Source organism: Yersinia sp. IP36721, from assembly GCF_003634395.1.
GTDB lineage: Bacteria > Pseudomonadota > Gammaproteobacteria > Enterobacterales > Enterobacteriaceae > Yersinia > Yersinia entomophaga.
On the sequence record NZ_QCZL01000002.1, the window covers coordinates 173,015 to 230,685 of the forward strand.

The window sequence follows — 57,671 nt, forward strand, 5'->3', positions numbered from 1 at the left end:
TTACCGGCCGCCGCCGTGATTGCGGTTTTAGCGCTGCAACTGTCAGCGACCAAGCCTGCCCCCGTAGCTAAGCCTGCAGTCAGCCCGACCGTGACCAAACCGGCCACTAAACCGGTAGAACATCCTGCTTCAAAACATCCAGCTTCGGCAGCTAAACCCGCGCCTATCGTGGCCGCCGCCCAACCAGCGGCAGACAAACCTGCGGCAGAAGTCGAAAAACCCGCGCCGACAAAGACCTCAGAAGCGCGACTGCCAAACCCATTGCCGGTGACTCATGCGACAGTGATCGCTCCAGTCGTACCTGAGCCACCTGTGGCTGCCGCAGTAGAAACCGTTGCCGTGCCGATTCCGAAAGATGCGTTGGTATTGCCAGCGGACGCGGTAAAAATCGGCTCCACCAAGTTTCTGAATGGCCGCTGGCGTGTATTTGTGGATATCAAAGATCCACTGACGGGCAAACCACCGGTACTGAAATACCAGATAAATGATGGCAAAGGCACCGCCCGCATCACCTATGGTGACAACATCAGTTGCCGGGTCAATGTTAATGCCGGTCTGATGCAATCTGGCAATCTGGTGATCAATAGTCGTACCAAGGCCCGCTGTAGCGATGGTTCCCGTTACCAGGTTCCCGAACTGGTGTGCAAACAAGGCCTGACCGGCCCCGCTGAATGTACCGGCCGCTATGACGCTGAAACCCTTCTTCCAATGACGATGAAACGTGAGAGTAAATAAACACTATGCTGGCAACGATCACGGATTATAAACAACGAATTACGCTGATTCAGAACAGCGGGATTCAATTTTTGGACTTTGCCTTAACGCCCGTCGTGGATGCCGATTTGCCCCATGCCTTTGTGCGTAAAAGCGCCAATGGCCCATTATTGCGTTTGATGTTTAATCAAGAACGTGGCAAATACCTGTTACCGGTGGCGGGTTCAGCGCCTGAAGTGGTGAAACCTGAATTCAGTTTCCCGCTGGATCAGTCACTTAAGTTGCTGGAGAACATCTGGCTGCCTTTACCTTTCTTACGCTTTAATCCGCCGCGTAACTTTATCGGTGGCCCGGATAACTGGGCGCGGATGCAGATTTTAGCGTTGGAAACCCCGGATCAGGACGGCAATACTCACCGTGTCTGTTTGGCGTTTGATACCAAGGTTTATCCTGAAGGTCACGATAACGAATTCCTGGCGCCCACCGAGCATGATATTGATACCGGCACGCATTTTGCGCTGGCATATCAAAATGATGAATTAGGTGAATTTCTCGATCTGACCTGGGTAGACGGCTGGCTGCGGGAAACTTTTATTCAACAGGTTAGCCAGCAGGAACAACGTACCGAGCGCGAAATTAAGGCCTCGCTGCGGGAATTTGAATATCAGGCGCACTATCTCAACCTGCTGGATATGTTAGGTAAGCAATTAGGCATACCGGACATCAAAATGACCACCGCCACGCTGCAAGAGCCCGCGGTGAACGTGGATCTGATTCTGGACGTAGGGAATTCCCACACGTGCGGCGTTCTGGTGGAAGATCACGGCGACGGAATCAACGGGTTGCAGCAGTCTTACGAGCTACAACTGCGGGATCTCGGCCAGCCACATTTTTTGTATAATGAACTGTTTGAAAGCCGCGTCGAATTTTCTCAAGCGGCCTTCGGCAAGCAGAATTTCTCGGTGGAAAGTGGCCGGGACGACGCCTTTGTCTGGCCGTCGATCGCGCGCGTAGGCCGCGAAGCCAGCCGAATGGCGCTGCTGCGTCAGGGTACCGAAGGTGCAACCGGTATTTCCAGCCCGCGCCGCTACTTATGGGATGAAGAGAGTTTCACTCCTGGCTGGCGTTTTAGCCGTACCGCCACCAAATCTCACGGAGAAGCGCCGGCGATCGCCCTACCGTTGACCAATCTGATCAATGACGAAGGCCAGCCACTCTACGCTTTGCCGTTGGAAGAACGTCTACCGGTATTTTCCCCTCATTACAGTCGCAGCGCCTTGATGACTTTCATGTTGTCGGAACTGTTGGCGCAAGCGTTAATGCAAATTAACAGCCCAGCGCAGCGGCAGAAAATGAACCATGCCACCGCACCGCGCCAATTGCGTAATATTATTCTGACGCTGCCGTCGGCCATGCCGAAACCGGAGCGCGAAATATTCCGTCGCCGGATGCATGAAGCCATTGGGCTCATCTGGAAAGCGCTGGGCTGGCATCCGATGGACGATGATTTCACCCGCGCTGAAGATAAAGCCAAAAGCCGCGTACCTGTGCCAGACGTTCACATGGAATGGGATGAAGCCACCTGCGGACAGATGGTTTATCTGTATAACGAAACTCAGGTGAATTTCGGTGGCCGCACCGAAGCCTTCTTCGCCAGTATGGCGCGTCCGGATAAACAGCTCGCCGCAGATGAAACAGCAGGGAAAAGTCTGCGTATTGCGTCGATCGATATCGGCGGCGGCACCACCGATCTGGCGATTACTCAATACGTTTTAGATGATGGCGTTGGCAGCAACGTAAAAATCACCCCGCGCCTGCTGTTCCGAGAAGGATTTAAAGTCGCCGGCGACGATATTTTGCTGGATGTGATTCAGCTTTATGTCTTGCCAGCGGTGCAGGCCGCGCTGAAAAAATCCGGTGTGCCTGCTCCTGACCTGCTGATGACTAAATTATTCGGCAATGATGGCCGCGCCGATGGGCAATCGACACTGCGTCAGCAAGTGACTTTGCAGCTATTTATGCCGCTGGGCCGCGCCATTTTACAGGCATATGAAGGTTTCGATCCGTTAGACAGCAGCGCCGAGATCGACGCTAGCTTTAGCGAATTGCTGATTCAGGCTCCCACCGCGCGCGTGCTGGACTATCTGAATACCGAAGTGCAGCGTGAGCTGCGCGCCGATGCTGAGCCTTTTGATATTCTTCAGGTTGCGCTGATCGTTAAACTCAGCAAACTGCACGCCGAGTTTCTTTCCAACCGAATGAACCTGACCCAAAGCCTGCGTTCGCTGTGTGAAGTGGTGTCGCTATACGATTGCGACGTTTTGCTGCTGACCGGCCGTCCTTCCCGCTTCCCCGGTATCGCCGCGCTATTCCGCCATTTACAGCCGTTGCCAACGAACCGGATTTTGTCGCTGGATGGTTATCACACCAGTGAATGGTATCCGTTTAACAAACTGGGTCGCATTGATAATCCGAAATCCACTGCCGCCGTCGGTGCCATGCTGTGCCTATTGGCGCTGGATCTGCGTCTGCCGGGCTTCTATTTTAAAGCCGGTGATTTTCAGCCTTATTCCACCGTGCGTTATCTTGGTATGTTGGACAGCAATAACACCCTAAGTACGGATAATCTGTATTACAGCGATATCGATTTGGATTCACCGTCCTACCAGTTACCGGCGAAAGGCAGTTTCCCCGTGCGCGGCGCGCTGTGTCTGGGGTTCCGTCAGTTGGATAACGAACGCTGGCCCGCTTCGCCACTCTATACTCTGTCGATTACTGATACAGAATTAGCGCGAAAAGTGGCTGGCGACGGAGATCTGCGGGTAAGACTCGCGCTGGTGAAAGGTGTGCAGGATAACAGTCCGGAACGATTCGAAATTGCCGAAGCGTTACTCGGAGACGGCAGCCGCGTGCCGCTGCAACATTTACGACTGAAATTGAATACTCTGGCCGGTAATGGCACCGGCGAGACGCATTACTGGATCGACAGTGGGAGCGTATTTAAAAAATGAAATCTTTAACACCCGAACAGCTGTCGGCCACGCTCACCCATCAGTTACAGGCGGTTGTGCAAGGCATTGATCACAGTTTTGGCTGGATTGAAAGCTGTCGCCAGCAGGCTCCACGTCTGGATACCGAAGCTGAGCGGCTAAAAATCAAACTGCGCCGCCATAGGAGTGAGGCTCAGCGTTTGTCAGTTATTTCTTCTGAAGCAATGACCATCGGGTTTTTTGGTCAGTCTCAGCAGGGGAAATCCGCGTTGATTACCGCGCTGACCACTAACGGCGACAATAAGCTGGAAACCCGCTTAGGGGATAAAACCTATGATTATCTGATGCATATCAATCCGGATAATCAGGCTACCGCATTGGCAACCCGTTTCACCCGCCAGAATGTGCCAGAAGATCGCGCTTATCCGGTACGGCTCTCTTTGCTCAATGAAACCGATTTAGCCAAGATGACGGCCAACATCTTCCTGCATGATTTTTTACAGGAAAAGGCACTTTACCAGCCTGATGCCCACTCTATCACCGAACATCTCAACTTATTGGCGATGCATCGCCAAAGTCAGGCCGTGAGCGGTATCACGGAAGATGATGTGGTGACGCTGTGGGATTATTTGCTGCGTCAGGATAAAAACAGCCAGTCCCTACTGAATACGCATTTCTGGCCCACGGCTATCGAACTGGCGCCCTGCCTGAGCGTAGACGATCGCGCGCGTTTGTTCTCGCTGTTATGGGGCGAAATCCCAGCGTTAACGGCAGCTTATCGTCACTTTGCGCATACTTTACAGCATCTTAACGGCGCCACTGTGGTATTGGCACCTTTGAGCGTATTAGTTGATGACCTACAGTTACCGGCGAACGGCCTGATGAATATGACCACGCTGGCCAACCTGAATGCGCCGTCGGATATTTCGGTTCAGGTTAGGCCGCTCTGTCAGGGGGAAAAACAACGGGAAGTGACATTGTCACTATCTGAGCTCACGCTACTGAGCGCCGAGCTATGCATCCCGCTACACTCCGCCCCGCGCGATCCGGCTTTTGCCACCGTTGATATGCTAGATCTGCCCAACTGGGGAGCCCAGCTTGATACGCCTATGTTAAGCGAATCCGAAAATTTGCCGCGTTACCCGTTGGCACAGAATTTTTTGCGCGCCAAATGTGAATATTTGCTGGATCGCTATACCGACCATCAGGCTATTAACCTGCTGATGTTATGCAGTGCCGCGGGTCAACGTTCTGAGGTGAAAAAAGTCGCCAAGGCATTGGATTACTGGGTAAAAAAAACTCAGGGAGAAAGTGCGCAGGTGCGTGCACGTCGTCATCCGGGGCTAATTTGGGCGCTCACTCCTTTCGATCAACGCGTCACTCATGGCCAGCATTATGACGAAGCGGTACAGCGTCAGGTTGGCAATCCCGGTGATAGCTGGGGCTCGGTGCAAGCGCTGGATGAACGCGGTACCGAACGAATGGCGACCTATTTAATCGGAGAAATCGCCCGAAATATTAAAGGCGAGCGCCTGACGGAGCAACTGCATGAATTGCAACGGGAGTTGCAGGATAATCTGCTCGGCCACTGGTATCACTCCGAAGGTGTCAGCGATCCGCAGAAAAGACAGCGCATTGCCGAAACTTTGATTAAAACCCTGCAAACTCGTACCGGCGTTCACGGTGAACTGCTGGAGCGTTTATTACCTGCCAGAGAGGAACTGCTGCGGTTATTCCTGCAACAATCTCACGGGGTTACCAAACAACCGCGAGCCGATCAAAAGATAGCCCAAACCAGTAGCGAACCCTTCAGTGTGGGGATTGAAATCGATTTATTTAGCGAATTACAGGAAGATGTCGACACAAACCTCGACGTTACCCCATCATTCACGACAAATAACGACTTCAGCTATGCCAAAGAGGTATACCGCTATTGGATCAACCATCTGCGTAGTTTGCCAGAAAATGGCCCATTAGTGGCTCTGCTGGGCGTGTCGAAGCCGACGATTGAAATGCTGATGGAAGAACTGATTACCGCCAGTATTCGTCTGGATATGGAAGGTGCCCTACAGCGCAAACTGGCCGATCAGGAACTGCCAGGTACACCGCGGGAACAGTTGGCAGATCAACAAGTTTCGCGTGCGTTAACCGTGCTGGGTGATTTTGTCGCCTGGTTGGGATTCCTGCAAATTGAACCGGCGCAGCGTCCAGACAGCCGGATTAATCGCGGGCATAAGATTTTTGCTCAGCCAGAAAAACCGGTAGCAAACTGGGGCACATCCCAACGTTTGACTCGTTTGGCTCTAACGCCAACCAATACCACCGCGTTTTATATTTATGACTGGCTGGTTGGCCTCAATGAACTGATTATGCAAAACCTCGGTTACTCGGCCGGAAAAGAATTGAGCGTGGCGCAGCGCGATCGGTTGGGTGCGATATTGCAGTTGATTAAACCTATGGCACTGTAGCCAGAAAAAGGTGCCTGCGGGTTATTAACCGTCCGGTTATTTTTGTCTGCGCTTTCCCCCTTCCGCTTGCGGCCTTGAATATCAGTGGCCGCAGGCGGAATATCTGTCATCAACCGCCAACGGCTACCTTTTTTTCCTCAGGCTTTTTATCTCGCTGAATGCTGTTTTTTAATCAGCTTAAAGCCAGACAAACTTTCCAGCATATTTTCAATCTCCGGCCATTCCCCGTAGCCCGCCGCCGTATGAAAATGGCCACCGCCTGATTTTATCACCCTCTCACTGCCCCACTGACTGGCAAACTGCTGCGCGCGATCCAGCGAGAGATATTCGTCATTATCACTGCAAATCAGCGTGCTGGGGAACGGCAACGGTTTTGACGGAATGGGGCGCTGCACCTGAATAGCCGCCGGTGCCGTAATGGCATCCACATCGGCCGGAGCGACCAATAATGCGCCAATCACTTTGCCGGAATGGTAACGCTCTGCCCACTGAGTCACGGTAATGGCACCGCAACTGTGGCCTACCAGAAAAATATTACCGGGAATACCGTCGATAGCGCGAGCCAGCCTCTCCCGCCACGTGTCACGATCCGGATTATCCCACTCTTTCTGTTCAACTCGCACTGCATTGATATATTTGCGTTCGATAAATGACTGCCAGTGTTCGGGGCCGGAATTGGTATAACCGGGAACCAGCATAAAGGTACATTGAATCATGGGATATCCTGCAATCAGAAATAAAACAGATATTGAGTCTCGATTATAATGGAACAGTTTTTAGCAACGGCGAGTTCAGCATCGCTACCGGGGAAATTACCGGTGCGTCCAGCGGCACATTTTTGCCGTAGCGCTCTTTGATTTTTTGCTGCACGGCCGGTGCGGTCAGATTAAACTCTCTCACCTTTTGCAATTGACCAATTTCTAGCCCGGTGGCTCGTTGATACATTTTCCACACCAGTTCGGAACAATACATCCGTTCATTAGACCAATCAAAAGTCAGATCGTAAGGCTTGTTTTGGAAGGCTTTTCCTTGCTCATGCAGCTGCCTGACCTGCGCTGCGGTCAATGGCGTCTTTAACCGTTTCACCAGATACTGCCCGCGGGCACCGCGTTTGATCCAGCGATCCAGCGGTGTGTATCGCACCGTGGCAACCGCTTCATAAACATAGGGTTTTCCCTGCTTAAACAACACTATTCCCATATGGCTATAGCGGGAACCGGTAGCAAACTGAATGGCCTGACTTTGGGATGAAGTAGACGAATGGAAGATAATGTCGCCTTCCTGCGGCTGATAGGCAAAAGCCAGCGCGCTGAAAAAACAGCCCAATAGGACAAACGCCAACTTTATCATCGAGATATATCCCTATCAATGTCGCTATTAATCACAGCTGACATCCTAACATCCTTCCGTGGCAGATATATCCATGAATTTTTGGTAATAAAAAGGGAACTGACGTTATTTACAACAGGTCAGTTCCCTAACACAGCCATCATTTATAGACTAGGCAGCGTTAATTATGCCGCCGCCGCTGCTTCACTCACCAACTGCTGTAGCTGCGACCATAATGCTTCTACATGGCGGCGCTCAGTGCCCAAAGTGCCAATGGAAATTCTGACCATCCAACGCCCGCCTAAAGTTGCCGTAGTCACATAAGCATTGCCCGACTGATTCAAGGTTTCCGCCCAAGAACGGGTGTAGGCATCCAGCGCTTCTCCTTGTAAACCCTTCGGTTCATGCCGCACGCACAGCGTTTGCAAATTCAGCGGAGCCACAAGCTTCCAATCCTCATGTTCCGCCATTTGCTCTGCTAACCAGCGGGCATTATCGATATCGCGACGCAACCGCGCCTGTAGCCCTTCAACGCCCTGCTCACGGATTAAAAACCACAGTTTGAGCGCCCGGAAACGGCGTCCCAGCGGAATCCCCCAGTCACGATAATTACGTACTTGACCGTCAGCCGTCGACTGTAAGAAGCTCGGGTTGGTGCTCATAATACGAATCAAATGCTCCGAATCACGTACACAATAAACCGAACAATCAAAGGCAGCTCCGAGCCATTTATGCGGATTCAGCACCACCGAATCGGCTTTTTCGATCCCAAGCCATAAGTGACGGAATTCCGGCAAAATCATCGCGGAACCCGCCATTGCCGAATCAACATGCATCCACAGCCCGTACTTCTGGCTTATATCACCGATAGCATCCAGCGGATCCATCGCCGTGGCCGCCGTGGTTCCGGTGGTAGCAATCACGATACAAGGACGGTTTCCAGCGGCCAGATCCTGCTGTATCGCTTTATCCAGTGCGTGGGGAGACAGGGCGTTGTGCTCATCCGTGGCGACTAACCTGATGTTATTTAAGCCAAATCCCGCCAGCATCGCCGCTTTGTTCACGCCGCTATGGGCTTCCTGCGAGGTATACACAATAAGCGGCGCGGCGCTATTTTGCATGCCGTCCTGCATCAATGCGTAGTCGGAAGTCCGTTCCCGTGCGCTGATTAATGCCACCAATGTCGCAGTCGATGCGGAATCCTGAATGACGCCACTCCATGCATCACTCAGACCAATCATTTTTAGCAGCCAGTTGGTCGTGACTTCCTCAATTTCCGTCAATGCTGGGCTGGATTGCCAAGATAGGCCAATTACGCCTAGCCCGGTACTCAGGCAATCACCTAATACCGATGACAGCTCAACGTTGGAGGGGAAATAACCGAAAAAGTGAGGATGCTGCCAATGCAATAAACCGGGCATCACTAGCGATTCCACATCCGCCATAATGTGTTCAAAGGATTCGCCTTTCTCCGGCGCGGTCATTGGCAGATTGGCTTTAATCTCACCCGGCAGCGTATTCGGATGCACCGGCCGCTGCTCAATATTCTGGCGATAATCAGCAATTAAATCGATTATGGCGTGACCATGCCGACGAAATTCATCAGGAGTCATAATTTATTATCCTAAAAGGAAAAAGTTAATGCCGCTTAGCACCAGAAATAGAATGGTTCATTGGTGTTATAGCCGATAAATGACTGCATGCTGATGCGTTTGCCCGAATCAAACCCGCAAATTGCATGTGGTCGACGCGTATTAATAATCACCAGTTCATTCTTTTGCGGCTGAATTCGCAGCGGGAATTGCAGACGTTCCTCTGGTAATTGATCGCCCTCAAACAGTTCGACCTCATCAAATGAAAACGCCTCCGTGTCCCATACCATTAATTCTCCCCCGGACGGTGGAGTTTCAATATAAATATTGGCGCTAAACTGATGTTCTAATTCGGCTATGGAGAATGGTAGGCAATCCACGTGGGGAACCGTTTCGGATAGATGAGCCGTCTCCGGGAACATGGCGCGGATAATCCCGGCAAACATCGGTTTTCCCTCAAAAGATGCGGTAACCGCTCCGTCTGGCCAATGTTGTTGGAAATGGTCAATCAATGCCTGCACCGGTGGTTTTGCTGGCGCGCAAATATTATCGATCAGTTCACGCATCTTGGCTGCATCGGCATAATATTTCTCTTTGGCACCGTCGCCATCAGGCTTGCCGTAGGTCATATTGAACGGCGTCCCCCAGCGATGCACGCCGTAGAAATTCTGCACAACCTGACCATCTTCATAAGTTTCATGGGTGTACTGGTGCAGTTTTGCCGTTTTATCGATGTAATCATTCAGCGATGAGGCAGTTTCTTCCGTACAGTAGTTAGGGATTCTTATGGCAAGAATTTCGCCACTGATTAACTTTTCCAGACTGCGTTGGTCAAGTTGTTCTAAGGTCACAATTTTGGATTGGCTAGCCGTTGTGGTCTGGTTGGTGATGTCTTGTAGGTTAGACATGATGATGATACTACTCCGTTAGTTTATATTCACTCATCAAAACCCTTTAAATACAAAGGATTACATTATCATCACTGCATTTTTGAGAGGATGCGCCAACCTGAGGCAATGGCTTCATTCAGCGTTCCCTCGCTAATAACCAAAGATGATAATAGTTATCTTTACCAATAAATAATCGCCTGTATATAACAAAATTAATTTATTTTATGAATATTTTGATTTTTTTCGTATAAAGCTATTTGTCTATAGTCCTGACCTGATAAAAAACCAACAAATACTGATTATTTATCCACCTAAAGGCCCACTTGAGGGAAAAATCGGGGAGATTGAAACAGATGTTGAATGAAGTGGTTAAAAATAAAATCTATTAATTTCAATGATAAATAGATTTTTTATATGCGTATAGCCAATGATTTGATGACGAGATAGAGTGAACCTTGCCAAAATTGGCAACGCTCTACCCTATTGACTCTGCGGTTGTTTACAGATTAAAGACTTTAGGCGAGGAGTAAATGCTGCAACTCAGTTAAAGAACTGACCTGATAGCGCGGTTGAATTCCTTCTGGACGCGCATGCCCCTGAGTATTTAACCAGCAAGTATCAATACCTGCGTTAATTCCGCCCTGAATATCTGAATGCGGATTATCGCCTACCATCAAGATTTGCTCTTTGGGCGGATTTGCCATCAGATTGAACGCATACTCGAAAATTCCTACGTCCGGCTTGGCTACCCCTACTTCTTCGGAAATAACCAGCGGCGAGAACACGTTCTTCAAACCGGTGCGTTCCAAACGAACATTCTGTAAGTCAGTAAAGCCGTTGGTAATAATCCCCAATTGAGCTTTACCATGCAGCGCATTAATTAATTCCTGCGCGCCGGGAAGCAGAGCGCAAATATCCGCCATCGCGACCAGAAACTCACTGTTTAGCGTATGGGGCGATACGCCCAACCTGTTCGCCCACATTTCAAAACGAGTGCTTTGCAACTGTGCGGCATTAATTTTCCCGTTTTGATAATCCACCCACAATGGCTGATTAACCAATTGATAATGCTCATAATCCTGTAGCGTAAATTCAGTTTTGAAGCGGGAAAACATCAGTTTTAACCCTTGGTAAGCATCAAAATGAAATAGCGTTTCGTCCGCATCAAAAAGTATCCACTTGTACTTCATTCTTTCTACGACTCCTGCGGTTAATACGCCACTTGGGTTCCTGATTTTATCTTAGCCGGCTATTCTCCGGTAGTTTGTCTGTATGAGCAACCTTACAACGCCATACATCGTGCAAAATATCAGATCAATAAAAGCCTGATTCGGCTTTCTGACCGGATATTTACTCGGCTACGCCGCTAAAGAGCGCAGTATGGTACGGTTGATTTTTACTGGGCGATTGCCTTCGGTTAATGGCAAATTGAAAACCGAGTGCGTTTTTTCATTCAGCGTAGACAAGGCTTCATCCAATGGGAGTGCCATATCTTCCGCAATATCGATAAGTTCATCTCTGGACCACAGCAGCCGACCAATTAATAAACGTAATAGCGCCGAATGATCGGCATCTAATCCAAAAATTTCCACCGGTTTTACCCAGGTGGCCATGGGCTGAATAGGCTTAGATTTTTGTTCTACAGTAGCGGGAAACATCGTTGATAGCACTTTATACAGTTCGCGACTTTCCTGCTGCAATTGCGCCACTCTGGCATTATCGTTAATCATTTTAGCCGTGGTCTGAGTCACGCTAACCGGCGGTGATTGATGCAGGTCGGTATAGACCAATTTACTGTCCAGTGATAACCGCACATAAACCCGCTCCAGAAATTTCACTTCCTGCGGGGTAACTTTGCCATCGGCCTGAACCAGGTGGGCCAAAAACGCGGCAATAGCCCGTCGGGTTGTGACACTGAGCGGCTCCATTTTTTTACGTAACGCGCCCAAGGTGCTGGTTTTCTTTATTCCCGGCTGTAAATACGCTTTTAAGCGCATACGTTGACCGGGGCTGATATGCCCCCAGGCATCGACATGTTGGCTGAGCATCATTAATTCTGGCTCAGAAATCCCGCCGTCTACCATTACCGCCGCGCAGGCCAGATCGAGCGTTACCACCGTTACCCGATAAGCCGGGAGCGTTTCTGATTCCGTTGCTAGCACCGTGATAGGAAACAGTGCAATCGTATCCTGTGCCGACGGAGTAATATTATCGGATAAAATATCAGGTTCGACCCCAAGCTGTATTTTCTCCATAGCTCGGACTAACGCCATGACTTTATTACGCGTCACCTCTCCGGGGCTATTTAAGCGGGTAAATAGTTCGTTGTAGGTCATGAGCAGTAACCCGTATCCCACCCGCTCTTTGATATTGTCCAATTCTTGCTTTAACGCTTCTGGCCACAGCGTCATTGGCAGTAGCAAAATAGCTTCCAGATCGTTAATTTTATCGGGATTGAGCGCAATAAACTGGCTGTAACCGGCTAACTCGGTGTAACAATCCTCCAGAATCAGCCTTAGTTTCTCTCTGCTATCTTTAGCCACGACCACATCAGGCAAATCATGAATACGCCGGGTAAACTGTTGATCCATCAGCCCTGCGGAAGCCGAACGGTAGCAAATCTGTAGTTTGGTTTTATTCATAGGCAGTATGAAACCTTGCGGGAAATACTGTCTATATCGCTGTTGGAACAGCTGCGAGAAAACGCCAAAATTGCGCGTAGCGGCAATATTATGCGGCAAGTTAGGATCAGATAATGCCCAGGCTACGGCCCAATCCGCCGGTAATGGATGCTGGTCAACGGCTAACTGCCCTAAACCGATTCGTAAACCTAATGGTAAATCTGTCCCGTAGCTGCCAATCGGCGGCGAAGAAAGATAAGTTTTTTCCGTGGGATCGAGAGGTGTGAGATAAACCAATAAGTTACGTGCACAACGTTCGAATTCACGATGCTCGCCATAAATTCCGAGTAAACGGATAATTTCCGCTTTTAACGCCGGTTGCTCATTTTTGGCTGCAACGTCTACGTTTGCGTCAATCAATAAGCGATGTTCTAATCCATAGAAGAACAGGAAAACGTAGCCAATATAAGCTTCAGGAGCCTGACGCCCTTCTGCCAGCCATTGCAAATAAGCGCGGCGAGCCTCTGGCGATATCATGGAGTAGTTAGGACGTTCATCAGTCAGCGGCAAAGACATATCAACATGATCGGCGGCCACTTTCAGCGTTGGGTTAATAAACGCAGGCTCTGCGCCACTGCGATTACTTTTCAATTTATTCCCGATGTAGATCATGCCATCCGGTAAATTAATTCCGGCCACCACGGCCAGTTCCCCAGGAGGCAGCCAAGAGGCTCGCGATAGTGAGCCTTGAGGTAGCACTGAAGCCTGATAATTTTGTTTATTCAGCTCATCTGCCAGCCTGAAAATATAAAACTCATCGTCCGATTGCAGCGGGAGCGTCGCCGAGATGTCCCTCTCGTCGGAAGGTATATCGGAAAGCAAAGGCGAAGGTTCAGTTGCCAGTTCGAGCTTCGGCTTAGAGACACGCTTTGCGGCTTTCAAATAATGCCAAAAGAAGAAAATGCATAATAGTGCAGCACCAACGGCTATTGATGTTTCTTTTGGCAGCAGTGATAGCAAAGCCAAAAGAATCATTAACAGTATGACCCAGCCAGTTGTGGCAGATTTTATCTTAGTCACGATGGTTTATAAGCCCCTATCTTGAAATAATAATTTTTATGCTGCCCTTAAGGGCAATTTCTTAATAATAATTCTATTTTTATAAAGTACGCATTGCAGATAGCCGAAATCCCCCCGAGTTAATACAGGTGAAATCAACTCAGCAGATTATCAATATAAGTAATTTATAATAAAGCCTCCCGATAGCGGGAAAAACAATTATGCCAGCAGACGCTAGTTTGAGCACGCTGTTTGTAAGGAATAATGCCAGGGCGCTAACAATATAAGTGGCTCAAAAGTAGGTAGCAGTTGCCAGAACAGCCTGAGTGTATCCCTATCACACATAAAATGCTGAATGATTGCTATTTTCAAACAGAAGAATCTCGGTTAATCTCTCGGAATTAACTTTCTGTTTTAACGGATATTTTATTCTGATGGGAAAAATCTCATCTCAATGAATAAATGCCCTGCAAACATACTGGTTGCAATACAAGGATGACGGTGACAAACAGAATTAACTGGCTTGATACGCCCTCGCGTTTTGGTTTAATCAGTCGGACACTTCATTGGTTGATGGCTTTGTTATTTTTATGGCAATTTTTCAGCGTGATTGTCTGGCATACTTTCGGACGCACCGCATTTACCTTGTGGATGGATAAACAGGGTTCCCACGCAACCGTAGGCTTTTTGCTATTTATCCTGGTAATAATACGTGCTTTATGGCGTGGGTTTAATAGACACCGTTACCCGCTTTCGAGGCCAAATAAAGCGAACAAGATCGCCATTGTTGGGCATATTACGCTTTATTTATTGATGTTTGTGATTCCCTTTTTGGCCCTTCTCCGCTGTTATGCTGATGGCAAAGGCGTGGTTGTCATGGGCATCCCTGTGTTGCCAGCCACGGGGATTGAAATCAAAGGGATTACCGTTTGGATCGATATGATGCATGGGCCACTAGCATGGCTGCTGCTCTTTTGCATTGGCGGTCATATCCTGATGGCAATAATTCACAGTTTTATACGTCGGGATGCTAATCTCCGCCCCATGATTTAAGTAGAGGCATCGATTCAGGATCAGGGTGGAGCTTTTCTATTACACCCTCAGCAATGTGGCAGAATAACATTTGAACAAGGAACCGAACGACATGATACCTAAGACGAAATTGAGGAAAAACCTTCCCTACGTTTTGATCGGACTCAATTTACTTTTTACGGCGCAGGTTCATGCTGAAATTGACGATCGGCGCGTGATTGCCGACTGCAAAAAAATTCCTTCTTACGCTAATGCAGGAAATACCGCCTATCAAAAAGGTGATTACGTTACAGCGCAAAAGCATTTTATGAATCAGGTTGCCTGGACAGAAGCCTGCCACTTCTCTGACGAGGTAAAAGTAGATAGCGGCGCCCGAGCTACGGCTTATAACAATATGGCGCTAACCTATATTCGTCAGGGAGATCTGCTTAAAGCAAAAGCCTGGTTAATGATTGCTCCAGAAGATAAAAAATCGCAATATAACCTGAAGCTTATCGCTGATAAAATAGCCGCATTACCTAAACCGACAACTTATGCTGGTGAATATTGGCAATATTCAGGACTGGGTAATTGGAACTCCATTGAAGTCACGCCAAAAGGTAATAAATTCACCATAGATTACAATGGTTACTATTTTGGTATTATGGGCATCTACTATGGCCCTAATATGGGGCAATTCTCTTTTGTTAGCAGTATTCCAGCTGATGGCAAGGTAGAATACGACCAGAGTAAAGCAGATAAAGAAACTGATTATTCCGGTGACTGCAAAGTTAATATGCAATTTACTCATGCGGATGTGACTGTAGAAACTGCGGGTGACTGCGGATTTGGTCATAACGTCAGCGCTGATGGCAATTATATTCGCGTCAGATAATCACTGTTTATTAGATCAGGCAATCGGTATGGTTGCCTGCATTATTCTATTCTCATTCCTCTATTCCCCAGCAACACCTCATCTTATAACGTAATGACCGAGTAAATGTAGGTATTTATAACGAAAGCTGGCCTATTTACCTATGAACTAAATAAATTTAATATACTTAATTTTTTTAAAGCAAAAATAAGCAACATAATTATTTATTTAATACTAAATAATTAACAATTAATTTAAAATAGTGATCTTGATCACGTTTTATTTGATAAATATAGATAGTATGAATTTTGAGCACATCAGTGCTTGTCTATTTAAACTGCAAAGGAGTGTTAATATGGGATATATGGTTTCGTTTAATGCTAATCCAGTAAATGCGTCAGAAGAGAGCCATTCACCTCAGGAAGTTCATTTGACTCACTCTGAGACCGAAGCTCTTAAGGATGACGAGTAAATATAAGTAGTCATTAACATACTGACAACTAAGTTATTTGTCTCTTATTTTAATGACTAAAAACATTAAGCGCCGATAGTGGCCTCATCGGCGCTTAAATAACTCCCTTTCCATTAATAGTATCATTTAACCGAAAATTCCCCACATGACTGCTTGCTATTCCAGGGAGGAATTCCTATGCGTCCTATTGAGCGCGATTTCACATTATCCGATGCAAAAGATCGCGTTATCAAAGAAATTGATAATCTGGGTTTGATGTGGCGTAAAGAAGTTTACGGAAAGAATATTCTGACGATTGTTGTTACGTTAAAACATCCAAAGAATAACAATCAAACGATGGGCGTAGGTAAAGGAGATTATGGCAATGCTTTTGTTGGGGCATTATTTGAAGCACTGGAGCATTATATTGAGGATTTTTCCTCTCCTCTAGCCACAGTACGGCCTGCAAAGACTCTGATGCGTAAGGGAATACTAGCTAGTGACGATGTGCTGGATATGATTAGCACTCAACCTGATAGTCATCTGGCTACGCGCCGCTTCGCCTCTACCGCGGGAGATTTTTATTATCCATTAGCGCTTTGCGATCCCAATTATTCCCGTAAACCTCTTGCCGATGATAATTTTGACTATCGTTATCTCGCTCGCTATGGAAGCAATAGCGGCATTGCTATTGGCGCAAACCGAAACGAAGCTTTATTACATGGCATAAATGAATGTATAGAAAGGGATGCATTATCTTTGTTTCTTATCCAGGGTTTATACAGCCGAAGCCCATGTACAATATATGAAATTGATAAGCAGAGTTTACCGGAAGACGTCGCACGCAGCTGGCAAAATTCAGAAGAGGAAATTCAACAAAGGATACGAGTACTGGATATTACTCAGGGACTGAAATGTCGTACTTATCTGGCGTTAGCTGAAAAATCAAAACTAATAAAATATCCAATAGGCTGCGGAACATCGCTACATCCGCACCACGCACTGCAGCGAGCGTTAAGTGAATTGGTACAAATCAATGCGGTATTTAATCATAGCCAAGAGATTCAACGAGAGAACGAAGTATTGCATCAGCGGTTATTAAGATACAAAAAATTAGAGCGTTGTTTTTGCATGCGAACCGCGGATATTTTTAACACCAATGAAGTCTTACTGTGTCGCCTGCCAGTTTCAGACCACGCAGACAGTCGCCCCGCCGAAGATCTTGTCGAGATAGAACAGGATTTAATTGAACAAGGGTTTGTTATCGGGAAGAGTATTCTCTATGAAACTTCTCAGGTGTGTCTAACCAATGTTTTAATTCCTAGCTTTGAACGCTTTTATATTATTACCAGCGGGAATATTGTTTTACCTCTGTTAAGAGGAAGGAGGTCTCTTGAAAAAAAAACTATCTAAAGATGATTTTGCCGTCAGGTGGTTAATCAGAGAACATCAATATATTAAACACCAGAAACAGATAGGGGATATTCCCGAAGGCAATATAGTGACCTTAACCGAAGAGGTTGACCTTAGCATGGGGAGTTATTTCCTGGCACATGCGGAAGAGGAATCCTGGCTGGGGCGAAAATTTATATGTGAAAATGAATTAGGTCGACAAAGCTGGCCCAGCGTATTAAGCGATATTAATTTATTAGGTCCGTTCAATTCTGCCAGACGGGAAGGAAACCATGTCACGTTCAGTTATATTGCCCCCTCTTCTCGCCGGCGCTCTAGTTTTTTCCAAAGCCTATTAACCGACCCTATGGGCGAAATTGATTTTTGTTTTATTCGCGATTTTGACGGCGCACTTCCCTCTGGCGATAAATTTTGGCAAGTTGACCACCTTTCTGCTGAGAGAATGGCTAGGGAAGAACGCCATTTTCAGATGCACACAGAACTCAGCCTTAAGGTGTTAAAAACCCAGGGTGTTATTTACGATCCCGCCTGTTCTACCGGTGATTTTCTGGCATCCCTGGCTAATAAACTTCCTGAGTTTAATTATATTGGTTCAGATATTTCTCCTCAGATGATCGAATTTGCTCGTGAGAGACATAAGGAACGGCCTATTTCTTTTTCCGTTGGCGACGCCATGTCTTCCCGGCAACGCTGCGATATTCTTATTCTGCGCTTTCTGAATGATGAAGTGATGCAAATAGGTAGCGCGGCGCTCGCTTTTAATCATTTGATCGGCCTATTGAATCCCGGCGGGATAGCATTTGTTTTTGGTCATACTCCCGTATTGGTTCCCATCACAGACCTGGCCTCGGCGCTTGGATTTGAGGTAATAAAGAATACGGCCAGCTCACTGGATCAGTGCCACATATTTCAGTTTTATATGTTGAGAAAATACCCATGACGCAAGTGCGTAGCTCAGGTTTCTTCCCGGTTGATGATCTGCACTCCATATATTGGGAGCGGCATGGAAATCCGCAGGGCGAACCTTGGATCGTTCTCCACGGAGGGCCTGCGGGGCAAAGTCATCTTATTCATACGGCATTTTTTGATTTGTCACTGTGCGACGTTTTAATTTTTGATCAACGAGGTTGCGGCCAATCTCTTCCTTACGGCGAGCGAAGAATCAATACCATCAACCATCTGGTGGAAGATATTGAGAGGCTTCGATGTTTTTTAAAAATGCCGCGCGCCAATATTTTAGGTCTCTCCTGGGGCTGTTGGTTAGGCATTTTATACAAAATTCGCTATGGCATGAGCGGTTTGAAACTGGTAATCGGTTGCCCTTTTATTCCTATTGCGACTGTGCAGGAGCTGCATTGGTTTTATTTCCATCAGCAGATCTGCCAGACGCATAGGCTAAAACCTTTTATTTTTGCTGAAAACCAACCTAAATCGGCCACCTACTATCGCTGTTTACAGATTTTGGCCACGGGCCTAGCCAGTCAGAAGAGATCTATTGCTCAACTTTGGGTGAATACCGATGAAATCGCGACAAATGCGCACCAGGATTTCCATCAGACAATCACGTTAACCGATGAATTTTTCAATCCGCGAACTTATTCCGCCATCATGCTAGAAATTCATTACCATGCCGCCGGATTTTTTATTACCAACGATATATTGCGACAAGTTGCGCAAATGGACGCTCAGGGTGTCACTCTCGTTTGTGGTGAAAAAGACCGAATGGGAATGGTTGCAACCAACTGGTTAGCCGAACGGGTTAACGTTGAGGTAATACTCGTGCGGGATATCGCTCATCAGGCGCTTCATACAGAAATGATTAAACAACTCCGGCATCTTATTGCCCGATAGACATCGCGCTATAGGCAGAGCGTCAATGATAAAAATCCCCGCAGCCAACGCAAACGGGGAGTATATTATTTCCAATAAAATCAATTATTACTTCAACGCCATTACTTCAACGCCATTGCATCACGCATGGTAAAGAACAGGTCGGTTTGGTCAGTTAGACCCACGACGTTAGCCGCGTGAGGGCCATAGGCAGCAATGCGTAGCTGCGTGCCGGTATGACCTTGAGAGTCATCTTCGGAATTCCCATAACTGATCGCCATCACCGCGCCATCTTTGGTCATTAATGCCTGCGTCAACCCCGGCGCCTTGGCATCGGCCTCGACGATCTGGCTGGAATGAGCATGGTCGGCGGTCACAATCACCAGCGTGTTGCCGTCGGCTTTTGCGAACTCGAGCGCTTTTTGTACCGCTTCATCCAAATCAACAGTTTCACCGAACTGACCACAAGGGTTCGCGGCATGATCCTGTTTATCAATTGACGCCCCTTCTACCTGTAGGAAGAAACCTTTTTCATTGGTTTTCAACACTTCTATGGCTTTTTCTGTCATGGCGGCCAACGTTGGAATATCCGCAGTGCGTTCCGGATTCACCTCGCAGGTGACTGGAGATTTATCGATATTACCGTGGTATGACGCCTTCGGGCCTAACCAACGCACTGGCATATTACCCGCCGAGAATAGGCCAAGAACGGGTTTATCCTGATTTGCCTGAGTTACCCCATTGAGATCATTCAGACTCTCAACAATCAGATAACCGCGGGCAATAGCCTGGTCGCGCAAGGATTTATCCTTCCACTCGCCGGCCTTAGCCAGTTGCTCAAAAGATTTTGCTCCGCCGCCTAGCGTGATATCTGCCCGGGCTTGGATCATTTGCTCGGTTATCGAACCTCTTCCGCCGTTTTCCAGCGCATTGGTCGCGCATTTTTCGCTAGTTTCTTCAGGGCCATAGCATTTGCGACCGGTAACGTGAGCAAACTGAGCGGCAGGCGTGGCATCTTGCAACTCTGCGGTAGAAACGTTGCCAGTGGCTTTCCCTGCCGCTTTCGCCAGTTCCAGAATGGTGATGTGATCTTTGCCTGTAAAATCCACACCCAACGCGCCGTTATAAGTTTTAACGCCGCTTGACCATGCGGTGGCTGACGCAGCGGAATCAGTTACATAATTCGGTTTTTGCGTCTTTTTGTCTAAAGAGTAATGCGTGTATTGACCCGTCAGTGGCAAGGCATCAATGCCTTTGAAGAAACCGCCGGCACCCGCCGCATAGTTACGCGCCGAGGTGATTTCAGAATCGCCCATTCCATCGCCAATCAGCAAAATGACATTTTTTACGGTTTTATCCGATAAAGAGTCGCGTAAAGCCTGCGTCTGGTCACTATCTAATCGACGAGCTCCGCCGAACTGAGTGATGTCGCCTTTCGCGGAACGGTCATATAAGCCCGTTTCTGCGGCACTGGCGTTAGGCATCAGTAATGTGCAACTGGTAGACAGCAACAGCGTTGATAATGCGACTCGGGAAGCGGTAGAAATGCGCTTTGACATCGGTAGAGTTCCTTTTGTAACACACTAATACAGTTTGTATTTATTGGTTACATTGGATACTAGAGCAGCCGGATGACGTTTTTATGACGGCTTATGTTAATTATTTCACCCTCATTTTTAATCAAACTACTTTAAAAAACATCGGCTCAATTTTACTAACAGAAAGCGGCATTTTGCCGCTCTGGCATGCTTTCCCATGTTCCCTATTTACCGACATCCCTGCCTCACTGAAACATCACCATATTTATCAAAAAGTTAAACCAGTAAGGGCAGAATTTAGCGAGTAGGAAAGTATTCACTCCGCGGAGTACGAGTTACTCGGTGTCCATCGGTCTCACTGACTGATAGATATCAATATCGAAATAACCGTCGGCCATTCCGTCATTCAAATAGACCTCAAAACACGCACCTTCTGCCGGGAGGTAGCCACTGGCGGGTAAATGCAGGTTATACAACTCTCCCCATGCCTTGGCATAATCCCCATCGGTCACCCGCGCACGATAAACCGCATAAGTCCCACCAGGTATTATTTGTAAAAGCACACCACTGCTGGCATGCGCGGGCAAGACAAAATCATCGGCCACAGAAAAAGCCACATCAGCCCGCAGATCGGCGGGTGGCGTGGTTTCAGGGTTATCCCAATAAAGCGCTAGCCAGGATTCATAGGGTAACGGGTGCTGCTGCTGCCAGGATGATAACTGTTTGAAACCAAGAGGAATGGTTTCGGCGTAAGGGCCAATCACCCGAATACTGACAACTTGCTGCGGCTGTTTTTCAATAATGCGAAATGTCATCGTAGCGGCCTCTCAAGATAAGATTTAGGAAGATCTCTCTTCTCACGAACGGTTTCAAATACAATACTGAGCCTGATTGAACGTGAGTAAATATCAATGCGTCGTGGCACTGTATAAATAAACAGTGCCACGATATTATCTGACTATTGCTCATTTATACAGCGTTAATTGCGCTATTTTTGTTCTATTTCGCGCCAATTGACTCATCAGGCAAGCGCTCGCCAGCACGTTGTTGGTTGGCGGTTGTTTATTTTGGACAGATTTCACCCAATTGACTCTTCCTTAATTCGCGACCAACTCGCCGCACAATCAGCAACGGTCACTAAATTGTTGCCACAGTTGCGTTAGAATACGCGACAATTTTTCTGCCCATTGCTGTTGTCCAAAGGATTGAGTGATCAAATCCTGACGAATCTCAATGCCTACATAAGGTAAATATCGCCTTTCAGCGTGGAACGGCAAGGTGTAATCCGTCGCATCAGTCATGGCATAAGGTTCGTTGACCCCGACCTGTAAATCGCCTTCTGCACGTAATAATTCAACCAGCAATAAAGCCCATTCCGGATTGCGGTTAAACAGCGTACCGATCTGCCAAGGTCTGGCCACACCTTTAAAAGTTGGCGTAAAACTATGCATAGAAATGATAACGCTAGGTTGCCCTTGGGCTGCGCGTCGATCCAGCGTTTGGCGAATAAGATCGTGGTAAGGCTGGAAAATTTCGGTTCTGCGGGCTTCTGCCTGCGCGGGGGTGACACTTTGATTGCCTGGAATCGTGGTTTGCTCGGAAATTTCAGGGATAGAACTGGCGATACCGGGAGTACGGTTACAGTCGATGACCAGGCGAGAATAGCGCTGATGGATTAAGGTGGCGTCCAGCAGCTCACTGAGCCGTTGAGCTACGGGTAAAGAGCCGATATCCCAGCCAATATGTCGATCTATTTCGCCGGGCGGTAGGCCTAAATCACCTAATCGCGAGGGGATAGTTTGCCCGGCATGGTCAGCCAGGAAAATGAAAGGAGAGACTGCACAAGCGCGTTCTAGCACGGCCGGCGAGCAATCCTCAGCGGTTAATAAGGGCTGCGGGCGGTCAACTGACATCTTTCTGACTCCGATAGATTAGGCAAAACCTCATCCTAGTCGCTATTTAAGGCTATGCCCAGTCACGGCTGATAACCTGGCATAATCAGTTTGAAGGATAAAGACTAACGCTTTGTAGTTAATCAGTGCGAACCACTTCGCATTGTCAATGATAGGCGGCATAAAACTGACAGAGGCTATTCAAAAACGCCGGTTTTTCGTGCCATACTGCTGTTGATAAAACCAGTAGATAACCCCCACGGAGCCTTATGGAAACCTTTTACATTGACCGTACTGACACCCCAGCAGGTGAACTGGTCATTATTGGCGATAGCGAACATAACCTGCGCGCCATTGATTGGGTCGATCACTATGAAAGACTGCTGAAATTACTGACGTCTCACTATGGGCCAAATACTTTTACGCTGACTGAAAAGATTAATCCTGGCGGTTTAACCGAGAAAATGCAGCGTTACTTTGCCGGTGAGCTGGATATTATCGATGGCCTGCCGGTAAAAACTGCGGGGACGGCGTTTCAACGGCAAGTGTGGCAAGAGTTGCGCAACATTCCCTGCGGGAAAACCATATCCTACGGCGAATTGGCTCAACGAATTGGTCGCCCTACTGCTTCCCGCGCCGTGGGCATGGCTAATGGCCTGAACCCAGTCTCCATTGTGGTGCCCTGTCATCGCGTCATCGGCGCGTCCGGCTCGCTGACCGGCTACGCCGGTGGCGTAGAGCGGAAACGTTGGTTATTGGCTCATGAAGGTTATCTTTTAGCGCGCTAAGCATTGTTACTCTTATCAGACGCCTTAAAAGATGTTAAAATTGACAAATATCAATATTAATGGGAATACCCTCATGATCCCGGAAAAACGTGTTATCCGACGTATCCAGTCAGGTGGTTGCGCAATTCATTGTCAGGATTGCAGCATCAGCCAACTCTGTATTCCTTTTACCTTAAATGAGCACGAGCTGGATCAGCTCGACAACATCATTGAAAGGAAAAAGCCTATTCAGAAAGGACAGGCGTTGTTCAAAGCTGGCGATGAGCTGAAGTCTTTGTATGCTATTCGTTCCGGGACCATTAAGAGCTATACCATTACCGAAGAAGGCGATGAGCAAATTACCGGTTTCCATCTGGCTGGTGATTTGGTTGGTTTCGATGCGATCAGCAATTTACAACACCCGAGTTTTGCTCAGGCGCTGGAAACTTCGATGGTCTGTGAGATTCCGTTCGATACGCTTGATGATTTATCCGGCAAAATGCCTAACCTGCGTCAGCAGATGATGCGTTTGATGAGCGGTGAAATCAAAGGCGATCAGGATATGATTCTGTTGCTATCGAAGAAAAACGCGGAAGAGCGTCTGGCCGCCTTTATCTATAACCTGTCGCGCCGTTTTGCCCAACGTGGTTTCTCACCTCGTGAGTTCCGCCTGACGATGACGCGTGGCGATATCGGTAATTATCTGGGGCTAACGGTTGAAACCATTAGCCGCTTGCTGGGCCGCTTCCAGAAAAGTGGAATCCTCAGCGTAAAAGGCAAATACATTACCATTGAAAATACCGAAGCGCTGGCACAGCTCGCGGGTAACCCAAAACCGGTGTGCTAATCTGACCTAATGCCAGATCAATAATTTGCATATTTATTGGTCTGGCTCTCTATCCCCCCTGTTCTGTTTTTCCATCATGGTTTACTCTGTAAGTAACACACTGTTAATAGTGATTCGCAGTTGTAAGGAGACCCTATGGCAAAGTATCAGAATATTCTGGTGGCTATTGACCCCAATCAGGACGATCAACCGGCATTGCGCCGAGCTGTTTATCTGGTGCAGCGTAACGGCGGGCAAATCACAGCCTTCCTCGCTATCTACGATCTTTCTTATGATATGACCACCCTGCTTTCGCCAGATGAACGAACGGCGATGCGTAAAGGCGTGATCAGTCAACGCGCAGCCTGGATTGCCGAACAGTGTCGTTTCTACGTTGAAGCGGGCATTCCCATTGATATTAAAGTGGTTTGGCACAACCGACCCTATGAAGCCATAATTCAGGAAGTCCTGAGTGCGAAGCATGATTTGCTGTTAAAAATGGCTCATCAGCACGATCGGCTGGAATCTATTATTTTTACCCCAACAGATTGGCACTTATTGCGTAAATGCCCCTGCCCTGTGTGGATGGTGAAAGATCAACCTTGGCCTGAAGACGGTACGGCTTTGGTGGCGGTTAACCTGTCCAGCGAAGATCCACTTCACGATCCGCTCAACCTCAAACTGGTACAAGAAACCAAAGAGCTGGCCGAGCATGTTAACCAAACGGCGGTGCATCTCATTAGCGCCTATCCGGTGACGCCAATCAATATTGCCATTGAACTGCCTGATTTTGATCCGAGCGTATATAACGATGCTATTCGCGGCCAGCATTTGATAGCCATGAAAGCGTTGCGGCAAAAATTTGGTTTGGACGAGAAATACACCCATGTGGAAAAAGGTCTACCGGAAGAAGTGATTCCGGATCTGGCTGAGCACCTACGCGCTGGCGTGGTCGTACTGGGCACATTGGGGCGAACCGGTCTTTCCGCCGCTTTTATCGGTAATACAACCGAACATGTGATCGACCATCTGAAATGTGATTTGCTGGCAATCAAGCCGGATGGATTTACCTGCCCAGTGGAGTGTAATGAGGATGGTGACGGTCTGTCATCCAACGGATAACGACCACTAAGCTTAGCGGCGATAAATTTAGCGATAACCTCTTCAATACCAAAGCCAGTCTGTGAAAACGGACTGGCTTTTGCTTAGTGAGCTAACTCAAAACGATATCAAAACGATAGGTTGTCTGCTCCGCACCGGTGCCGATAAATCAGGCACATCCGGTGCGTTCCCTACCCTTGAAAATTCCCTTACAGCAGTGTAATAGCAGGTTTTTAGCCTTAGCCTTTGGCTGATAAAAAGGACGCCAGTCGCTCCAGCGCCTGCTTGCATCGAGTATTCATTCAGCTACAGGAAGGCTTTGTATGGCAGCTCTGGCTCATCGATAAAGATATCGTGGAAGCCTCGGTTATGCTGATAATGCATTTTATGCTTGTCCGTTGGATAGGTGTACTTTCCGCCGACTTGCCAGAAGAACGGCGCAAATTTGTAGTCCAATCGATCTTTTTTCATTTTCCACAGTACCTCGATTTCACGAGTGTCACTTTGGAAGTTAGCCCAGATATCGTGATGGAACGGCACCACTACCTGCGCATTCAGAGATTCAGCGGCGCGCAGAATATCTGATGAAGTCATTTTATCCGTTACACCGCGCGGGTTTTCACCGTAGGACAACAGCGCGACGTCAATATCGTAATCGTTACCGTGTTTAGCGTAATAATTTGAGTAGTGAGAGTCGCCAGAATGGTAGATCGTGCCACCGCTGGTTTTTATCAGGTAGTTCACCGCACGCTCATCCATGGTATCCAGCAGAGCCTTATCCTTGGAGGATGTGCCTTTTGGTAATGTAATCAGTGCAGTACGGTCAAAAGAGTCCAACACGGTGATTTGAATATCGCCAATATCAATCACCGATCCAACTTTTGCCACGATGCAGCGTTCTTCCGGGACGCCCCAGCCAAGCCACAGATTAACGCAGGCCTGCGGGCCGATAAATTTCACATGATCGTCGCAGTTTTGCAGCACCGCGGCAGCGACGTTGACGTCGATATGATCGGCGTGATCGTGAGTAGCCAGCACGGCATCAATTTTCTTGATGGCAAAAGGGTCTAATACAAAAGGCGAAGTCCGAAGATTTGGCTGTAATGCCCGCACGCCGCCCATACGCATCATTTGATGTTGAGCATTCATATAAGGATTAGACTGCGTTCTTTTCCCAGTGCCACACCAAAAATCGATAGAAATGTTGGTATCACCGGCGGATTTAAGCCAGATACCGGTACATCCTAACCACCACATGGCGAAAGTATTGGGTTGAACCTCGGTTTTTTCGATTTCTTCATTTAACCAGGTTCCCCACTCAGGGAAAGTGTTCAAAATCCATGACTCACGGGTAATCTCGTTTACTTTGCTCATAATCAGACCTTTAGGATAAAGAAATTAGACCAAAATGACGTCTACCCCCTGCGCTTTCAGGCTGCTGATAACCTCTGGATTTGCATCCTTGCCGGTAATCAGAATATCGATTTTACTGGCTGGGCAAAACAGTAATCCCGTGCGCTGCCCCACTTTGGAGCTATCAACGACCACCACCAGTTTGCTGATTTTGTTCAGCATCTGCTGTTCCGAAACTGCGGTTAACATATCGGTTTTATACAGCCCGGTTTCATTGAGCGCCTTGCCACTTGTAAACATCCATTTGCCTGCATAAGCATCAAAAGTTGTCGAGGTAGGGTTAAGAATAATATTTTGCGTTTTGTTGTATTGACCTCCAATAATGATCACGCACTCGTGGTCGTTCTCAATCAGATAACAAGCCAGCGGGAAGTAATTCGTCACGATTTGTACGTCGCGCCCGCACAAAGTTTGTCCCAGTAAAAATGCGGTGGAACCGCAGTTAAGCACTATGCTGTCACCGTCCTGACATAGTTCCGATGCCTTGGCGGCAATGCGTGATTTTTCTTCATAGTTATCGGCGTTATTAATGTTCAGCGGCGACCAGGCCTGCTTCTTTTTATCCACGATGCACTCCGCACCGTTGCGTACCTTTCTTAACTGTTTCAATGCATCCAGCTTGGCGATGTCACGTCGTGCCGTCGCGGGTGAAATATCAAAACGCTCAATAAGATCGTTAATAGTGAGAGACCGCTTCGCATTTACCCAAGCCACGATTTCATGGTGACGTTGCATTTCATTCATTTCAGTCATCCTACGATAACCGCTCACATGCTGATTACATGGTGATTGGTTTTGATTTAAATTGATCATATACGTGAGAAAAATAACTGTCAATGTCATAATATTCAACAATTGAATGGCTACTCTCTCGGTATACCCTTAATTTCTTTATGCAAGAAAGGTCATTTATTACTTATCACAATCTATTTATATGTTTATTTTCAATACCTTAAATTAATTACATAACCACAAAGCCCTTATTAGTGTGAGTAAAATCAAATTAATCACATTGAATCATTGAATGATCACCTTTGATTATATAGCTTGTTGTTGTGTCATGTATTATCCGAGAAATGGATCTCTACAGGGCGGTGGCAAAGATTCCGTCCAACCATATTAGTGTCAGGGGGTGGTATGGAGTATCTGTATGATGTGTTTTATATCTTCTACAGCCAGGTCATGACCAAAGCGCCGTTGCTGCTTGGTCTGGTGACTTGTATCGGCTATAGCCTGCTACGTCGTGATATCACAACCATTATTAAAGGAACAATCAAGACTATTGTCGGTTTTATGCTGGTACAAGTCGGCGCAACAACGCTGGTATCCAGCTTTAAACCGGTCATCGAAAAAATGGCCGAATTCCACGGTCTGACAGGATCGGTTATCGATCCCTATACGTCAATGATGACAACCATGGAAACCATGGGCGACGATTATTCCTGGGTCGGGTACGTGGTATTACTGGCGCTGGCAATCAATATTCTGCTGGTGGTGCTGCGTCGCTACACCGGGATTCGCACCATTATGCTAACCGGCCACATTATGTTCCAACAGGCTGGGTTGATCGCGGTTTTCTACTTTGTGATGGCGGTTCCTATGTGGGAAACCGTGATTTACTCATCGATTCTCCTCGCCCTTTATTGGGGTATTTTCTCCAATATTATGTTTAAACCGACGGAAGCTGTGACCGGCGGCGCAGGTTTCTCTATCGGGCACCAACAGCAGGCCGCCTCCTGGATTGCGGTAAAAGTTGCACCTAAACTTGGCGATCCGAAAGATAACGTAGATAATCTGAAGCTGCCGAAGTGGCTGCATATATTCCATGACAGCATTGCCGCCACTGCTATCGTTATGACGCTGTTTTTCGGCGTAATTTTACTCTCTTTCGGCATGGATAACTTGCGTTCGATGGCGGGCAGCACTCACTGGGCCATCTATATCCTGGAGACCGGCCTGAAATTCGCCGTAGCAATTCAGATTATTGTGACCGGTGTGCGTATGTTCGTGGCCGAGCTGTCTGAGGCTTTTAAAGGCATCTCTGAACGCGTTATTCCCAATGCGGTACTGGCGATTGACTGCGCCGCGATCTACGCCTTCTCCCCTAACGCGATGGTATTTGGTTTTATCTGGGGCGCTTTAGGGCAGTTCACTGCCGTATTGGTGATGCTGGCCTTCAATACATCCATCATGATTATTCCCGGTTTTATTCCGATGTTCTTCTCCAACGCCACTATCGGCGTGTTTGCCAACCACTTCGGCGGCTGGCGTGCGGTCATGAAAATCTGCTTTGTAATGGGAATTATCGAAGTATTAGGATCTGCCTGGGCTATTGATCTGTTTATGCAGAATGGCACTACCTTCAATAGCTGGATGGGTATGGCCGACTGGTCTCTGCTATTCCCTCCTATCATGCAAGGTTTATCTGCTTCATCCTTAACTTTCTACCTGTTGATCGCACTGGCGCTGGTTTATATGTTCTTTGCCTCCCGCACTTTACGGGCTGAAGAAGATGCAGCTAAAGCGCTGACGGCACTCCCCCCTGCGGTAGATGAAAATCCGGCCGAAGAGGCAAAACCCGAACATTCTACCGATGCGCCCAGCGTCGAAGGCGCTAAACCGGTTCGGATTCTCGCCGTCTGCGGCAACGGGCAAGGTTCTTCTATGATGATGAAAATGAAGATCGGCAGCTATCTAGAGAAAAAAGGCATTCCCCATCACATGGATTCCTGCGCGGTTTCTGACTACAAATCCAAACTGGCTAATACCGACATTATTGTTTCGTCAAAACACTTGTCGAGTGAAATGGAAGTTGGAGAAGGTAAATTTATTCTTGGGGTACAAAATATGCTGAACCCACATTCTTTTGGCGAACAGTTGCTTGCTCTGATTGAGCAAGTTAACCAACAAAAATAACCTAAATTTTAATTTTGATGACACACCAGAGCTAACCGGGGAGATATCACTATGACCACCTCATCACTGAAAAGCTCGTTGATAGAAAACCGCTCCATCATGTTACAGGCGCAGGCCGAAGACTGGCGCGCGGCCATCAAGCTGGGAACCGATATGCTGATTGCCTCAGGTGCTGTGACGCCGGCCTACCATCAGGCCATTATCAACAGCGTTGAAAAGCTCGGCCCTTATATCGTTATTGCACCAAATTTTGCTCTGCCTCACGCCCGACCGGAAGACGGCGTAAATCGCACGGCGTTTGCGTTAGTGACTTTAAGCGAACCTATTTATTTCGACGGAGAAGACGACGCGGTGGATGTGCTGATCACCCTCGCAGGCAGCAGTTCGGATGAGCATATGGCGGGATTAATGGAGGTTACTCAGGTTCTGGATGATGAAAACAGCGAAACCGGAGTCGATCTCGACAAACTGCGCCGCTGCCGTAGCACCGAAGATGTTTATGCGGTGATTGATGCGGCGCTGCGGGTGTGACAAGGAGAATAAATTATGTATCAAGCTTTGAAACATCGGGTGCTGGAAGCCAACTTGCTGTTGCCTCGCTACGGTTTAGTGACCTTTACTTGGGGCAATGCTTCCGAGATTGATCGAAAGCATGGCGTCATGGCCATTAAGCCCTCCGGCGTGGAATATGACCAGATGAAAGCCGAGGATATCGTGGTGCTGGATCTGGAGGGCAAGGTGATCGAGGGCGATTTAAATCCCTCGAGCGATACCCCGACTCATCTTGAGTTATATCGTCTCTTTCCGGCGCTGGGTGGCATCGTACATACTCACTCGCGCTACGCCACTATTTGGGCGCAGGCGGGGAAAGATCTTCCGGCGTTGGGAACGACTCATGCTGACTATTTTTACGGTGATATTCCCTGCACTCGTCCACTAAAAGACAGTGAAATCAATCAGAATTATGAAAGAAACAGCGGGCTGGTGATTGATGAAACCTTCAGAATGCGCGGAATCGATCCGGTAGCCGTACCCGGCGTATTGCTCTATGGGCACGCCCCCTTTACCTGGGGAAAAAATGCGCTTGAAGCGGTACATAACGCGGTGGTTTTAGAGGAAGTCGCCGCCATGGCGCTGGCGACACGCTCGCTCAATGCACATATTCACCTGCAGAATGCTTTGTCAGATAAACATTATCGACGTAAACACGGCAGCAACGCCTACTACGGGCAGCGCTAGCCGCACCACGCTCCTGCTTCGCTATCACATCGGCATCTGGTTAACGGATGCCATTGACTGAAAAGGACTATCACTATGGCCAAACCTATGCTTCAAATCGCCCTGGACCAAACCGATCTGGCCAGCGCCGTGACTCTGGCAAAAAGCGTCGCGGGTTACGTCGATATTATCGAAGTCGGTACTATTCTGGCCTTCGCCGCCGGAATGGAGGCGGTGACGACGTTACGCCAAAACCATCCGAATCACCTATTAGTCTGCGATTTAAAAACCACCGACGGCGGCGCGATTTTATCGCGAATGGCTTTCGAAGCTGGCGCAGATTGGCTGACGGTTTCCGCCGCCGCGCACATTGCCACTATTGAAGCCTGCAAAAAAGTAGCCGATGAGTTGGGCAGAGAAATTCAAATCGAAATCTACGGTAACTGGACGCTCGATGATGCCAAAGCCTGGCGCGCTCTGGGCATTAAACAGGCCATTTATCATCGTTCCAGAGACGCAGAATTGGCCGGCGTGGGCTGGAGCGATGATGACCTACTTCGCATGCGCGCTTTGTCTGATTTAGGACTGGAACTCTCTATAACCGGCGGCATAGTACCGCAGGATATCCGCCTGTTCGAAGGCATTCGAGCCAAAGCTTTTATTGCCGGGCGGGCGTTAACCGGCGAAAAAGGTCAGTCCAACGCGCAGGCATTACGCGCTGAAATCGATAAATACTGGTCGTAACCGATATGGCCCGGGAGGCTGATAATGTATACAAACAGGGTAAACCAGATTGTCGGGATCTATGAGAAAGCTCTCCCCAACGCCATGCCGTGGGAAGAAAAACTTAGAGTGGCCAAATCTCTGGGCTTTGATTTCATGGAAATATCGATAGATGAATCTGATGAACGACGCGTGCGACTGGATTGGTCAGACGAGCAAATCTATGGCCTGCGTCGCCTGTGTGAACAGTATCAAATTCCGTTACATTCCATGTGTCTCAGCGCTCACCGCAAGTATCCCTTTGGTTCCGCAGATAAAGTTATTCGCGAACAGGCTAAAATCCATATGGAAAAAGCGATTGATTTTGCTTACAAGCTGGGGATTCGCGTGATCCAACTGGCAGGCTATGACGTTTACTACGAAAGTTCTAACGAACATACTCACCAGCGTTTTATTGATGGGATGAAATGGTGTGCCAAACAAGCCGAGCGCGCAGGCGTGATGCTGGCGGTTGAGATTATGGATACCGACTATCTGAATTCATTGAGTAAATTCGAAATTCTCAAGCGGGAAATTCCCTCCCCTTATTTTATGGCCTACCCTGACGTGGGCAATATTAACGGCTGGAATTACGATACGGTAACGGAGCTGAGGCTAAGTCGCAACCATATAGTCCAGATTCACCTGAAAGACACCCTTAAGGTCAGAGAAAATGCACCGGGCCAGTTCCGCGATTTGGTTATTGGTGAAGGCGAAGTGGATTTCACCGCCATTTTCCGCGCGCTTCGAGATATGAATAGCCGTGTTCCATTGGTTATTGAAATGTGGGCGCAGGATGAAAACTGGCGCGAAAACATTCTCACCGCGCAAAAACAGTTGAATCAGGCCGCCGAACGTGCCAACTTCCCGCTGTATTTATCCCCGTTATCTCACTGATTTATTGATATAAAAAATCCGGAGACAGTTGCGCTCCGGATTTTTGTTTTGTTGCTTGGAATTCGTTTTTACCGTTCAATTCAAGGAGCCGAATCTTCTTCCCGCTCCTTTTCTTAACGATTACAACGCGCGCAGAATGGCTTCCACACTAGCTTTAGCATCGCCAAACAGCATTTGCGTGTTGTCCTTGAAGAACAACGGGTTCTGAACGCCAGCATAACCGGTATTCATTGAACGTTTGAACGCAATAACATTCTGCGCTTTCCACACTTCCAGCACCGGCATTCCGGCAATAGGACTGCGCGGATCTTCCAACGCCGCCGGGTTAACCGTATCGTTGGCACCGATGACCAGCACGGTTTCGGTCTCCGGGAAGTCTTGATTGATTTCGTCCATTTCCAGTACCACATCGTACGGTACCTTGGCTTCCGCCAGCAGCACGTTCATATGACCCGGTAAACGGCCGGCAACCGGATGAATACCGAAACGAACTTTGATACCGCGCGCCTGCAGTTTGGCGGTGATTTCTGCCACCGGATACTGCGCCTGCGCTACCGCCATGCCATAGCCCGGAGTGATAATGACCGAGCTGGAGTTTTTCAGCATTTCGGCCACGTCTTCCGCCGTCGTTTCACGGTATTCGCCCATTTCTTCCGCATCACCGACGGACGAACCGTCAGTACCGAAGCCACCGGCAATAACGCTGATAAACGAGCGGTTCATTGCCTTACACATAATGTAAGACAGAATCGCACCGGAAGAACCCACCAAAGCGCCGGTGACGATCAGCAGGTCGTTGCTGAGCATAAAGCCCGCCGCCGCAGCAGCCCAACCGGAGTAGGAGTTCAGCATGGAAACCACAACCGGCATATCCGCCCCGCCAATGGAGGCCACCAGATGCCAGCCGAAAGCCAGCGCTATGGCGGTCATCAGGAACAGACAAATGCCCTGCATCGCTACGCTGTCGGTTTTCACAAACAGCACCATCAACAGGAATGACACCACCAACGCCGCCAGATTCAGCTTATGGCGATGAGGCAAAGTCAGCGGTTTAGAAGAGATAATCCCGCGTAATTTACCAAAGGCCACAATAGAACCGGTGAAGGTTACTGCACCGATAAAGATGCCAAGGAACACTTCGGTCAGATGAATGTTCTGCATCACCGGCTCCATTGGTGCGCCGTGATCCAGATAACTGTTGAAACCAACCAGTACCGCGGCCAGACCCACGAAGCTATGCAGCACCGCAACCAGCTCTGGCATTTCGGTCATTTCGACTTTTTTCGCCAGATAAATACCGATGGAGCCACCGATAACCATAGCGACAATAATCCAGCCAACGTTGCCGGAATCCGGCCCCATAATGGTGGCGATCAGTGCAATGGCCATACCGGTAATACCAAAAGTATTACCCTGCTTGGAGGTTTCGTGGCGGGATAAACCGGCCAGACTGAAAATAAATAAAATCGCGGCAACTATGTATGCAGCTGTTACGAGACCACTAGACATCAGTTACCCCTTAGTGTTTACGGAACATTTTCAGCATGCGCTGAGTCACGGTGAAACCACCGAAAATGTTGATGCTGGCAATCAGTACGGCAATAAAGGATAAGAAACTTACCCAGCCGCCGTGGCCAATCTGCAACAACGCCCCTACCACAATGATGCCCGAAATAGCGTTAGTGACCGACATCAGCGGCGTATGCAGCGCATGGCTGACGTTCCACACCACGTAGTAACCCACTACGCAAGCCAGAGCAAACACGGTGAAGTGTGACAAAAACTCTTTCGGCGCCACGTTGGCCAGCCAGCCAAACAGCACGATGGCGATCGCCATAAAGATATATTTGGTCCAGGGAGACGAAGGTTTAGCCTGAGGTTTTTCAATCGGAGCCGCCGCTTTTGCCGCCTGAGGCTGAGCAGAAACCTGAATTGGCGGCGCAGGCCAGGTAATTTCACCGGTTTTCACCACGGTAACGCCGCGAATCACGGTATCCTCGAAATCGATATCAATTTCGCCGTTCTTCTCTTTGCACAGCAGTTTCAGCAAGTTAACCAGGTTAGTACCGTAAAGCTGGGAAGACTGGGTTGGCAAACGACTTGGTAAATCGGTGTAACCAATAATTTTAACGCCATTATCAGTCACGGTGATTTTGTCTGCGACGGTTAGTTCGCAGTTACCGCCGGTTTGTGCCGCCAGATCGACCACCACGCTGCCCGGTTTCATCGAGGCAACCATTTCTTTGGTGATCAGCAACGGAGCAGGTTTGCCCGGAATCAGCGCGGTAGTGACGATAATATCCACTTCCGCCGCCTGCGCCGCAAACAGTTCCATCTCTGCCTTGATGAAAGCTTCGGACATCACTTTGGCGTAGCCATCGCCGCTGCCCGCTTCTTCTTCAAAGTCCAGCTCGAGGAATTCGGCCCCCATACTCTGAACCTGTTCTTTCACTTCCGGACGCGTATCGAAGGCGCGAACGATAGCTCCAAGGCTGCCCGCGGCGCCAATGGCTGCCAGACCGGCAACGCCAGCACCGATAATCATCACTTTTGCCGGAGGCACTTTACCTGCGGCCGTAATCTGCCCAGTGAAGAAACGGCCGAATTCATGAGCGGCTTCCACAATGGCGCGGTAACCCGCGATGTTGGCCATGGAGCTTAAGGCATCCATCGACTGCGCCCGTGAGATACGCGGCACAGAATCCATCGCCAGCACCGTCACTTGACGTTCTGCCAGTTTTTTCAGCAGTTCTGGATTTTGCGCAGGCCAGATAAAACTGACCAGCGTGCTGCCCTCACGCATTAAGGCAATTTCATCCTCAAGGGGCGCGTTAACTTTTAGGATCAGATCCGATTGCCACACATTCGCCGTATCCGTAATTGTGGCGCCAGCTGACTGATAAGCCGCATCGTCAAAACTGGCCAGTCGCCCGGCATCTGCCTCTATGGCGACGGTAAAGCCCAACTTCAGCAGTTGTTCCACCGTTTTCGGCGTTGCTGCAACCCGGGCTTCATTGGCCAACCGCTCTCTTGGTACACCAATACGCATAATGTTCCCTTTTAGTTCTCTTCGATGATGAGTGTGTCGTCATCCTGCCTATAGTTGTGATTTCGTTACGCCGAATCTTCGCGCCGCCGAAACCTGCTTGCTACAGCTTCCTATAACCTACTGAAAATGTGACTGATGATCCATATTTGTCTGCATCACATTAACGCTTTTTGCATAAAAACTGATAGCCAATGGGAAGATTGTATAAATGACTATCAATATTATATTTACCAGAGTCTTATCCTGCCATTTATGGTTAGATTAAATTTATTCCATCCATTCTATGAATCCAGTAAATACGTGGCCTGAGGTTAGCAAAATGTAAATAAATCGAGCTTATGTCGTTAATTGTATTATTATCAAAACTTATCTGTATTAGCGGGAAAGAACGCCATTGATTGCCGGTAGTAAATAGTCACACTGTGCGGCATAAATTGCTGAGACACCTGCCATTATTACATGTAATAATCATCGGCTATTCTGTTACACATCAATAGTTCTGCTCGTATAACGTTAATGCGCAAGGCGAAAGGATTTTTTATGAAGCTGAAATACACGATCATCGCGTCAGCATTGCTATCACTGACTGCATTTTCTGCTGCACAAGCCGCGCAAGAATTAGCGCCGGAAAAAGCAGCCTCCATTAAACCGTTCCAACGTATAACAATTACCGGTCGGTTTAACGCAATCAATGAAGCAGCCGCTGCGGTGTCACGTCGCGCTGACGCATTGGGCGCAGACGCTTTCTATATTCAGGATACTAACAGCAATAATAACGGCGGTAACTGGCGTGTAACGGCCGATCTGTACCACAAAGATGCGGAAAAAGTGAGTCAAGAGACTCAATACCGCACCTTCAACGGCGTAAAAGAGCTGCCGAAGAACGAAGCTTATCTGCTGGAGCCTTTTGATACCGTGTCTGTCAGCGGCTTCTTCCGCAGCCAACCGGATATTAACGACGCAATCTCTAAAGAAGCGAAAAGAAAAAATGCCAGCTTCTTCTTCATCGTGCGTCAAGTCGATGCCAACGGCGGCGGTAACCAGTTTATCACCGCTTACGTATATAAAGCTGATGCGCCAAAACGTAAGGTGCAAAGCCCGGACGTCATCCCTGCTGATTCCGACGCAGGCCGTGCCGCACTGGCAGCGGGCGGTGCCGAAGCGGCTAAAGTTGAACTGCCGGGCGTTGCCTCTTCTGGTACGCCAAGCAATGCCGTGGGTCGCTTCTTCGAAACTCAGTCTTCAACCGGGAAGCGTTACACTGTAACTCTGTCCGACGGTACGCAAATTCAGGAACTGAATAACACCACTGCGGCACAAATGGTGCCCTTTGATTCAGTTACCTTTACCGGTCACTTCAACAGTATGACCGATGTTTCGCAAGAAGTGGCTAAACGTGCCGCAGCGAAAGGAGCCAAGTACTACCACGTGACTCGTCAGTGGCAAAACAAAAGCGGCGGCAACCTGACCGTTAGCGCTGATTTGTTCAAATAATCTTTGCGGGGCCGCCTAAGGTTGCCCCGTTTTACTTTTGTTTCCGCCATTCTTTACCCTCTTCCCGCCCAACGGCCTTTCTGGTTGCGCAAATCCTGAACGACTGAATAACTTTTTATCCTAATCGCATAACCAATCATTGCATCCACACCCCGCACTCCGTAAAATCTTGGCACTTTTTAGGGCTATTATCTTTCAGCTATCGGTGCCGACTCCCCATATCCTGCTAGTTGATAGCTGACATCCATAGATTAATTCTTTAAATACCAGGACTGCTAGCATTGGAAAAAAAACTCGGCCTAACCGCGCTAACCGCACTTGTTCTCAGCTCCATGCTAGGCGCCGGCGTCTTTAGCCTACCGCAGAACATGGCTGAAGTTGCCAGTCCAGCGGCGTTACTTATCGGTTGGAGTATTACCGGCGTAGGGATTATCTTCCTCGCCTTTGCCATGCTGTTGTTGACTCGCCTCAGGCCGGATCTGGATGGCGGTATCTTTACCTATGCTAAAGAAGGCTTTGGCGATCTGGTCGGCTTTTTCTCCGCCTGGGGTTACTGGCTGTGCGCGGTGATCGCTAACGTGTCTTATCTGGTTATTGTGTTTGCCGCGCTGAGCTTTTTCACCGATACGCCAGATCACATCGTTTTTGGTGAAGGGAATACCTGGCAAGCATTGATCGGTGCCTCTTTCCTGCTGTGGGTGGTGCACGCCTTGGTATTACGCGGCGTACAGACTGCGGCCAGCATCAATTTGGTGGCGACGCTGGCGAAACTGTTACCCTTAGGCGGTTTTATTATTCTGGCGGCGATCGCCTTTAATCTCGAGACCTTTACGCTGGATTTCAGCGGCATCGCTTTGGGTACGCCGGTGTGGGAGCAGGTTAAAAGCACCATGCTTATCACTCTGTGGGTGTTTATCGGTGTGGAAGGTGCAGTAGTGGTTTCGGCGCGGGCGCGAAATAAAAAGGACGTTGGTCGGGCAACCATGCTGGCGGTGTTATCTGCACTGAGCGTGTATTTGCTGATCACCTTACTGTCGCTAGGCGTAGTACCACGCGCCGAGCTGGCAGAGATGCGCAACCCATCGATGGCCGGTTTGATGGTTGAGCTGATGGGGCCACTGGGTGAAATCGTTATCGCCACGGGTCTGATTATTTCAGTCTGCGGCGCTTACTTGAGCTGGACCATTATGGCCGCCGAGGTGCCGTTGCATGCGGCTAAACATGGCGCTTTCCCGAAAGCGTTTTGTCAGCAAAATAAGAATAATGCGCCATCCCAATCGCTGTGGTTTACCAACGGCGCGGTGCAGATTGCGTTGGTACTGATTTGGATTACCGGAAGTAACTATAATACGCTGCTAACTATCGCTTCTGAAATGATTTTAGTGCCGTATTTCTTGGTGGGCGCATTTCTGTTTAAGGTTGCGCTAAAACGTCAGGATTGGCGCTTGATTGTGGCGGCCAGCGGTGCCTGCTTATACGGTTTATGGCTGATTTACGCCGCCGGTATGCTGCATTTGCTGCTGTCGGTATTATTGTATGCGCCGGGATTATTGGTGTTTATTTATGCTCGGAAAAGTCACCATGATATGCGCATCTTAAATAAAATGGAGCGCGTGGCCATTTGTCTGGTAATGGTCGCTACCCTGCCCGCGACCTGGTTAATTATGCATTAATTTCTAATATGTTCAGCTATCTACATATGTTAGTAAAAATAAAATGTCAGTAAAAATAAAGTAGATGCTGAACAGCCTTTTGTAGCAGAAATGCATGAATCAAAATTGATATTGAGGTGGCAAGAAGCCCATCGATTAATAGAAAATTTGGAGAGAATCACAGTTGGAGGCAGTTTCGAGGAAGCAGTAAAGCTAATAAGGCTGCTTTTCATGGAACCAAGGCATTGATAAAAACAATCCAAGCATCGAAAAAATCTCATTACCCAAGGGTATCAACACCATCCGACTAACAATGAGACGTTACAGGATAGCAACGATAGACTAGATGATATTGAGCAACGCATAAATAACGGAAAAGAAACCGAGCATCAAATTCAAATTATCAGTGAGCAAAGCCGAACTTTTGCTGAATTTCTGAGTGATAGAATATAAAGATAAAATGGCCAAGAGCGACGCTTGCTCGCCATGAACAGCATATTTAAGGCTGAATGACGGGCAAATTAACCAGCAACCGCTCGCCGTTTAACGTCAAAGCAACCTGCGGTGAGCACTGACGTGAAATAGCCGCCAATTGACCGATATCCAAACCATAGGGTAATTGGACTTCCAGAGATTGAATCCCCTGTTGGCGTGCCAACCGAATTAACCGAATCATATTGGTTTCATCGCTCACCTGTGTAGATAGCACCTGCAAAGCTAAGGCGGTTAACTGCTCTTGTGGGTTCTTTTCTGATTCAGTTTGAGATTTTTTTACCACCATGCCGAAGATAGGCATTACACCATAAATCGCATCGACAAAACTCCAGCGTTTTTTGCAGGAAGCCGATAGAAATTTCATGTAATCAAAGCAGATGGTTTCGCGCTGTATCCGCTCACTACTCATCCCCTAATCCTCTCTTAATTCAAAATAGTGTTGGACTACGGCTAAATAGAGACGACGTGACAGTCAGTGTCACCAATATAATGACATAATTCCCTTACTGTTTACCAGACGGAGCCGACGCTTTAATCATACGAATGAATAATTGCGCGATACAGCTCAAGATTAGACACCAAATCCTCATGGCATTGCCCTCTTCGGCGCGCTATGCTGAATTCCGTCACTTTTATCGCAGATTCTTATAGACCGGGAAACATGACTAAAATTGTTTTTGTCGAAGACGACCCAGAAGTCGGAAAGTTGATTGCCGCCTATTTAGGCAAACATGATATTGACGTTCTGATTGAGCCGCGAGGCGACACCGCGCAGGACTTTATTACCGAGCAACAGCCGGATTTAGTGCTGTTGGATATTATGTTGCCGGGTAAAGACGGTATGACGCTTTGCCGGGATCTGCGTCCTCATTATGATGGCCCGATAGTCCTGCTGACCTCATTGGATAGTGATATGAACCATATCCTATCGCTGGAAATGGGTGCGAATGATTATATTCTGAAAACTACGCCACCTGCCGTTTTGCTGGCGCGGCTGCGTTTACATTTACGCCAACGGCAAAGCCAGAGCAAAGAGCCACAGGTAGCCACGCTGACCAATCAAAACGCGATTCGCTTCGGCCTGCTCTGTATCGATCCAGTTAATCGTCAGGTCAATCTGGGTCAGGAGGAAATTACGCTTTCCACGTCAGACTTCGATTTACTTTGGGAACTGGCCACCCACGCCGGTATTATTATGGATCGGGAAATCTTATTAAAAAGTCTGCGCGGCGTCAGCTATGACGGAATGGATCGCAGTATCGACGTGGCAATCTCTCGTTTACGTCGCAAACTTTACGATAATACGCTGGAGCCATTCCGCATTAAAACCGTGCGTAATAAAGGTTACCTGTTTGCTCCTAACGCCTGGGAATCCGTCCAACAATGAGAAAACTATTCATACAGTTTTTCTTATTGCTGTTTGTCTGCTTTATGGTGATGGCGATGCTGGTCGGGCTGGTTTATAAAGTCACCGCCGAACGCGCTGGGCGCCAGTCTTTAGACGACTTGATGAAAAGCTCGCTGTCATTGATGCGCAGTGAACTGAGAGAAATCCCCCTGCGTGACTGGAATAAAACCATCGAAACGCTGGATTTGAATCTTTCGTTTGAACTGCATATTGAACCGCTGGATAAACGAGATTTAGGGCCACGCCTGAATAAACGACTGCGGGCAGGAGAGATCATCGCTTTAGACGATGAATACTCATTCTTGCAGCGAATTCCGCGCAGTCATTATGTATTGGTGGTCGGACCGGTTCCGTATTTATTCTATTTACATCAAATGCGGCTGTTGGATCTGGCTCTGCTGATTTTAATCGGTATGTCGCTGGCGTTGCCGGTTTTCCTGTGGATGCGCCCGCACTGGAAAGATCTGCTACAGCTAGAAAACGCTGCCCAGCGGCTGGGTTCCGGACATTTAGATGAACGGACGCACTTTGATCCGACTTCCAGTCTGAATCGTCTCGGCGTCGCTTTTAATCAGATGGCGGATAACATCAGCACTCTGATTGCCAGTAAAAAACTGCTGATTGACGGCATAGCCCACGAGTTGCGCACCCCGTTGGTTCGTTTGCGCTACCGTTTAGCCATGAGTGAAAATCTGAGCGAAACAGAGCAACTGGCATTAAACCGGGATATCGGTCAGTTGGAATCATTGATAGACGAACTATTGACTTATGCTCGTCTGGATCGCCCTCAGGTTTCTCTTAATCTGGAGCCAATAGATTTACCGACCTGGCTGCAAACTAAAGTCGAAGATATGCGCCTGATTCACCGCGAGCGAGAAATCGCGCTGGATATTCCGCACAGTGGCGATTTTGGTGCGGTGGATTTACGCCTAATGGAACGAGTGCTGGATAATTTGGTGAATAACGCCCTGCGCTACTCCAATCAGCGTTTGCGCATCGGCCTGTGGTTCGACGGCGATGAAGCTTGTCTGCAGGTTGAAGACGATGGTCCCGGCATTCCGCCGGATGAACGCACCAAAGTGTTTGAGCCTTTTGTCCGCTTAGATCCAAGTCGCGATCGCGCGACCGGCGGCTGCGGTTTAGGCCTGGCAATCGTTCACTCCATCGCGCAGGCTTATCAGGGACGCGTTTTTGTAGAAAGCAGTTCTTTGGGCGGCGCGAGCTTCCGTTTCTGCTGGCCAGTCAAAGATTACTACAGTTTATCCGTAGATTCAGACGCAGTATCAGATAAAAAATAAATAGCAAAAAAACGTTGATTATCATCGGTTAACTAATGGAGTGCCCTATGATCACAGCCTATCATCAGCTGCGCAGCACCTTCACTCGCCTGTCTCGTTTTGAACATCTCTCGGCTATTGCCGGCTGGGACATGCAAACCATGATGCCCCCTAAAGGCAATTTGGCTCGCTCAGAGGCCTTGGCCGAGCTAAACGTGCTGCATCACCAAATTCTGACCGCGCCACAGGTCGGCCAATAGCTTGAGCAGGCGGAACAGGAAACTCTGAACGATATTGAGAAAGCGAATCTGCGCGAAATGCGTCGCCACTACGATAACGCGGTACTGGTGCCAGAAAGTTTGGTTGAAGCGAAATCGCTGGCAGGCGCGCGTTGTGAACATGCCTGGCGTCAGCAACGCATCAATAATGATTGGGCGGGCTTTGCAGAAAATCTGCGAGAAGTGGTGAAACTTAGTCGTCAGGAGGCCGAGATCCGTGCGCAGGCTGCCGGCACATCTCGCTACGATGCGTTATTAAACCTGTATGAGCCGGGTTTACGCAGCAGCGATTTGGATCGTATTTTTGGTGATTTAAAGCAATGGTTACCAGATTTGCTGCAAAAAGCGATCGTCAAGCAGGCTAAACAACCACATTTAACACCAGTCGGCCCATTTGATTTAGAGAAACAGCGCCAGCTTAGCCTGAGTGTCATGGCGCTACTTGGTTTTGATTTTGACGGTGGCCGGGTTGATGTTAGCGTACATCCTTTCTGCGGCGGTGTTCCGCAAGATGTACGTATCACTACACGTTATAACGAGAAAGAATTCACTAGCGCCCTGATGGGGATCGTTCACGAAACGGGGCACGCCCGCTATGAACAGAATTTACCGCGCGAATGGTTAGGCCAACCTATTTCTCATGCTCGCTCCACGGCGATACATGAATCTCAAAGCTTGCTATTTGAGATGCAATTGGCACGTAGCGACGAGTTTCTAAAGCTTTTGCTCCCCCTTGCTATCAAGCACTTTGGCGAACAAGCGGCGTTAACCGAGGACAACTTTATTGCGCTTAATCAGCGTGTTGAAGCCGGTTTTATTCGGGTGGATGCCGATGAGGTTAGCTATCCGGCTCATGTGATTTTGCGTTACGAAATCGAAAAAGCGCTGATCGAAGGCGAAATTGAGGTTGAGGACATTCCGGCACAGTGGAATGAAAAAATGCAGCGTTATTTGGGGCTAAATACCGAGGGCAACTATCGCAACGGCTGCATGCAAGATATTCACTGGACCGACGGGGCTTTTGGCTATTTCCCAACTTATACCTTGGGCGCAATGTATGCCGCTCAATTATTCCAAACGGCTCGTGAAGCGATTCCAAATCTGGATCAACAAATTGGTAATGGCGATCTCAGCGCCTTATTCGCTTGGTTGCAGCAAAATATCTGGCAGCACGGTAGCCGTTATCTCACCGACGAGTTGATAATTAAAGCCACGGGCGAAACTCTTAATCCGCGTTTCTTCCGTCAGCACTTAGAGCGCCGTTATCTCTAAATCTTGCCTCAGGCCGCCTGAAAATGGCGGCCATGCTTTGCCCCTGGCATTCATAAATTATTTAATAACAACCACTCACACTAATTTTTAATGCTAATCGCACAGCCGAACGTCTAATACAAACAAGATTTAAACAAAATCCCGTTTCCCCTGTGAAATCCCCTAAACCCCTAAATTGGATATTTACACACCAAGACAGAACGCCATATTGAGCAGCTTGGGGGCTACCTAACTGCCCTGCTACTATCTGCAGGACTTTTAGGCGTTGTTATATTCCCCGATTATTTGTTAATCGCAAAAGCTTCAGATGGCATTATTTGAACTAAAGCACGCTGTATGTTGTAACTAAAATGAGATTCGAAGTGATGAAGTTATGCTTTAGCATCATCAACTCTTGGCTATGTGCAGAAAATGCAGAAAAGTACGATGGGTAAGCTTTTACTCTTCAGAGGCGTAAATTGCGTCGCTTGATTTGTCATTATATTTGATAGAGCTGCTTAGTTAGACTGATAAGAGAGGTTCCGGGGTTAGTTCGAAATTTAAGCGGGTAAAACTATCAGCCCACAAATTCCTTTGTTTACCTCAGTTAATGCTCGATATTTATTTTTCGATGCCCCCTCCCCGCACCTCTTTAAATAAGAATGGCCATCCCTGATAGAGATAATCGAGGGATGGCCAGAGTCTTAGATTAGATTTATTACAGTATCCAGTATGGCATCAAACTCTGTTTACAATGCCACCCCATTAACACTGAATTCCAGGTTGGATGTTGGTTTAGCAATATCAATGGACGATACCTCCACGCCGCCGACAAAAATAGATGCTTTTATCGGATTCAAACCTTCCTCTACGTTAATGTGGAATTTGTTCATACAGGTGGCATCAATGCGGTTAGCAGAGAGTTTGAATTGCTGAACGACCCCACCTTCGAATTGTACTTCGAGATAACAAATATTGGCTCGGTTACCGTCACCTTGATAAACCATACCGAATGAACCATGTAATGCCGGGAAGATATAACTGCTCAGCGCCCCCTGAGGATCGTAATAACCAACCAATGTAGTGACCGCTACCCCTTGTTTATATGGACGTTTGGCTTCGCTCAGCGAGTAATCGGCAACTTCCAACCAAGTTTTACCATTAGATAAATAAACGGTGTTGTGGTTATAGGCAATGGTATAGAGCTGGTTATTCACATGAAGCAAAGAAGTAGAGTTAGTTACGTTTTTAACTCGTACGGCTTTACCTTTATTCTCCTCTGTAGCAATAGGAATATAAATATCCTTAGCAAAACTCTTATTTTTAAACGACACGGTAATCAGATCATGGCGTTCAAGTAATGCCGTCATTGATGCCATGGTAACTTCTGAAGGCGCTGCATCTTTATTTGACTTGGTTTCCACCCGGTTTTCCCAAGGTTCCATTGTTTGAGTCGTGGCATTCCACTTATTAAAACCGGTAGGCGAATGGCGATCAAATACGGCTTTATTCTCCAGGAAAGTTTGAATTTTTGATAACGAATAAGGTGTATGCAGGGTAAAAGCATTACTTTGCATATACATTGGCGAACCACTCGCCATCGCATCGCGACCAAAACTGTGCCCGGCAAAAGGTGCTGCGCATTGCTCATCCTGACAGGTTGGTTTGTTGCTGATTGTATTTTCGAAGTTAGGGATGAACTGATCGTTATCGCTGTCCCAACCCCAGCAGGAGTTTGGCTTATCCGGAGCCTGATGAATAGAACCCGCGTATCCGTTTGGATAATGTCCTAAACCGTAGTTATGGCCAACTTCATGGCTGAACTCATTCCCAATACTGCTTTCCAGGGTCACAATACCGCCGCCGCCGGATAAACCATGTACGATAATCCCATTGACGTACTTACCAATGGAATTATGCGCAGTAAGCTGTGCGGTACTGTACGGATGGCCGTTTTCCCCTTTCCCTTGTGAGGAGTTGATACCGTAGTTAGCATTATTAATACCGATGGAAATCAGTTCTTTACCAATGCGCTGACGCATTGTTCCCTCATAAACGCCACCGGTGCTTGGATCGTAATCGGTTAGCAGCACACCTTCCGGCAACATCACTTCTTTGAAATACTGCGGTTCGTACTGTGAAACGATCAGTCGGCTCAATGGAACCTGTTGGAAATACTGGCGATGATATTCATTTTTTTTCTGGAATTCGAATGCGTTGCGATACGGCGTTAACATACCTAAATCAATGGTGTGGATAATTAACTCGTTCGACGCCCCAACCTGGATATTACCAAGTTGGCCGTGTTTGCCGTTATGTTCAAAATCAAGCTGAATACCTGGAACGATTTTTTCAAACGGAATAATGACCGACCAGAAGCCTTCACCAAAAGAAATCTGGCTATATTTCACATCATCCAGACTGTACCAAGAACCTTTATAATTACGCAGCACTATGGTCAGACCACGATTCAGCGTAACTTTTTTACCTGAGTAGTGGATAAATGAATTATATCCGGCATTCGAGGAGAAAGTGACTAATTTACCATCCAGTTCATCCGCAACAGGCATATAAAAATCTTTAATCCAACCACCATCTCGAGTGCTGATCTTTAAACTGTTATTGGTAGAAAGAATGGATTTAATCTGATTACCTTGCGTATCATTTTGTAGTTTATTCAGCTCGGCCTGACCAGAAATGGATTTGTCATAAACTGCCGGTTCAATAAAGTCATCTTCACTGCCGTTGAAGTCTTTAATCTGCTCAACCAGCCGCGTCAAGTCCTTGGGCGGACGCAGGGTGTAAGTGCCAGCCACCTGATTTTCCGCATCTTTCAGAGTCAAAGTGACCGGAATAGCCTCGTCAATCTCTTGTTTTGATTTAAACAGGACCATAGTTTTCTTATGCGATGTTAAATGCGGCTGAATATCATCGTTAAGATGTTTACCAGCCGGAATCACACTGTTCTGTACAAAAAGAATAGAGGCAGAAAGCTCCCCACCGAGATCGCTTGGAAAATCGTTGTTATTAAATGTAATAACGTTTTTTTTGTCGGTCGTTGTCTTTTCCATTTTTAATACCTTATTTAATTGATGTTTTTTTTCACAGAGTAATAGTCTTGGGCCAATATCTACCCTTCCCATCCACAGATATTAACTTGCGTATTATCATCTACTGCCAGTTAATTCCGCGGCATCAAGTAAATTGCATAACACCAGATAGAATTAGACTGAACTGATTGCTGCGGCATTCCCTAGCAGATAAATAAATTAATTTTATTATTAATTGTAAATAATAAACTCCTTATCATTTCGCTTGGGAGTTAACAGCCTACTCCAATAAATCCGATAATATGATTTAATTGTCTTTCTCAGTTAAAAAATAACTGAGCGAGTGTAACTTACAAATAAACATTGAGTGCAGTCAGAAATTATCGGGGTAAATAAGAATATGACTTCTCAACTCCATTAATTTTGATGGGATGATTTGCATACGGCTAGAACAACAAAAATTGTTCTCTGAAACCAAGCAAAAAGACTCACGTATAATTGGGTGTTGGCTGGCCGGATGCTCTGATAAATGTTTATCTCGTCTTTGATAAAATTTATTATCACTATCGCGCTATTTACGCTAAAGAGATTCTAAAAGATACCGATAAGTCATAGTGTAGCTTACATGGCGTCGCCTTAGGCGCTCGTTTTTTATTCGACCTGAGCAGGCCTTAAGAATGGAACAGGTGTTACCCTCAACGATAGAACTAACGCCCAGATCGGAGAAGATAGTGCCTTATTCTGCTCATGCGCAATTATCAACGCGAAACAGGGATAGCACAGAAAGTAACTTGCTGATAACAGAAAAAATCGACAACAAAGATTCTGGCTATTTGACGTGGCAGAAATCGATCGGTGATTCACTGAGTGACCTTTACCAGTTATCTGATGCTCAGACAAAACAAATTCAAGAACAAAATGAGCAGCATAGATTGCGTATTCACGCGCTGTGGCAAGATATGGAAAGTCATATTTTTCAACATAATAGAGAATACAGCCAGCAATTATTGTCCTATCAGGATAAAGTGCAAAAATCGCTAATTGAATTTGCCCAACAAAACCAGTGTGATGCTCAAAATTACAATACAAAGATGGCTGAAGCGTTAGAAATACGATTTAGTCGGTTAAACCGTCAATTGGAATTAAGTAATCTGGCTTTGGATAAACAAATTAGCCAACAGCATCGTATTACCAGAAAAATGACGCTGGCATTAGGCCTGAATATTCTATTTTCATTTATGTTACTGATGACATTTTTTTATCAACATCTCGGCTGGTTAACCATGCAGTAATTCAATATTAGAACAGAAATGGCCCATATAAATATGAGCCTTTTTTATCAATTTTGTCTTAGCATTAATTCCGCAGTTCGCGTAAGTCAAAACGAACAGGAATAGTAATGCTGATTTCTTTTCGATTAGCCATTATTTCCTCCGGCGCTGGCGGTAAAGGTTGCGCACGCTTAGGCAGAGCCAAAGCTTCATTATCCAACGAGTCAACGCCGCTGCTTTTCATTAAGCGAGTCGCTGAAACCAGCCCTGCTTTATCCAGCGTAACGCGTACCAGCACGATACCCTGCCGACTCTGGCGCACCGCAATGGGCGGGTAACGCTTATGGCGGCTAAGGTGTCCCAGCATTAGGCTACTCCAGTCAGGTATGCCTTGGGTCTGCGCAAAACTGTCACTGGTGTAAGGCGCGGCGATACGTTGCTCTGCTGCGCTCGGAGGCGCGCTGGTTGCTTCGGCTGACGGCGTAGTACTTGGTAACGAGTCCAGTGAGGGCGCATTATCGTTTTGCGTTTCACGACGCTGACTTACCGGTTTCGGTTTTTCTATGACCTTATTTTTCGCTGCCAATATTGCGGGCTTCATCGCTTCCGGCGCTGCCGGCTGCACGCTTTCCTGCCGTTCCGTTTCTGATTTCACGCTGGATTCCGGCGCAGATAGCACTTTGGGCGGCCCCATAGGGACATCATTTGGCGCGGGGACGGATTCTATTTTGTCTGCCAATACCAGCATCAACGCCGGTGGCGGCGCGGCGGTAACCGAATCCGCAGCAACATAATGATAAGCCAGCCAGCAGATCAGGCCGCCGTGTAACAGTAAAGCCAGAACGGTGCTACCACTCCAACGAACACGCTCCCGGCCACGCATAGGCATCATGGCAATATCTGACGGCGCCGACAGGCTATTTTTAGTGGTTTGCATTGTTTTCCTGCTTGGGTAAGAAAGGATAACGAGGTAACTACAAAGAAGGTCACTTGAGTTGGCTATTTGGGCAGTAAAAAAATAAAAACAGTATAAACATTGGTAGATTAGTTATTCGTCAGCATAATTCATCGAATATCTATCTGAACCCAATAACGAGAGAAATATTTGACCTGAACTGGCAAGACATCGGGTAACGCTTTAAGAATGCGGTCAGTATCCGCCAAAGGGAAAACCCCCGACAAACGCAGACTGGAGGCTTCCGGCTGACAACGCACTACGCCGGAACGATAGCGGCTTAGTTCGGCAAGAAAATCACTGAGTTTCTGATTGTCGACTAATAATTGCCCATTTACCCAAGCGCTTTTTTCTCGTATTAACGGCTTCACCCCGCATCCAGATGCGGACAGCCAACCGCCCTGCCCAGCCGGGATAGTCAGGCTCTGCCGAAGAGACCGCGGTGATAACCTTACCGCCCCCTGATAAACATCCACCTCACTCTGCGTTCCCTTTAAGTAAACGCTAAATCGTGTTCCTATCGCCACAATACGGCCCTGTGGCGTTTCCAGGCTCAGCGGACGGGGAAAATGCGCCTGCTGTTCCAACTGGCCACTTTCCACCATCACTTCCCCCCGAATTAGCACAATCTGGCGAGCCACATCGCTGTAACGCACATTAACCGCCGTTTGAGTATTGAGCTGTAGGTGCGTGCCATCTTCTAGCGTCAGACTTTTTTGTTCGCCAATATCGGTGTGATAGTCAGCCTGCCAAGATAGCCAGCCCCTAGAGTGACCACCCAGAATCACCCCTCCGCCGGTGATACAGCTGGCGGCCAGTAACTTCAATACGCCCCGCCGATTGGTTTTCCCCAATTTGGTTTTCCCCAATATAGATAAAGTGCTGTGGGCTGCCTGAACGTTGAGGCGACTAAAATCGGCGCAACAAGACTCAATATGCCGCCACGCCCGCTCATTATCCGGATGCTGATTACGCCAATGTAACCACGCCTGCCGATCCTGTTCCGTCGCCGCATCGTCCATTAAATGCGTCAGCCAGAAAACCGCCTCCCGCGCGCTTTCGCTGGCAATAGGCACGCCTTGGGCATCCTGAATCGTCGGATTATTCATTGGGGGCATGGTCATTTCAGCAGCTATTCATATAGGGAGATGTTTACTTAAGACGGCAGTCATCTAAGAAGATAGCGCGAAAAAACACTGAAGATTAGCGCGCTGTAGGTACTGTTTAACCGAACTGGCAGAAACCCGCAGACGTTCAGCAATATCGCTGTAGCGCATACCCTGTAAGTGAGCCAACAGGAAGGCTTCCCTCACCTGCGGCGGTAAACCATCGAGCGCGGCATCCAGTTTTTCCAGAATTTCCAAGGTTAATAGACGAGTTTCAGGCGATGGCGTAACCACTTCGGGTAATGCACTGAGAGCCGAGAGATAAGCATCTTCAATCGTTTTGCGACGATAGTGATTAGCCACCAGACGCCGCGCCACGGTGGCTAAAAAGGGACGGGGCTGACGAATTGCCTGCGCATCGGGATTAATCAGGATATTCAGGAAGGTATCTTGCGTGAGATCTGCCGCATGTTGCGGACATCCCACTTTGTTGCGCAACCAGTGATAAAGCCAACCGTGATGTTCGAAGTAAAGTCGCTGGGCAAAACCATGCGCACTGGCTGATGTCTCCCTCATCGTCAATTTTAACCCCGAAAATTACAGCTCACTTGAATGATAATGATTATTATTTATATTTTCATTATTCTATGTCAAGTTATTACTCGCAGTGAGTCTTATTTTTATAGCAAACCGCTTATTTCTCCCTTTTGGTTTCCCGTCGTAGTCCCTGTCTATATGGCAAAAAAACGGCATCCGCCAAGGATGCCGCTGTTTGAGCTAGCGTTGGTCTTAGAATCGTTGAGAAACGCTCAGCTTTATATTACGACCAACGCCAGAGACCGACTCGCCAAGGTACGGGTAATACTCAGTGTTAAACAGATTATCAACCGCCACCCGTGCTTCAAATCCATCCAGCGAAGCTGGCTGCCAGCTGGCAAACAAACCGTGCAATACGTAACCTTTGGTTTTCGGTAATGACCAGATATCCGCTTTAGGATCGCCATCTGACGGAGAACGGTCCTGCTTCCGCACGAAATCCCCTTTCCAGCCGAATGCCATGTCCCATTCAGGCATTTTAACCCCTAGCATGGCATGTGCCGCAGTCGGTGGAATTTCTGCAATCCAGGTGCGGTTGCCCCAAGGGTCGCGCGGCGAAGCATCTCTTTCCCCACGAATGGTGGAATAAGACAAGTTGCCGAAAATTCGCTCACTATCATAGAAGGTTTCAATTTCTAACCCTTCGATGGTATAGCCCGGTAAATTGCGGTAATTGGAAAGTGTCCCACTACAGGAAGACGAACTACCGCTGACAGATTGGGCGTCACACAGCACGCCGCGGCGATAGAAGATTTCGTTTTTACCCCGGTTACGGAACAAGGTAGTTCGAATTTGCAGACTGTCCTGTTTCGTCATCAGATCGTTAAAATCGAGGATTGCGCCCATGCGAATCCCGGTGATGGTCTCCACATCCAGATTGCGACTGGTGCCCGGTATGCTGGACGCCCCAGACTGCACCTCGTACTGCTCATCCACCACCGGCGCGCGCCAGGTGCGGCTGATGTCAGAGAACAATGACAGATTCTGCGTTGCCTTCCACATCACCCCCAAATGCGGAGACCAGCCGGTGTAAGTCACACGACTGTAGTCGTGACCGGCCGCTGGATCGCGGTCATTAAAACGCGGAGCGAAGTTCGGCTGCCCGGTATTGGTCACGTGATCGTATCGCACACCCGGCGTGACGGTCAGGCTCCCCAACGTCAGCGCATCTTGCAGATAGAGGCTGCGGGTTTCCTGCTCTCCCGCTGGCATATAATAAGGCTGGAAATAGCCATAGTTATAGCTCGGGTTATTTTTTTGAGCTGGATAGTACATCAAGGTGTCGCGTTCGTGTTTATGCCAGCGCGTCCCCACCGTCAACACATGTTCCAGCACACCAGTGCTAAAGCTGCTTTCATTGTTGATATCCAACATGTTGTCTTTATAACTGACCCAGCTTTCATTACCCAAACTGCCGAGGAAACTGGTAGATGCCGTTTTCGGCCGCTGATCGTATTGTTTGGTGCTGGAATTGGCATAAGTCACGGTCATATTCAGTAACGGGTTATCTTCCGGAGAAATATTCCATTTTACCGAGTAGTTGCTGTCCACCTGATCCCGTAACACCAGCTTACGTCGCCAGGCTTCTTCATAGCCATATTTCTTGATATCTGCGGCTGATGGGGACGGCATATCGTCACGTTTGGCGGCAAAAGGCTGCCAGCCATCGGATTCCGAACGCATCGCCGATAAGGTTAGAGTCTGAGAATCTGTCAGATAAATATTGGTCTTGAGTAAATAAGAGGCCTGATCGTTAGTGGAGTAGGCAAATCGCGTGCCGTCCGGGCGGCGGATATTATCTCCGTCACGTTTACTCATATAGATTAAGCCGTCGGCCAGCCCGTTTTCCGTGCGACCGTATAAAGCAGAGCTATAGATATTCTGTCTATCATTAGTGTGGTAACTGTATTTCAGCAGGCCACCGAAGTTTTCACCCGGTTTAAGCATATCACCGGCGTCTTTGGTTTCGATTTTCACCGTCCCGCCAAAGCCCCCGTTACCATTCAGCAGATTGTGAGGGCCTTTATCCACATCAATACGCTTAATCAGCTCCGGCTCAATAAATACCGAACCCTGTCGATATTTTTCGAATCCTTTTGGCGCACCATCGAGGGTGATTTTTACATCTTCCATGTCGCCCATGCCCCAGATATTCAGGCTTTGCCCGCCGGGACGTGGCGATCCAGCCATAGAAACACCGGGTAAACGGTCAATTAAACTGGCCAGATTATCCGCCTGCGCTCGGGCGATATCTTCCTGACGCAAGGTGGAACGCCCTGCCTGTAAGCTGTTTGCCATTCCACCAATCACCGACAGCTCCGGCATGGTAATGCTGTCATCGGAAAGCCACGCCTGCGGAACTTCCATCAACCGGTAACCATTCGGCGTTTTGACCGCCTGTAGCCCGCTTCCCGCCAAGAGTTGTGCAAACGCCTCCGACAAACTTTGCGCGTTATTCACGCTAGCAGCGGTTTTGTTCTGAGTCTGCTCGGCGGTGAAAGTCAGAATAATGTTAGCCTTGCTAGCTAAGGTCTGTAAGGCCGCGGTCAACGATCCTCCCGGAATGCTGTACTGCGTCGTCCCCGCGCTAACATGCTGATCCGATATTTTTTCCTGAGCCATCAGTTGACCCGGCAGACTAATACCTAACGACAGTAGACCGGATAAAGCGTAGCTGACAGGGCGAGCGGCGCGATGAGATGATAGTTGCTGGTGAATAAAATGCGCTTTCTTAACTGCCACGGAAATATGCTGTGATTTCCCGCTATTTTTTATAGTCATAACGTTCCCTGAGTGCATTGATATGAAAACTCATCAGAGAGGTCACGCGAGAATAAAAATCGGGCAGAAAAAAAACATAATTGTATATATCGTCGTTTAGCCTGAGCAATCGCCCCCACGCAGGCGACTGGTTTTCAAGTATAAACAGCCGCTGTACAAACGGTTACACGCCGAAACCAATGACTCACGGATCTTCCCATCAGCATTCCCTACACTCTTTTTAACGGCCCAATCGAGCCGCCCCTAAACAGAATGCCGAGGAAACACCCATGAAAAAATTATTAGCCTTAGTTGTTGCTGCTACTCTGGGCTTGTCTTCTGCGGCTTTCGCCGCTGACACCACTGCCGCTGCACCAGCAACCGCTGCCACTCATAACACCACGGTAAAAATGGCTCATGAAAAACACGCCAAAAAAGCCGTGAAGAAAACCGAGCAAAAAGCACAGGCTGCTAAAAAACACAATAAAGCCGTAACCAAAGCGCCAGCGCAGAAAGCGCAGGCCGCCAAAAAACACCACAAAGCCGTAACCAAGGCGCCAGCGCAGAAAGCGCAGGCCGCCAAAAAACACCACAAAGCCGTAACCAAGGCGCCAGCGCAGAAAGCGCAGGCCGCCAAAAAACATCATAAAGCCGTAACCAAGGCGCCAGCGCAGAAAGCGCAGGCCGCCAAAAAACACCACAAAGCCGTAACCAAAGCGCCAGCGCAGAAAGCGCAGGCCGCCAAAAAACACCACAAAACCGTAACCAAAGCGCCAGCGCAGAAAGCGCAGGCCGCCAAAAAACATCATAAAAGCACGGTAAAAGCGGCACCAGCGGCTAAATAACTGACCGAATGTAACGAAGTCACACCTGACTCGCTCAACACCCGGTTATACCGGGTGTTTTTTATCGGGGGTCGTCACCATGCTGCGTCGCTACCTATTCGAAATCATCCTGACCGCTCTGATTCTGTGCGGTCTGATTACCCTTAGTTTTTACTTATAATTCTAATTAAGCCATCACACGAAAATATCGAAAAATCAATTGCTGAACAGCCCGACAGGGTGAATTATGTCTATAGTTACCGGTAGCAATATTCCTAATTTTGCCGGAATCAGCGGTTTTTTTGAGTGTTAATGGATGACCTTTGCAAGGCAGATTATTTATGCGCTTATCATCACTACTACTGTTGAGTCTGTTACCTTTTTCCGTCTCCATGGCCTACGCCGACTCCCCAGAAACGGCCAGCGCCAAAGATCAAAACACGTTATTCTTCGGAAAAGACGATCGAACAGAGGTGACCAACGGCGCGGATTGGCCGTGGCAGGCAATTGGACAAATTGAAACGGCGAGCGGCAACTTATGTACCGCAACGCTTATTTCCCCTCACCTGGTTCTGACCGCAGGCCATTGCGTACTGGCTCCTCCAGGAAAAATGGATAAAGCTATTGCTTTACGTTTTATTTCCCACAATCAGAAATGGGCATATCAAACCGGGAAGCTGGAAACCTTAGTTGACCCTAAACTGGGCAAGCGCTTGAAACCGGACGGTGAAGGCTGGATCGTTCCACCTGCTGCGGCGGCCTATGATTTTGCTCTTATTCGGTTAACCAGTTCAAAATCCTTACCCATTAAACCCTTACCTCTTTGGCAAGGCACATCAGCAGAGCTAACGCAGGCACTCAAACAGGCTAAGCGACAGGTAACTCAGGCGGGTTATCCGCTGGATCATCTGGATAGTCTGTACAGTCATGAAAACTGTCTGATTACTGGCTGGGCACAGCAAGGCGTCCTATCCCATCAGTGTGATACTTTGCCCGGCGACAGTGGTTCCCCGCTTTTACTCAAAGGCCCGGAAGGCTGGTCGCTGATTGCAATCCAAAGCTCGGCCCCTGCGGCTAAAGACCGTTATCTGGCGGATAATCGCGCGCTGGCCGTTACGGCTATCAGAGAAAAGCTAAATCTGCTGAGCAAAAAGTCTAAAGATAAGTAAATATTCTTCGCTGAATTGACGAGTGAATAGCCGGCGTGCTCATCAGAGCACGCCTTCTTCCTTCCTTCTCCTGCTAGTCCTGGGCTTCATTTAAATAGCAAAAATAAAGTCATCAACCTTGCTTTGGATTTTCTCTTTTACTCTCTGGCTAATGGCGGCGTAGCTTCTTTCATGCAGTGTTGCTGTCGTCATATAAACATGAATATCGCCAACAATCCCCTGCGTAGAAAATTTCTGGCTAAGTAAATGGCCTTTCACTGTCTCGGCGGTGGTGAAAAACAGGCAAAGCGTGGAAATAACATTCAGATCCGACACAAAATTCACCTGTAGCTTCACTCGGGTGACAGTGCCGGAAAAAGGTTCACGTATAAAATCATCGGAATCTGTTTCAGCGAAAGTTCCAGCGTGATAAACCTCGATTGCCTCCTCAGTGAATGGCTTCTCAAGTAATAATTCCATTCCACTGGCGACGAAACGCCAGGCATCTGGCGGCACCATCTCTTTAAAAAAATCGCTCATCATGTCTTTGAGCACTAGTTCTGCGCCGATCTTATCGGGTCGATATCTATCAGATTGTACGTCAGAGAACTGCCAGAAGATCGATTCCAATATTTGCACATAGTTCACAAACCAACTTTTGGATGACAAGAATCGCGATGTTTTTTCATCTGCGTTTAATTGCGCTAAGAAGTAGGAGTAAAGCGAGTTTTGTCGGAATAAATTATTCGTTTCAGGATGAAAGACAAATAAACTGCCGTAATCCACATACACGTCCGATTGATAGAAACTCATACACACCTCGCTTGGCATGAATTGAATAGCATTACAGGGGTGTTCTGACGGTCACTCATCTATAAACATAGATGAAAAGCGTTATTAATATAAAAAATTTTTATATTAATATTCATTGTCCGAATCAACTTCCAACAAACGCTAACCTTCGAATAAATATCTTTACAGCCCTCACAAAGCGGGCGCAACCAATTATAATTAAAGGAAAATTTAAATAAAAACCATGAGCAAAATCAATTATCGCAAAGAATGCACCAGCCTATAATAAAAATAACATTCAAATAATTATTGATATTAAAATTAATGAACTTATAATTCATTCACTATCTTACTCCACAGTAACTATTAAATTAAAACTTAGAGCAACAATTAATATTTATAGTTAAATGGTTAAATGGTTAAATGGTTAAATGGTTAAATGGTTAAATGGTTAAATGGTTAAAATATTATTTATTAATAATAGTTTTCATAAAGAATCTCATTAATATACGTTTAATTATATTGATAAAAGCAAAGTAATAGATTCTGTATCTTTCCTCACCGTTGTTTCTGAGTCTAACGAGATACCACCGCGCGATCGCCGCGTACAACGGCGGACTGCACGGTGATAGCCGATCAAGACTGGGCGGAAAGTTGCTCGATAGTTTGCAGGATACGTTTATCCGAAACCGGATAAGCGGTACCCAATTGTTGAGCAAACAGACTCACCCGCAACTCCTCGATCATCCAACGCACTTCCTTCACATCATCATCCTGCGCACGTTTCGGCGGCAGTTTATGTAGCCACTGCTGCCAAACCTGCTGCACCTGCTCAACCCGCAGCATTTGAGCGCGATCGCGATGAGGATCCACCGCCAGTTTTTCCAACCTTCGCTCAATCGCATGCAGGTAACGCAGCGTATCTGGCAGGCGTTTCCAGCCGTTGTTTGTGACAAAACCTCGATAAATCAGGCCGGAAAGCTGCGTTTTAATATCAGAAAGCGCCAACGCCTGCGCGATATCAACACGCCCTTTCAAACGTTTGTTGATACTGAATACCGTCGTCAGGATTTGCTCTACCTGCTTGGCAATCTCAACCACGGTATCATTCAGTTCCGCCCGAACACTCTCCTGTAAGCGGCTAAACTCCTCCGCTTTCCATACCGGCCCGCCGTACTGAGCCACCAGTTTGTCTACGCCGCAGGCAATACAATCGTCAATAAGATCCAGTACGTTGCCATAACTGTTGAAATACAGCCCTAATTTGGATTTATTCGGCAGTTTTTCATGTAAGTACTTAATTGGCGACGGAATATTTAGCAAAAGAAGACGCCGTGTGCCCTGCCACATGGCTTGCTGTTGCTGAGTTTCAGTTTCAAATAAACGAATGGCTACGCTGTCTTTTTCATCCACTAACGCCGGATAAGCCTTCACTTCATAACCACCGCGACGCTGTTCATAGCAGGTTGGCAAATCGCCAAAGCTCCAGATATGCAGATCGTTTTGCTCCAAACCATCGTCAGCCACGGCGGACAAGGTTTCCTGCACTTTTTCCTGCAACTGGATTTTAAGCGCAGCCAGATCCTTACCTTCTCGCAGCGGGCGATTTTTATCGTCAACAATACGGAAAGTCATGCGTAAATGGTCAGGCACCTGATCCCACTGCCAGCTCTCACGTGACACCGTCACGCC

44 protein-coding genes and 1 pseudogene (2 of these 45 running past the window's edge) are annotated in these 57,671 nt (G+C 47.8%); 24 read left to right on the top strand and 21 right to left on the bottom strand.

Going from position 1 to position 57,671, the window contains the following annotated elements:
- The 3 genes in view from DBA33_RS02870 to DBA33_RS02880 are tightly spaced (at most 5 nt apart) and all read left to right on the top strand, a layout consistent with a single transcriptional unit that may run on beyond the window.
- Positions 1-735, top strand: the 3' portion of a protein-coding gene (locus DBA33_RS02870; RefSeq protein ID WP_064513775.1) for an SrfA family protein. The gene continues 660 nt to the left of window position 1, outside the view; only the last 735 of its 1,395 coding nucleotides appear in the window; its start codon lies beyond the left edge, outside the window; it ends in the stop codon at positions 733-735.
- 5 nt (positions 736-740) lie between these two features.
- Positions 741-3,725 carry a virulence factor SrfB gene (locus DBA33_RS02875; protein WP_064513776.1) on the top strand — a complete coding sequence of 995 codons (2,985 nt, stop codon included), beginning with the start codon at positions 741-743 and terminating at the stop codon, positions 3,723-3,725.
- Positions 3,722-6,172: a virulence factor SrfC family protein gene (locus DBA33_RS02880; RefSeq protein ID WP_120805493.1), complete on the top strand. Its 2,451-nt coding sequence runs from the start codon at positions 3,722-3,724 to the stop codon at positions 6,170-6,172. Before DBA33_RS02875 ends, DBA33_RS02880 begins: the two co-directional genes overlap by 4 nt.
- Positions 6,173-6,318: 146 nt before the next feature.
- Here DBA33_RS02880 and DBA33_RS02885 read toward each other — a convergent pair whose 3' ends face one another.
- From DBA33_RS02885 to DBA33_RS02910, 6 genes are all read right to left on the bottom strand, one after another.
- On the bottom strand, positions 6,319-6,888 hold the full coding sequence (locus tag DBA33_RS02885) for an alpha/beta hydrolase (protein WP_064513779.1): 570 nt from the start codon (positions 6,886-6,888) through the stop codon (positions 6,319-6,321).
- 43 nt (positions 6,889-6,931) lie between these two features.
- Entirely contained in the window at positions 6,932-7,522 is a 591-nt protein-coding gene (locus DBA33_RS02890; protein WP_120805496.1) for a YiiX family permuted papain-like enzyme, read from the bottom strand.
- Between the two features lie 164 nt (positions 7,523-7,686).
- Entirely contained in the window at positions 7,687-9,114 is a 1,428-nt protein-coding gene (locus DBA33_RS02895; RefSeq protein WP_120805498.1) for a pyridoxal-dependent decarboxylase, read from the bottom strand.
- Between the two features lie 35 nt (positions 9,115-9,149).
- On the bottom strand, positions 9,150-10,001 hold the full coding sequence (locus DBA33_RS02900) for a 2OG-Fe(II) oxygenase (RefSeq protein WP_064513782.1): 852 nt from the start codon (positions 9,999-10,001) through the stop codon (positions 9,150-9,152).
- 497 nt (positions 10,002-10,498) lie between these two features.
- Positions 10,499-11,173: a pyrimidine 5'-nucleotidase gene (yjjG, locus tag DBA33_RS02905; RefSeq protein ID WP_064513785.1), complete on the bottom strand. Its 675-nt coding sequence runs from the start codon at positions 11,171-11,173 to the stop codon at positions 10,499-10,501.
- 168 nt (positions 11,174-11,341) lie between these two features.
- A complete protein-coding gene (locus DBA33_RS02910) occupies positions 11,342-13,684 on the bottom strand; it encodes a TerB N-terminal domain-containing protein (protein WP_120805500.1) in 2,343 nt (780 codons plus the stop codon).
- 474 nt (positions 13,685-14,158) lie between these two features.
- Between DBA33_RS02910 and DBA33_RS02915 the strand changes: the two genes are divergently transcribed.
- The 5 genes from DBA33_RS02915 (at position 14,159) to DBA33_RS02935 (ending at position 19,263) form a co-directional block, all read left to right on the top strand.
- Positions 14,159-14,716, top strand: coding sequence for a cytochrome b (locus DBA33_RS02915; RefSeq protein ID WP_158513758.1), 558 nt, complete (start codon positions 14,159-14,161; stop codon positions 14,714-14,716).
- 91 nt (positions 14,717-14,807) lie between these two features.
- Positions 14,808-15,569, top strand: a complete 762-nt coding sequence (locus DBA33_RS02920) for a tetratricopeptide repeat protein (RefSeq protein WP_064513790.1) — start codon at positions 14,808-14,810, stop codon at positions 15,567-15,569.
- 628 nt (positions 15,570-16,197) lie between these two features.
- Entirely contained in the window at positions 16,198-17,412 is a 1,215-nt protein-coding gene (locus DBA33_RS02925) for a YcaO-like family protein (RefSeq protein ID WP_120805502.1), read from the top strand.
- Positions 17,393-18,352: a class I SAM-dependent methyltransferase gene (locus DBA33_RS02930; RefSeq protein ID WP_064513794.1), complete on the top strand. Its 960-nt coding sequence runs from the start codon at positions 17,393-17,395 to the stop codon at positions 18,350-18,352. Before DBA33_RS02925 ends, DBA33_RS02930 begins: the two co-directional genes overlap by 20 nt.
- Positions 18,349-19,263, top strand: coding sequence for an alpha/beta fold hydrolase (locus DBA33_RS02935; protein ID WP_120805504.1), 915 nt, complete (start codon positions 18,349-18,351; stop codon positions 19,261-19,263). The genes DBA33_RS02930 and DBA33_RS02935 overlap by 4 nt, the downstream gene beginning before the upstream one ends.
- Positions 19,264-19,364: 101 nt before the next feature.
- Here the strand turns inward: DBA33_RS02935 and phoA are convergent, their stop codons facing one another.
- From phoA to DBA33_RS02955, 3 genes are all read right to left on the bottom strand, one after another.
- The gene (phoA, locus tag DBA33_RS02940) at positions 19,365-20,801 is read right to left on the bottom strand and encodes an alkaline phosphatase (RefSeq protein ID WP_120805506.1); all 1,437 of its coding nucleotides are present in this window, start codon (positions 20,799-20,801) and stop codon (positions 19,365-19,367) included.
- Positions 20,802-21,115: 314 nt separating this feature from the next.
- Positions 21,116-21,595, bottom strand: coding sequence for a DNA gyrase inhibitor SbmC (gene sbmC / locus DBA33_RS02950; protein ID WP_120805508.1), 480 nt, complete (start codon positions 21,593-21,595; stop codon positions 21,116-21,118).
- Between the two features lie 309 nt (positions 21,596-21,904).
- Entirely contained in the window at positions 21,905-22,693 is a 789-nt protein-coding gene (locus tag DBA33_RS02955) for an N-formylglutamate amidohydrolase (RefSeq protein WP_120805510.1), read from the bottom strand.
- Positions 22,694-22,941: 248 nt separating this feature from the next.
- On the opposite strand from DBA33_RS02955, the gene ogt reads away from it, so the two are divergent.
- From ogt to uspE, 3 genes are all read left to right on the top strand, one after another.
- A complete protein-coding gene (gene ogt / locus DBA33_RS02960; protein WP_064513804.1) occupies positions 22,942-23,460 on the top strand; it encodes a methylated-DNA--[protein]-cysteine S-methyltransferase in 519 nt (172 codons plus the stop codon).
- A gap of 73 nt (positions 23,461-23,533) precedes the next feature.
- A complete protein-coding gene (locus tag DBA33_RS02965) occupies positions 23,534-24,286 on the top strand; it encodes an FNR family transcription factor (RefSeq protein ID WP_064513806.1) in 753 nt (250 codons plus the stop codon).
- Between the two features lie 135 nt (positions 24,287-24,421).
- Complete coding sequence (gene uspE, locus DBA33_RS02970; RefSeq protein ID WP_064513808.1) at positions 24,422-25,387, top strand: universal stress protein UspE; 966 nt, start codon at positions 24,422-24,424, stop codon at positions 25,385-25,387.
- A gap of 285 nt (positions 25,388-25,672) precedes the next feature.
- On the opposite strand, the gene ulaG is transcribed toward uspE, so the two are convergent.
- Positions 25,673-26,740 (bottom strand): L-ascorbate 6-phosphate lactonase, encoded by a 1,068-nt coding sequence (gene ulaG / locus DBA33_RS02975; protein WP_064513810.1) that lies wholly within the window; start codon positions 26,738-26,740, stop codon positions 25,673-25,675.
- Between the two features lie 24 nt (positions 26,741-26,764).
- Positions 26,765-27,523 (bottom strand): HTH-type transcriptional regulator UlaR, encoded by a 759-nt coding sequence (ulaR, locus tag DBA33_RS02980; RefSeq protein ID WP_064513812.1) that lies wholly within the window; start codon positions 27,521-27,523, stop codon positions 26,765-26,767.
- A gap of 393 nt (positions 27,524-27,916) precedes the next feature.
- On the opposite strand from ulaR, the gene DBA33_RS02985 reads away from it, so the two are divergent.
- The 5 genes from DBA33_RS02985 (at position 27,917) to DBA33_RS03005 (ending at position 32,572) form a co-directional block, all read left to right on the top strand.
- Complete coding sequence (locus DBA33_RS02985; protein ID WP_120805512.1) at positions 27,917-29,695, top strand: PTS ascorbate-specific subunit IIBC; 1,779 nt, start codon at positions 27,917-27,919, stop codon at positions 29,693-29,695.
- A 51-nt stretch (positions 29,696-29,746) separates the two neighbouring features.
- Complete coding sequence (locus DBA33_RS02990; RefSeq protein WP_064513816.1) at positions 29,747-30,226, top strand: PTS sugar transporter subunit IIA; 480 nt, start codon at positions 29,747-29,749, stop codon at positions 30,224-30,226.
- A gap of 15 nt (positions 30,227-30,241) precedes the next feature.
- The gene (locus tag DBA33_RS02995) at positions 30,242-30,934 is read left to right on the top strand and encodes an L-ribulose-5-phosphate 4-epimerase (protein WP_064513818.1); all 693 of its coding nucleotides are present in this window, start codon (positions 30,242-30,244) and stop codon (positions 30,932-30,934) included.
- Positions 30,935-31,009: 75 nt separating this feature from the next.
- A complete protein-coding gene (locus DBA33_RS03000; RefSeq protein ID WP_064513820.1) occupies positions 31,010-31,657 on the top strand; it encodes a 3-keto-L-gulonate-6-phosphate decarboxylase UlaD in 648 nt (215 codons plus the stop codon).
- Between the two features lie 24 nt (positions 31,658-31,681).
- Entirely contained in the window at positions 31,682-32,572 is an 891-nt protein-coding gene (locus tag DBA33_RS03005; RefSeq protein WP_120805514.1) for an L-ribulose-5-phosphate 3-epimerase, read from the top strand.
- A 120-nt stretch (positions 32,573-32,692) separates the two neighbouring features.
- On the opposite strand, the gene pntB is transcribed toward DBA33_RS03005, so the two are convergent.
- Positions 32,693-34,081 (bottom strand): Re/Si-specific NAD(P)(+) transhydrogenase subunit beta, encoded by a 1,389-nt coding sequence (gene pntB, locus DBA33_RS03010; protein ID WP_064513825.1) that lies wholly within the window; start codon positions 34,079-34,081, stop codon positions 32,693-32,695.
- Positions 34,082-34,091: 10 nt separating this feature from the next.
- Entirely contained in the window at positions 34,092-35,621 is a 1,530-nt protein-coding gene (gene pntA / locus DBA33_RS03015) for a Re/Si-specific NAD(P)(+) transhydrogenase subunit alpha (protein ID WP_064513826.1), read from the bottom strand.
- 540 nt (positions 35,622-36,161) lie between these two features.
- Between pntA and ydgH the strand changes: the two genes are divergently transcribed.
- Together ydgH and DBA33_RS03025 are read left to right on the top strand one after the other, a co-directional pair.
- Positions 36,162-37,115: a DUF1471 family protein YdgH gene (gene ydgH, locus DBA33_RS03020; RefSeq protein ID WP_064513828.1), complete on the top strand. Its 954-nt coding sequence runs from the start codon at positions 36,162-36,164 to the stop codon at positions 37,113-37,115.
- Positions 37,116-37,396: 281 nt separating this feature from the next.
- The gene (locus tag DBA33_RS03025; protein WP_064513830.1) at positions 37,397-38,788 is read left to right on the top strand and encodes an amino acid permease; all 1,392 of its coding nucleotides are present in this window, start codon (positions 37,397-37,399) and stop codon (positions 38,786-38,788) included.
- A gap of 478 nt (positions 38,789-39,266) precedes the next feature.
- On the opposite strand, the gene DBA33_RS03030 is transcribed toward DBA33_RS03025, so the two are convergent.
- Positions 39,267-39,671, bottom strand: coding sequence for a hypothetical protein (locus DBA33_RS03030; protein ID WP_120805517.1), 405 nt, complete (start codon positions 39,669-39,671; stop codon positions 39,267-39,269).
- 252 nt (positions 39,672-39,923) lie between these two features.
- Here DBA33_RS03030 and rstA point away from each other — a divergent pair, with 252 nt between their 5' ends.
- The 3 genes and pseudogenes from rstA (at position 39,924) to DBA33_RS03045 (ending at position 43,497) form a co-directional block, all read left to right on the top strand.
- Positions 39,924-40,649, top strand: coding sequence for a two-component system response regulator RstA (gene rstA, locus DBA33_RS03035; protein WP_064513832.1), 726 nt, complete (start codon positions 39,924-39,926; stop codon positions 40,647-40,649).
- On the top strand, positions 40,646-41,968 hold the full coding sequence (gene rstB / locus DBA33_RS03040) for a two-component system sensor histidine kinase RstB (protein ID WP_120805519.1): 1,323 nt from the start codon (positions 40,646-40,648) through the stop codon (positions 41,966-41,968). The genes rstA and rstB overlap by 4 nt, the downstream gene beginning before the upstream one ends.
- Positions 41,969-42,015: 47 nt before the next feature.
- Positions 42,016-43,497 (top strand): annotated as a pseudogene (locus DBA33_RS03045) (carboxypeptidase M32).
- A 728-nt stretch (positions 43,498-44,225) separates the two neighbouring features.
- Here the strand turns inward: DBA33_RS03045 and DBA33_RS03050 are convergent.
- Positions 44,226-46,547 (bottom strand): M66 family metalloprotease, encoded by a 2,322-nt coding sequence (locus DBA33_RS03050; protein ID WP_064513838.1) that lies wholly within the window; start codon positions 46,545-46,547, stop codon positions 44,226-44,228.
- Positions 46,548-47,203: 656 nt separating this feature from the next.
- Between DBA33_RS03050 and DBA33_RS03055 the strand changes: the two genes are divergently transcribed.
- The gene (locus DBA33_RS03055) at positions 47,204-47,818 is read left to right on the top strand and encodes a hypothetical protein (RefSeq protein WP_128821807.1); all 615 of its coding nucleotides are present in this window, start codon (positions 47,204-47,206) and stop codon (positions 47,816-47,818) included.
- 64 nt (positions 47,819-47,882) lie between these two features.
- On the opposite strand, the gene DBA33_RS03060 is transcribed toward DBA33_RS03055, so the two are convergent.
- The 4 genes from DBA33_RS03060 to DBA33_RS03075 all read right to left on the bottom strand — a co-directional run bounded on the left by DBA33_RS03060 (position 47,883) and on the right by DBA33_RS03075 (position 53,077).
- Positions 47,883-48,734 carry an energy transducer TonB gene (locus tag DBA33_RS03060; protein WP_084414292.1) on the bottom strand — a complete coding sequence of 284 codons (852 nt, stop codon included), beginning with the start codon at positions 48,732-48,734 and terminating at the stop codon, positions 47,883-47,885.
- Positions 48,735-48,862: 128 nt separating this feature from the next.
- The gene (locus tag DBA33_RS03065; RefSeq protein WP_240442677.1) at positions 48,863-49,876 is read right to left on the bottom strand and encodes a FecR domain-containing protein; all 1,014 of its coding nucleotides are present in this window, start codon (positions 49,874-49,876) and stop codon (positions 48,863-48,865) included.
- Positions 49,877-49,924: 48 nt separating this feature from the next.
- Positions 49,925-50,434, bottom strand: a complete 510-nt coding sequence (locus DBA33_RS03070; protein WP_064513844.1) for a sigma-70 family RNA polymerase sigma factor — start codon at positions 50,432-50,434, stop codon at positions 49,925-49,927.
- 213 nt (positions 50,435-50,647) lie between these two features.
- The gene (locus tag DBA33_RS03075) at positions 50,648-53,077 is read right to left on the bottom strand and encodes a TonB-dependent receptor (RefSeq protein ID WP_235601030.1); all 2,430 of its coding nucleotides are present in this window, start codon (positions 53,075-53,077) and stop codon (positions 50,648-50,650) included.
- 428 nt (positions 53,078-53,505) lie between these two features.
- Here DBA33_RS03075 and asr point away from each other — a divergent pair, with 428 nt between their 5' ends.
- The gene (gene asr / locus DBA33_RS03080; protein ID WP_120805525.1) at positions 53,506-54,060 is read left to right on the top strand and encodes an acid resistance repetitive basic protein Asr; all 555 of its coding nucleotides are present in this window, start codon (positions 53,506-53,508) and stop codon (positions 54,058-54,060) included.
- Positions 54,061-54,380: 320 nt separating this feature from the next.
- Positions 54,381-55,208, top strand: coding sequence for a serine protease (locus tag DBA33_RS03085; protein ID WP_064513848.1), 828 nt, complete (start codon positions 54,381-54,383; stop codon positions 55,206-55,208).
- A gap of 90 nt (positions 55,209-55,298) precedes the next feature.
- Here DBA33_RS03085 and DBA33_RS03090 read toward each other — a convergent pair whose 3' ends face one another.
- Together DBA33_RS03090 and hrpA are read right to left on the bottom strand one after the other, a co-directional pair.
- Complete coding sequence (locus DBA33_RS03090) at positions 55,299-56,000, bottom strand: hypothetical protein (protein WP_120805527.1); 702 nt, start codon at positions 55,998-56,000, stop codon at positions 55,299-55,301.
- Between the two features lie 615 nt (positions 56,001-56,615).
- Positions 56,616-57,671, bottom strand: partial view of an ATP-dependent RNA helicase HrpA gene (hrpA, locus tag DBA33_RS03095; protein ID WP_120805529.1) — the 3' portion only. 2,838 nt of this gene lie beyond the right edge of the window; the window shows 1,056 of its 3,894 coding nt (coding positions 2,839-3,894); its start codon lies off the right edge, out of view — the gene reads right to left on this strand; its stop codon occupies positions 56,616-56,618.

Bases quoted from the DNA above. Each gene is read 5' to 3' on its own strand.
- DBA33_RS02925 (WP_120805502.1), top strand. From the start codon at position 16,198: ATGCGTCCTATTGAGCGCGATTTCACATTATCCGATGCAAAAGATCGC.
- ydgH (WP_064513828.1), top strand. From the start codon at position 36,162: ATGAAGCTGAAATACACGATCATCGCGTCAGCATTGCTATCACTGACT.
- pntA (WP_064513826.1), bottom strand. From the start codon at position 35,621: ATGCGTATTGGTGTACCAAGAGAGCGGTTGGCCAATGAAGCCCGGGTT.
- DBA33_RS03005 (WP_120805514.1), top strand. From the start codon at position 31,682: ATGTATACAAACAGGGTAAACCAGATTGTCGGGATCTATGAGAAAGCT.
- DBA33_RS02890 (WP_120805496.1), bottom strand. From the start codon at position 7,522: ATGATAAAGTTGGCGTTTGTCCTATTGGGCTGTTTTTTCAGCGCGCTG.
- DBA33_RS02895 (WP_120805498.1), bottom strand. From the start codon at position 9,114: ATGACTCCTGATGAATTTCGTCGGCATGGTCACGCCATAATCGATTTA.
- DBA33_RS03070 (WP_064513844.1), bottom strand. From the start codon at position 50,434: ATGAGGGAGACATCAGCCAGTGCGCATGGTTTTGCCCAGCGACTTTAC.
- ogt (WP_064513804.1), top strand. From the start codon at position 22,942: ATGGAAACCTTTTACATTGACCGTACTGACACCCCAGCAGGTGAACTG.
- DBA33_RS02900 (WP_064513782.1), bottom strand. From the start codon at position 10,001: ATGTCTAACCTACAAGACATCACCAACCAGACCACAACGGCTAGCCAA.
- DBA33_RS03090 (WP_120805527.1), bottom strand. From the start codon at position 56,000: ATGAGTTTCTATCAATCGGACGTGTATGTGGATTACGGCAGTTTATTT.
- DBA33_RS02920 (WP_064513790.1), top strand. From the start codon at position 14,808: ATGATACCTAAGACGAAATTGAGGAAAAACCTTCCCTACGTTTTGATC.
- DBA33_RS03030 (WP_120805517.1), bottom strand. From the start codon at position 39,671: ATGAGTAGTGAGCGGATACAGCGCGAAACCATCTGCTTTGATTACATG.
- yjjG (WP_064513785.1), bottom strand. From the start codon at position 11,173: ATGAAGTACAAGTGGATACTTTTTGATGCGGACGAAACGCTATTTCAT.
- DBA33_RS03050 (WP_064513838.1), bottom strand. From the start codon at position 46,547: ATGGAAAAGACAACGACCGACAAAAAAAACGTTATTACATTTAATAAC.
- rstB (WP_120805519.1), top strand. From the start codon at position 40,646: ATGAGAAAACTATTCATACAGTTTTTCTTATTGCTGTTTGTCTGCTTT.
- DBA33_RS02915 (WP_158513758.1), top strand. From the start codon at position 14,159: ATGACGGTGACAAACAGAATTAACTGGCTTGATACGCCCTCGCGTTTT.
- DBA33_RS03055 (WP_128821807.1), top strand. From the start codon at position 47,204: ATGGAACAGGTGTTACCCTCAACGATAGAACTAACGCCCAGATCGGAG.
- DBA33_RS03075 (WP_235601030.1), bottom strand. From the start codon at position 53,077: ATGGCTCAGGAAAAAATATCGGATCAGCATGTTAGCGCGGGGACGACG.
- DBA33_RS02955 (WP_120805510.1), bottom strand. From the start codon at position 22,693: ATGTCAGTTGACCGCCCGCAGCCCTTATTAACCGCTGAGGATTGCTCG.
- DBA33_RS02935 (WP_120805504.1), top strand. From the start codon at position 18,349: ATGACGCAAGTGCGTAGCTCAGGTTTCTTCCCGGTTGATGATCTGCAC.
- DBA33_RS02995 (WP_064513818.1), top strand. From the start codon at position 30,242: ATGTATCAAGCTTTGAAACATCGGGTGCTGGAAGCCAACTTGCTGTTG.
- rstA (WP_064513832.1), top strand. From the start codon at position 39,924: ATGACTAAAATTGTTTTTGTCGAAGACGACCCAGAAGTCGGAAAGTTG.
- DBA33_RS02985 (WP_120805512.1), top strand. From the start codon at position 27,917: ATGGAGTATCTGTATGATGTGTTTTATATCTTCTACAGCCAGGTCATG.
- asr (WP_120805525.1), top strand. From the start codon at position 53,506: ATGAAAAAATTATTAGCCTTAGTTGTTGCTGCTACTCTGGGCTTGTCT.
- DBA33_RS03065 (WP_240442677.1), bottom strand. From the start codon at position 49,876: ATGACCATGCCCCCAATGAATAATCCGACGATTCAGGATGCCCAAGGC.
- DBA33_RS02965 (WP_064513806.1), top strand. From the start codon at position 23,534: ATGATCCCGGAAAAACGTGTTATCCGACGTATCCAGTCAGGTGGTTGC.
- ulaG (WP_064513810.1), bottom strand. From the start codon at position 26,740: ATGAGCAAAGTAAACGAGATTACCCGTGAGTCATGGATTTTGAACACT.
- phoA (WP_120805506.1), bottom strand. From the start codon at position 20,801: ATGTCAAAGCGCATTTCTACCGCTTCCCGAGTCGCATTATCAACGCTG.
- ulaR (WP_064513812.1), bottom strand. From the start codon at position 27,523: ATGAATGAAATGCAACGTCACCATGAAATCGTGGCTTGGGTAAATGCG.
- uspE (WP_064513808.1), top strand. From the start codon at position 24,422: ATGGCAAAGTATCAGAATATTCTGGTGGCTATTGACCCCAATCAGGAC.
- DBA33_RS03000 (WP_064513820.1), top strand. From the start codon at position 31,010: ATGGCCAAACCTATGCTTCAAATCGCCCTGGACCAAACCGATCTGGCC.
- DBA33_RS03060 (WP_084414292.1), bottom strand. From the start codon at position 48,734: ATGCAAACCACTAAAAATAGCCTGTCGGCGCCGTCAGATATTGCCATG.
- pntB (WP_064513825.1), bottom strand. From the start codon at position 34,081: ATGTCTAGTGGTCTCGTAACAGCTGCATACATAGTTGCCGCGATTTTA.
- DBA33_RS03085 (WP_064513848.1), top strand. From the start codon at position 54,381: ATGCGCTTATCATCACTACTACTGTTGAGTCTGTTACCTTTTTCCGTC.
- DBA33_RS02875 (WP_064513776.1), top strand. From the start codon at position 741: ATGCTGGCAACGATCACGGATTATAAACAACGAATTACGCTGATTCAG.
- DBA33_RS02990 (WP_064513816.1), top strand. From the start codon at position 29,747: ATGACCACCTCATCACTGAAAAGCTCGTTGATAGAAAACCGCTCCATC.
- sbmC (WP_120805508.1), bottom strand. From the start codon at position 21,595: ATGACATTTCGCATTATTGAAAAACAGCCGCAGCAAGTTGTCAGTATT.
- DBA33_RS02885 (WP_064513779.1), bottom strand. From the start codon at position 6,888: ATGATTCAATGTACCTTTATGCTGGTTCCCGGTTATACCAATTCCGGC.
- DBA33_RS02880 (WP_120805493.1), top strand. From the start codon at position 3,722: ATGAAATCTTTAACACCCGAACAGCTGTCGGCCACGCTCACCCATCAG.